At 39.3% G+C, this 55,254-nt stretch carries 48 protein-coding genes, 3 tRNA genes and 1 pseudogene (1 of these 52 only partly in view); 42 read left to right on the top strand and 10 right to left on the bottom strand.

Translation table 11 applies throughout. The features are described from left to right. Positions 1–216 precede the first annotated feature (216 nt). Positions 217–975, bottom strand: coding sequence for a ParB/RepB/Spo0J family partition protein (locus MP387_RS09125; RefSeq protein WP_242746624.1), 759 nt, complete (start codon positions 973–975; stop codon positions 217–219). Positions 976–1,032: 57 nt separating this feature from the next. Continuing rightward, positions 1,033–2,226, bottom strand: a complete 1,194-nt coding sequence (gene htrA, locus MP387_RS09120) for a serine protease HtrA (protein ID WP_242746621.1) — start codon at positions 2,224–2,226, stop codon at positions 1,033–1,035. 185 nt (positions 2,227–2,411) lie between these two features. Between htrA and rlmH the strand changes: the two genes are divergently transcribed. From rlmH to MP387_RS09085, 7 genes are all read left to right on the top strand, one after another. Further along, positions 2,412–2,891: a 23S rRNA (pseudouridine(1915)-N(3))-methyltransferase RlmH gene (gene rlmH, locus MP387_RS09115; RefSeq protein WP_242746617.1), complete on the top strand. Its 480-nt coding sequence runs from the start codon at positions 2,412–2,414 to the stop codon at positions 2,889–2,891. A gap of 43 nt (positions 2,892–2,934) precedes the next feature. Further along, a tRNA-Arg gene (locus tag MP387_RS09110) sits at positions 2,935–3,008 on the top strand. 164 nt (positions 3,009–3,172) lie between these two features. Further along, positions 3,173–3,298 carry a competence-stimulating peptide ComC gene (gene comC, locus MP387_RS09105; RefSeq protein WP_008282505.1) on the top strand — a complete coding sequence of 42 codons (126 nt, stop codon included), beginning with the start codon at positions 3,173–3,175 and terminating at the stop codon, positions 3,296–3,298. A gap of 20 nt (positions 3,299–3,318) precedes the next feature. Beyond that, positions 3,319–4,638, top strand: coding sequence for a competence system sensor histidine kinase ComD (gene comD, locus MP387_RS09100; protein ID WP_242746613.1), 1,320 nt, complete (start codon positions 3,319–3,321; stop codon positions 4,636–4,638). Beyond that, positions 4,635–5,387: a competence system response regulator transcription factor ComE gene (gene comE / locus MP387_RS09095; protein ID WP_000866079.1), complete on the top strand. Its 753-nt coding sequence runs from the start codon at positions 4,635–4,637 to the stop codon at positions 5,385–5,387. The genes comD and comE overlap by 4 nt, the downstream gene beginning before the upstream one ends. A 51-nt stretch (positions 5,388–5,438) precedes the next feature. After that, a tRNA-Glu gene (locus MP387_RS09090) sits at positions 5,439–5,510 on the top strand. 5 nt (positions 5,511–5,515) lie between these two features. Further along, a tRNA-Asn gene (locus MP387_RS09085) sits at positions 5,516–5,589 on the top strand. A gap of 35 nt (positions 5,590–5,624) precedes the next feature. Here MP387_RS09085 and MP387_RS09080 read toward each other — a convergent pair. Continuing rightward, positions 5,625–6,167, bottom strand: coding sequence for a TetR/AcrR family transcriptional regulator (locus tag MP387_RS09080; protein ID WP_000665080.1), 543 nt, complete (start codon positions 6,165–6,167; stop codon positions 5,625–5,627). A 128-nt stretch (positions 6,168–6,295) separates the two neighbouring features. Between MP387_RS09080 and MP387_RS09075 the strand changes: the two genes are divergently transcribed. Next, complete coding sequence (locus MP387_RS09075) at positions 6,296–8,950, top strand: YhgE/Pip domain-containing protein (RefSeq protein ID WP_242746611.1); 2,655 nt, start codon at positions 6,296–6,298, stop codon at positions 8,948–8,950. A 21-nt stretch (positions 8,951–8,971) separates the two neighbouring features. Here MP387_RS09075 and MP387_RS09070 read toward each other — a convergent pair whose 3' ends face one another. Both MP387_RS09070 and MP387_RS09065 read right to left on the bottom strand, forming a co-directional pair. Next, complete coding sequence (locus MP387_RS09070) at positions 8,972–11,524, bottom strand: YfhO family protein (RefSeq protein ID WP_242746607.1); 2,553 nt, start codon at positions 11,522–11,524, stop codon at positions 8,972–8,974. 61 nt (positions 11,525–11,585) lie between these two features. Next, a complete protein-coding gene (locus tag MP387_RS09065) occupies positions 11,586–13,208 on the bottom strand; it encodes an ATP-binding cassette domain-containing protein (protein ID WP_000958788.1) in 1,623 nt (540 codons plus the stop codon). A 195-nt stretch (positions 13,209–13,403) separates the two neighbouring features. Here MP387_RS09065 and trpS point away from each other — a divergent pair, with 195 nt between their 5' ends. Together trpS and guaB are read left to right on the top strand one after the other, a co-directional pair. After that, entirely contained in the window at positions 13,404–14,429 is a 1,026-nt protein-coding gene (gene trpS / locus MP387_RS09060; protein ID WP_000165464.1) for a tryptophan--tRNA ligase, read from the top strand. Between the two features lie 162 nt (positions 14,430–14,591). Then, complete coding sequence (gene guaB / locus MP387_RS09055; protein WP_242746604.1) at positions 14,592–16,070, top strand: IMP dehydrogenase; 1,479 nt, start codon at positions 14,592–14,594, stop codon at positions 16,068–16,070. 51 nt (positions 16,071–16,121) lie between these two features. Here the strand turns inward: guaB and recF are convergent, their stop codons facing one another. Both recF and yaaA read right to left on the bottom strand, forming a co-directional pair. Next, a complete protein-coding gene (gene recF, locus MP387_RS09050; RefSeq protein ID WP_242746602.1) occupies positions 16,122–17,219 on the bottom strand; it encodes a DNA replication/repair protein RecF in 1,098 nt (365 codons plus the stop codon). 2 nt (positions 17,220–17,221) lie between these two features. Further along, positions 17,222–17,590: a S4 domain-containing protein YaaA gene (gene yaaA / locus MP387_RS09045; protein WP_242746599.1), complete on the bottom strand. Its 369-nt coding sequence runs from the start codon at positions 17,588–17,590 to the stop codon at positions 17,222–17,224. Positions 17,591–17,750: 160 nt separating this feature from the next. Between yaaA and yfmF the strand changes: the two genes are divergently transcribed. The 12 genes from yfmF to tsf all read left to right on the top strand — a co-directional run bounded on the left by yfmF (position 17,751) and on the right by tsf (position 28,927). Then, complete coding sequence (gene yfmF / locus MP387_RS09040) at positions 17,751–19,001, top strand: EF-P 5-aminopentanol modification-associated protein YfmF (protein WP_242746596.1); 1,251 nt, start codon at positions 17,751–17,753, stop codon at positions 18,999–19,001. After that, positions 18,998–20,281 (top strand): EF-P 5-aminopentanol modification-associated protein YfmH, encoded by a 1,284-nt coding sequence (gene yfmH / locus MP387_RS09035; protein WP_242746593.1) that lies wholly within the window; start codon positions 18,998–19,000, stop codon positions 20,279–20,281. The genes yfmF and yfmH overlap by 4 nt, the downstream gene beginning before the upstream one ends. Before the next feature lie 35 nt (positions 20,282–20,316). Next, positions 20,317–21,138: a cytoskeleton protein RodZ gene (rodZ, locus tag MP387_RS09030; RefSeq protein WP_242746590.1), complete on the top strand. Its 822-nt coding sequence runs from the start codon at positions 20,317–20,319 to the stop codon at positions 21,136–21,138. A 10-nt stretch (positions 21,139–21,148) separates the two neighbouring features. Next, positions 21,149–21,694: a CDP-diacylglycerol--glycerol-3-phosphate 3-phosphatidyltransferase gene (gene pgsA / locus MP387_RS09025; RefSeq protein ID WP_242746588.1), complete on the top strand. Its 546-nt coding sequence runs from the start codon at positions 21,149–21,151 to the stop codon at positions 21,692–21,694. After that, positions 21,691–22,518: an energy-coupling factor ABC transporter ATP-binding protein gene (locus tag MP387_RS09020; protein ID WP_242746585.1), complete on the top strand. Its 828-nt coding sequence runs from the start codon at positions 21,691–21,693 to the stop codon at positions 22,516–22,518. Before pgsA ends, MP387_RS09020 begins: the two co-directional genes overlap by 4 nt. Then, a complete protein-coding gene (locus tag MP387_RS09015; RefSeq protein WP_000513212.1) occupies positions 22,503–23,342 on the top strand; it encodes an energy-coupling factor transporter ATPase in 840 nt (279 codons plus the stop codon). The genes MP387_RS09020 and MP387_RS09015 overlap by 16 nt, the downstream gene beginning before the upstream one ends. Beyond that, on the top strand, positions 23,335–24,129 hold the full coding sequence (locus MP387_RS09010) for an energy-coupling factor transporter transmembrane component T family protein (protein WP_084877144.1): 795 nt from the start codon (positions 23,335–23,337) through the stop codon (positions 24,127–24,129). The genes MP387_RS09015 and MP387_RS09010 overlap by 8 nt, the downstream gene beginning before the upstream one ends. Positions 24,130–24,189: 60 nt before the next feature. Beyond that, the gene (gene mreC, locus MP387_RS09005; protein ID WP_242746580.1) at positions 24,190–25,005 is read left to right on the top strand and encodes a rod shape-determining protein MreC; all 816 of its coding nucleotides are present in this window, start codon (positions 24,190–24,192) and stop codon (positions 25,003–25,005) included. Between the two features lie 2 nt (positions 25,006–25,007). Beyond that, positions 25,008–25,502: a rod shape-determining protein MreD gene (gene mreD / locus MP387_RS09000; RefSeq protein WP_242746577.1), complete on the top strand. Its 495-nt coding sequence runs from the start codon at positions 25,008–25,010 to the stop codon at positions 25,500–25,502. Between the two features lie 93 nt (positions 25,503–25,595). After that, positions 25,596–26,804 carry a peptidoglycan hydrolase PcsB gene (pcsB, locus tag MP387_RS08995; RefSeq protein WP_070569576.1) on the top strand — a complete coding sequence of 403 codons (1,209 nt, stop codon included), beginning with the start codon at positions 25,596–25,598 and terminating at the stop codon, positions 26,802–26,804. A gap of 224 nt (positions 26,805–27,028) precedes the next feature. Further along, positions 27,029–27,808 carry a 30S ribosomal protein S2 gene (gene rpsB / locus MP387_RS08990; protein WP_000268476.1) on the top strand — a complete coding sequence of 260 codons (780 nt, stop codon included), beginning with the start codon at positions 27,029–27,031 and terminating at the stop codon, positions 27,806–27,808. Between the two features lie 78 nt (positions 27,809–27,886). Beyond that, a complete protein-coding gene (gene tsf / locus MP387_RS08985; protein WP_242746574.1) occupies positions 27,887–28,927 on the top strand; it encodes a translation elongation factor Ts in 1,041 nt (346 codons plus the stop codon). A 103-nt stretch (positions 28,928–29,030) separates the two neighbouring features. On the opposite strand, the gene cysK is transcribed toward tsf, so the two are convergent. The 3 genes from cysK to MP387_RS08970 all read right to left on the bottom strand — a co-directional run bounded on the left by cysK (position 29,031) and on the right by MP387_RS08970 (position 31,148). Next, complete coding sequence (gene cysK / locus MP387_RS08980) at positions 29,031–29,957, bottom strand: cysteine synthase A (protein WP_242746571.1); 927 nt, start codon at positions 29,955–29,957, stop codon at positions 29,031–29,033. 96 nt (positions 29,958–30,053) lie between these two features. After that, entirely contained in the window at positions 30,054–30,497 is a 444-nt protein-coding gene (locus MP387_RS08975; RefSeq protein WP_242746567.1) for a PH domain-containing protein, read from the bottom strand. A gap of 15 nt (positions 30,498–30,512) precedes the next feature. Next, complete coding sequence (locus tag MP387_RS08970; protein WP_242746564.1) at positions 30,513–31,148, bottom strand: YigZ family protein; 636 nt, start codon at positions 31,146–31,148, stop codon at positions 30,513–30,515. Between the two features lie 56 nt (positions 31,149–31,204). Between MP387_RS08970 and MP387_RS08965 the strand changes: the two genes are divergently transcribed. The 20 genes and pseudogenes from MP387_RS08965 to MP387_RS08865 form a co-directional block, all read left to right on the top strand. Next, a complete protein-coding gene (locus tag MP387_RS08965) occupies positions 31,205–32,503 on the top strand; it encodes an ATP-dependent helicase ComFA (RefSeq protein ID WP_242746562.1) in 1,299 nt (432 codons plus the stop codon). After that, positions 32,500–33,162, top strand: coding sequence for a ComF family protein (locus MP387_RS08960; protein WP_242746552.1), 663 nt, complete (start codon positions 32,500–32,502; stop codon positions 33,160–33,162). Before MP387_RS08965 ends, MP387_RS08960 begins: the two co-directional genes overlap by 4 nt. A gap of 79 nt (positions 33,163–33,241) precedes the next feature. Further along, positions 33,242–33,790, top strand: a complete 549-nt coding sequence (gene hpf, locus MP387_RS08955; protein WP_000599111.1) for a ribosome hibernation-promoting factor, HPF/YfiA family — start codon at positions 33,242–33,244, stop codon at positions 33,788–33,790. Between the two features lie 81 nt (positions 33,791–33,871). Continuing rightward, a complete protein-coding gene (locus MP387_RS08950) occupies positions 33,872–35,050 on the top strand; it encodes an acetyl-CoA C-acetyltransferase (protein WP_242748068.1) in 1,179 nt (392 codons plus the stop codon). A 156-nt stretch (positions 35,051–35,206) separates the two neighbouring features. Beyond that, the gene (locus MP387_RS08945; RefSeq protein WP_242746548.1) at positions 35,207–37,180 is read left to right on the top strand and encodes a DHH family phosphoesterase; all 1,974 of its coding nucleotides are present in this window, start codon (positions 35,207–35,209) and stop codon (positions 37,178–37,180) included. Beyond that, complete coding sequence (gene rplI / locus MP387_RS08940; protein WP_242746544.1) at positions 37,177–37,629, top strand: 50S ribosomal protein L9; 453 nt, start codon at positions 37,177–37,179, stop codon at positions 37,627–37,629. Before MP387_RS08945 ends, rplI begins: the two co-directional genes overlap by 4 nt. A 43-nt stretch (positions 37,630–37,672) precedes the next feature. After that, on the top strand, positions 37,673–39,025 hold the full coding sequence (gene dnaB / locus MP387_RS08935; RefSeq protein WP_000852476.1) for a replicative DNA helicase: 1,353 nt from the start codon (positions 37,673–37,675) through the stop codon (positions 39,023–39,025). A gap of 1 nt (position 39,026) precedes the next feature. Then, positions 39,027–39,293 carry a Veg family protein gene (locus MP387_RS08930; RefSeq protein ID WP_001278165.1) on the top strand — a complete coding sequence of 89 codons (267 nt, stop codon included), beginning with the start codon at positions 39,027–39,029 and terminating at the stop codon, positions 39,291–39,293. Positions 39,294–39,392: 99 nt separating this feature from the next. Continuing rightward, a complete protein-coding gene (locus MP387_RS08925) occupies positions 39,393–40,514 on the top strand; it encodes an SH3 domain-containing protein (protein ID WP_242746541.1) in 1,122 nt (373 codons plus the stop codon). Positions 40,515–40,632: 118 nt separating this feature from the next. After that, positions 40,633–43,703: pseudogene (locus tag MP387_RS08915) on the top strand (SIALI-17 repeat-containing surface protein). A 129-nt stretch (positions 43,704–43,832) separates the two neighbouring features. Further along, positions 43,833–46,466, top strand: coding sequence for a DNA polymerase I (polA, locus tag MP387_RS08910; protein WP_242746526.1), 2,634 nt, complete (start codon positions 43,833–43,835; stop codon positions 46,464–46,466). Positions 46,467–46,742: 276 nt separating this feature from the next. Further along, a complete protein-coding gene (locus MP387_RS08905; RefSeq protein WP_061853322.1) occupies positions 46,743–47,033 on the top strand; it encodes a thiamine-binding protein in 291 nt (96 codons plus the stop codon). Further along, positions 46,996–47,754 (top strand): ABC transporter permease, encoded by a 759-nt coding sequence (locus tag MP387_RS08900; protein WP_061853321.1) that lies wholly within the window; start codon positions 46,996–46,998, stop codon positions 47,752–47,754. Before MP387_RS08905 ends, MP387_RS08900 begins: the two co-directional genes overlap by 38 nt. Positions 47,755–47,790: 36 nt before the next feature. Further along, complete coding sequence (locus MP387_RS08895) at positions 47,791–48,798, top strand: ABC transporter substrate-binding protein (RefSeq protein ID WP_084948224.1); 1,008 nt, start codon at positions 47,791–47,793, stop codon at positions 48,796–48,798. After that, complete coding sequence (locus MP387_RS08890; RefSeq protein WP_242746523.1) at positions 48,798–49,526, top strand: ABC transporter ATP-binding protein; 729 nt, start codon at positions 48,798–48,800, stop codon at positions 49,524–49,526. The genes MP387_RS08895 and MP387_RS08890 overlap by 1 nt, the downstream gene beginning before the upstream one ends. 118 nt (positions 49,527–49,644) lie before the next feature. Continuing rightward, positions 49,645–50,103 (top strand): CtsR family transcriptional regulator, encoded by a 459-nt coding sequence (locus MP387_RS08885; protein ID WP_242746521.1) that lies wholly within the window; start codon positions 49,645–49,647, stop codon positions 50,101–50,103. Position 50,104: 1 nt separating this feature from the next. Continuing rightward, on the top strand, positions 50,105–52,537 hold the full coding sequence (locus tag MP387_RS08880; RefSeq protein ID WP_242746519.1) for an ATP-dependent Clp protease ATP-binding subunit: 2,433 nt from the start codon (positions 50,105–50,107) through the stop codon (positions 52,535–52,537). Positions 52,538–52,682: 145 nt separating this feature from the next. After that, positions 52,683–53,741 (top strand): AAA family ATPase, encoded by a 1,059-nt coding sequence (locus MP387_RS08875; protein WP_242746517.1) that lies wholly within the window; start codon positions 52,683–52,685, stop codon positions 53,739–53,741. A 9-nt stretch (positions 53,742–53,750) separates the two neighbouring features. Further along, complete coding sequence (gene pnuC / locus MP387_RS08870) at positions 53,751–54,530, top strand: nicotinamide riboside transporter PnuC (RefSeq protein ID WP_242746515.1); 780 nt, start codon at positions 53,751–53,753, stop codon at positions 54,528–54,530. 1 nt (position 54,531) lies between these two features. Continuing rightward, on the top strand, positions 54,532–55,254 hold the 5' portion of the coding sequence (locus MP387_RS08865) for an NUDIX domain-containing protein (protein WP_242746512.1). It continues 51 nt past the right edge of the window; only the first 723 of its 774 coding nucleotides appear in the window; it begins with the start codon at positions 54,532–54,534; its stop codon lies off the right edge, out of view.

Genomic DNA, 55,254 nt, shown 5'->3' with positions numbered 1-55,254 from the left:
CTAGTTTTCCTCCTTTACTATGATTTTAGTAGTTTAGTGCTAGACTTATTTTACCATAGATAGTAGGATTTTTCCACAGATTGGGAAAAAGAATCCACAATGTTAGTAGTATTTATCCACAGGTTGGGGATAAATAGGAAAATCCTTGATTTAATAGGGTTATTGATAAAAAAATTGGTGGATAAATTTGTGGGTTGAGAAAATAAAAGAACAGCCTTATTTTAGGCTGTTAATAATTCTATCGTATTCTTCTTGACTTGAAAAGGAGATAATAATCTTTCCAGTATCTTTTTTTGAAAGTTTAATTTCTACACTTAAACCGAGTAGTTTTTTTAATTTATCTTCTTCGTCTTTGATGAAAGAATCACTTTTTTTCTGCTTCTTGTGTTTTTTCTCTGTAAGAATTGCTTCTAACTTTCTCACAGAAATATCTTCATTTTTGATTAGTTGGAAGAAATAGTCTTGCTGCTCTTTGTCTAAACCAACTAGAGAACGTGCATGCGCTTGAGAAATTTTTCCATTTTCTACTTCAGTTAAGATATATTCTGGTAGGGAAAGCAAACGAATAAAATTAGTGATATAAGGACGAGATTTCCCCATTTTATCCGCTATCTCAGTGTGAGTAAATCCTTTTTCTACTAAAGATTCATAGGCGCGTGCTTCTTCAACAGGATTTAAATTTTCTCTCTGCAAATTCTCAATGATTGACTGGATCATCATTTCCTGATCTGAGAGGTGCTTTACAACGGCTGGAATAGAAGTCAGACCAGCCAAGAGAGAAGCCCGATATCGTCTCTCTCCTGCAAGGATTTCATAACCAATTACAGGAGATTGACGAACGATGATTGGTTGGATGAGCCCATTTTCTTTGATTGACTGAGCTAATTCCTTTAGTTTATCTGCATCAAATTCTTTCCGAGGTTGGTAAGGATTCTTTTGTATTTCAGAGATAGAAATCATTTTAAATTTTTCCATGATTCTACACTAACATATCTTTTACTTTCTGTAAAGTTTTCTTTACACTGATGTCAATTAAGACTCTAAATCACCAGAATTCTTATCTAGTTTAATTGAGGTTGTTTCCTCCTTACCGTTACGGTAGTAGGTTACTTTGATAGTATCTCCGATAGCATGATTGTAAAGAGCGTGTTGTAGGTCTGTTGATGAAGCAATCTCTTTATCGTCAACTTTGGTAATGACATCGTATTTTTGAAGATGTCCATTTGCTGGCATATTGTTTTGAACAGATCGAACAACTACACCTGAAGTGAGGCCACTTGGAATGTTAAGTTTTCTAAGATCACTAGCTCCAACATTTGATAGATTGACCATTTGAATTCCAAGAGCTGGACGAGTCACTTTACCATCACTTTCAAGCTGTTTAATGATATTTTGTGCATCGTTTGAAGGAATTGCAAAACCAAGACCTTCTACAGATGTTCCACCATTACTTGCAATTTTACTTGATGTTATACCAATTACTTGTCCTTGGATGTTTACAAGTGGACCACCAGAGTTACCAGGGTTAATAGCTGTATCTGTTTGAATGGCTTTTGTTGAAATAGCTTGACCATCTTCAGATTTTAGAGAAACATTTCGATTAAGACTTGAAATAATCCCCTGTGTAACTGTATTAGCATATTCTGAACCTAAAGGACTACCGATAGCAATCGCTGTTTCTCCAACACTAAGTTGACTTGAATCCCCAAATTCTGCTACTGTTGTAACTTTTTCTGAAGAAATTTTAACGACAGCAATATCAGAGAAGGTATCAGATCCGACAATTTCACCAGGAACCTTAGTACCATCTGCTAAGCGGATATCAACTTTTGAAGCTCCATTGATAACGTGAGTATTAGTTACAAGATAGGCATCTTTATCATCCTTTTTATAGATAACACCTGATCCCTCACTTGCGATTTGTTGATTGTCTGAATCAGAATTAGTTTCATCAGCATTAAATACACTACTTTGTCTACTATTAGAAGAATAAGTAATGATTGAGACAACAGCATCCTTAACTTTATTTACTGCTTGAGTGGTTGAATTTTCATTCTTATAGGATGTTTGAGTGACAGTGCCAGAATTGTTATTTGTAGCTTGATTTCCTTGTTTTTGATAAAGTTGTAATGTTACGAAACTTCCTAAGGCACCACTTAAAAATCCGATTAGAATGATTACAAGAACTTTAACTCCTTTTTTGTAAAATTTTTGTAAGTGTTTCATAAACGCCTCCGTTTGTTATTTATTTACACAGATTATAAACCTATTAACTTAATCCAAACTTAAAAGCTTAAAGTTTTACACAAGTTGTGGATAACTCACTTTATTCTGTGAATTCACTAGTAATTTTTGATGATTTTTTTGTGTATAAGATGTGAAATGAAGTGTGGATATGATAGAATAGAAGAATGAAAATAAAAATTGTAACAGTAGGAAAATTAAAAGAAAAATACCTTAAAGATGGAATTGCTGAATATACAAAACGAATTTCACGTTTTGCCAAATTAGAAATGATTGAGCTCACTGATGAGAAGACACCTGACAAAGCCAGTGAATTAGAAAATCAAAAAATCTTGGAAACAGAAGGTGAAAGAATTCTTTCTAAGATTGGGGAAAGAGACTTTGTCGTTGTACTAGCCATTGAAGGAAAAACACTCTCCTCAGAGGAATTGAGTAAGCAACTAGAGCAAGCTTCTATAAAAGGATACTCAACGCTTACTTTTATCATTGGAGGAAGTTTGGGTCTAGCTCCTGTTGTAAAAAATAGGGCCAATCTTTCTGTCAGTTTTGGACGTCTGACATTACCACATCAGTTAATGAAATTGGTTTTAGTTGAACAAATTTACCGTGCTTTTACAATTCAGCAGGGTTCTCCTTACCACAAATAGAAGATTGACTTAGCTCTTGTTTTTTGATAGAATGGTCATGTTAGGTCTCATAGCTCAGCTGGATAGAGCATTCGCCTTCTAAGCGAACGGTCGCAGGTTCGAATCCTGCTGGGATCAATTTTAGATGCGAAGCTGGGGTAAATCCCAGCTTTTTTCTTAAAAAAGTGCGTTTCAGGTGCAAAAATGTACAGTTGGGAAGAATTTTTTCTTACATGGTCTTCATTTTGTATAATAGGTGTGTAAGTTAACTTACAAGAAAAAATAATACAGGAGATTTCATTATGAAAAATACAGTAAAGTTGGAACAATTTAAAGAAGTAACAGAGGCAGAATTGCAGGAGATTCGAGGTGGAGATAAAAGACTACCTTACTTTTTTAAACATCTTTTTTCAAATAGGACAAAGTAGTAATATTATAGGGTGATAGGATGAGTTTATTAGGATTTGGAATAGTTATTCTTCATATTTTTATTTTAACAATAAGCTATGAATTAATTTGTAAAGTAACTAAAAAAGAAAGATATTTATTTATAGCTTGTATATTTGTATATCAGTCTGTAGCTGAATTTTTCTTTGACTTTATTTCATTAGCTGGGTTAGGGATTGAAAAGTTTATATTTCCTTTTATTCTATATACTTCTATAGTAGTTTTAAAGAAATATGATAAGCATAAAGGAATGTTTATCAGTTTACTATTGTCTTTATTATATCATAGTACACACACTTTTTTATCAGTAACCCTATCCTCTATAACAGGTGATGCTTTTGTGATAGAACATGAAGTGATGTTTTATTTAGGAGTACTATTACTAACATATTTTATTATTAAAAAAATTATTACTTATTTCCATTTAGAACTTACTTATTTTGATAAAGATTATCTGTATCCTTTTTTAAAAAAAGTAATAGTTGCTTTCTTTGGTTTACATATCTTATTGTTTATTTCAGATATAGTAAGTACAACTCATCATTTAAATAGCTTCGGAAGTATTTTATCAACCATTGTTTTTATTTGCTTGTTATTGATTTTATTTGCAATGAATTCTCACAAGGTTCAAATTGAAAAAGAGATTGCTCTAAAACAAAAGAAATTTGAACAAAAGCATTTACAGACTTATACTGATGAAATTGTGGAGTTGTATAATGAAATTCGAGGTTTTCGTCATGACTATGCAGGGATGCTTGTCAGCATGCAAATGGCGATTGACAGTGGAAATTTACAAGAAATTAACAGGGTTTACAATGAAGTCTTAGTAAAAGCAAATCAGAAATTGAGATCAGAAAAATATACTTACTTTGATTTAAATAATATAGAAGATTCTGCTTTACGAAGTTTAATTGCTCAATCGATTGTCTATGCACGAAAAAATGATGTAGAGTTTACATTGGAAGTAAAGGATATCATTACTAGACTGTCAATAGATTTACTTGATCTTGTTCGTATCATGAGCATTTTATTAAACAATGCTGTTGAAGGTGCTGCAGATAGTTATTTGAAACAAATGGAAGTTGCAGTCATTAAAATGGATTTTGAAACAGTTATAGTTATCCAGAATTCATGCAAAATCACTATGACGCCTTCAGAGGACCTATTTGCCTTAGGTTTCTCTACTAAGGGAAGAAATAGAGGTCTAGGACTTAATAATGTCAAAGAGATTTTAGATAAGTATGACAACATTATTTTAGAAACAGAGATGGAAGACAACACATTTAGACAAATTATTAGATTTAAGAGGGAATTCGAATGAAAGTATTAATTTTAGAAGATGTTATTGAACATCAAGTGAGACTAGAGAGAATATTAAATGAAATCTCGGAAGAATCGAATATTCCTATTTCATATAAGACAACAGGAAAAGTTCGTGAGTTTAAGGAATATATCGAAAATGATGAAGTAAACCAGCTTTATTTCCTAGATATTGATATTCATGGAATCGAGAAAAAAGGCTTTGAAGTGGCTCAGTTTATCCGTCATCACAATCCTTATGCTATTATTGTCTTTATTACTAGTCGCTCTGAATTTGCTACCTTAACGTACAAATACCAAGTATCAGCCCTAGATTTTGTTGATAAAGATATCAATGATGAATTGTTCAAAAAACGCATCGAGCAGAGTATTTTTTACACTAAGAGCATGCTGCTTGAAAACGAAGATGTTGTAGACTATTTTGATTACAACTATAAAGGAAATGATTTGAAAATTCCTTACCATGACATTTTGTATATCGAAACCACAGGAGTTTCTCATAAACTTCGGATTATTGGTAAGAATTTTGCTAAAGAATTCTATGGAACTATGACAGATATTCAGGAAAAGGACAAACATACCCAGCGATTTTATTGCTCCCATAAATCTTTCCTTGTCAATGTGGGAAATGTGAGAGAAATTGATCGAAAGAATTTAGAAGTTGTCTTTTATGAAGATCATCGTTGCCCGATTACCCGTTTGAAAGTTCGCAAACTAAAAGATATTCTAGAGAAAAAATCTAAAAAGTGATTGACAATTAGTAAGAAATTGATATAATGGTTATATCTGCTACAGATAGATGGTCCGTTGGTCAAGGGGTTAAGACACCGCCTTTTCACGGCGGTAACACGGGTTCGAATCCCGTACGGACTATTTTATCCGCCATAGCTCAGTTGGTAGTAGCGCATGACTGTTAATCATGATGTCGTAGGTTCGAGTCCTACTGGCGGAGTCAGATAAAAAAAGAACACCATTGGTGTTCTTTTTTTAGTTGACATCACCTAACATTTTCATAAGGAAGTCTGTCATTTCTTGCGGACTTTCTTTTTTTCCGTGAGCAATCCAAGTCTGGCAAACACCAAATAGGGCATTTGTTAGATAAATACTGCTGTATTCTAATTCTATTGGAGTGAGTTGTAATTTCATAAAGCGTTTCTGAAGATCGGTGCTAAGCATAATGTGAAGCTTATTTCTCAAGAAATTTTGGATTTCTTTTGTCCCATTTTCAGATAAGAGTGCAGCTAATAGTGGCTCAGACTCTAAATATTCAAATACTTCTAAAATAGCATCTCTTTTGTGATGAGCATGTTTTTGGAAAATATACTCAAAGGTATGGAATAGCTTACTTTGATATAGTTCAATCATATCATACTTATCCTTGTAGTGAGTGTAAAAGCTAGAACGACTAATTCCGGCTTTTTCTGCTAACTTGACAGTAGAAATTTGATCAAAGGGTTGGTCCATCAATAATTGAACCATAGCATTTTCGATAATTCGTTTTGTTTTTAAACGTTTGTTACTTTCTTTCATAATTCCTCCTTATACACAAAAATAGACTTTGTGTCTAAAAAATTATTTTTTACCTTGTAATTTAGATTTTTTGATGTATAATCTATTATATCAAAATTTTAGACAATATGTGTAAAAAAGGAGGAAACATGTTTAAAGAATGGAAAGCAATATTTAAAAAACCGACCTTTATCATTGTTATGATAGGGATTTCTCTCATTCCAGCTCTATACAACATTATATTTTTATCATCCATGTGGGATCCATATGGTCAAGTATCGGAGTTACCTGTGGCAGTTGTCAATAAAGATAAGGAAGCTTCTTATAATGGACAGACAATGACAATAGGTGAAGACATGGTGTCTAATTTAAAAGAAAATAAGGCTTTAGATTTTCACTTTGTTAATGAAGAGGAAGGGGAAAAAGGGCTAGAAGATGGTGACTACTATATGGTAGTGACTTTACCAAGTGATCTATCTGAAAAAGCTACTTCTATCCTAACGAATCATCCTGAACAGATGCAGATTGATTATCAGACGTCAAGTGGGCATAGCTTTATTGCAAGTAAGATGAGTGATTCTGCAATGACACAATTAAAACAAACCGTCTCTACTAATGTTACTGAAACGTACACTAAGGCTTTATTTCAAAAAATGAATGATTTGAAGTCTGGAATAAATAAGGCAGCTGAAGGAAGTGAACAATTAGCTAATGGAGCCGATCAGTTGGTGACGGGAAGTCAAACATTGACAACAAATCTTAATACTCTAGCTAACTCAAGTGTAACTTTTTCAAATGGAGCGGATCAATTTACAAAAGGCTTATCTAGCTATGTGTCTGCTATAGAGCAATTACATATTGGTTTAGGAACTTTTAATAGTGGTTTACAAAGTTATACAAATGCTGTCTCACAAGTTGACACTGGACTTGGTCAATTAGCTTCAAAAACTCCTGAGTTGGTGACAGGTGTAAATCAGCTAAATACAGGTATAAAGTCTTATACAGGTGGCGTTTCACAACTTGATACAGGTCTCAATCAATTTTCAGTTGGTGTAAATGCTTATACAAATAGTGTGAAAGAACTTTCTAACGGAACAAGTCAATTATCCAATCAATCAGATACACTAAGAGATGGAATGGAGCAATTAAATACTGGTATTAAAGAAATTTCAAGCCAATTAGAGTCCTCATCTCAACAAAGTGAAGAAATAGCGCAATTGGCAACAAGCTTAGGAGAACTAAATAAAACACTACAAGCTCTTACAATATCAGATATCACTCAACTGAAAAGTACATTGTCAGAAGCTTTGCCAAATCTAACAACTCTTGCTCAGGATATTGTGACCAAAAGTCAGACAGAACAAGAGAAAACTATTGTTAACCTTCAATCAACAACTACTTATCAATCTCTTACAGAGGAACAAAAGAAAGAATTGACAGAAGCTATTTCTAAAAATTCTAATTCTACTATTGAGTCAGCAAAAACAATTTTAACGACAGTAGGGGGATTAAAAGAAAGTATAGAGAATTCAGAACAACAAGTCTCTAATCTATCTGATGTGCAGACGAAAGCAAATCAACTCTTACCTGCAGCATCTAGCTCCTTGACAACCTTGTCAAATGGATTTACAACATTACAAACTTCTGTAAATAATCAGTTAGTTCCTGGAAGTCAGTCAATTGAAAAAGGAGTTGTAAACTATACTAAAGGACTGGATACTATTTATATTGGTGCTAATCAACTAAGTGAAAAGAATACAAGTTTAACAACTAGTCTAGATCAATTAGTTTCTGGATCAAGTAAGTTGACAGAAAATACATCAACCTTGACAGCTGGAGTTGATGCGTTAGCTGGAAAAGCTCCAGAATTAGTATCAGGTATAGAAAGTTTATCATCTGGTTCTGCTCAATTGAATAATAAGAGCCCAGAGCTGATAGCAGGTCTTACTACATTACAATTTGGCTCTAGTCAATTAACAGATAAATCAACACAGTTACTTTCTGCAGCATCTCAACTAGGAAGTGGCGCTATGAAGATTGCAGATGGTGCTGGAAAACTAGCAGATGGTGGAACAACCTTAACCTCTAGTCTTGAAAATTTACAGACAGGAGTTGATTCATTAGGACAAGGATTAGGTAATGCAAATACTCAACTTAAATCAGCTTCAACAGAATCTAAAAATGCAGAAACATTATCTGAACCTCTAGTTCTCTCAAAAACAGACAATGACCAAGTCCCTGTAAATGGGATTGCTATGGCTCCTTATATGATATCAGTTGCTCTTTTTGTTGCTGCTATATCTACCAATATGATTTTTGCTAAGTTGCCTTCTGGACGTCATCCAGAGAGTCGTTGGGCTTGGTTGAAGTCTCGCTCTGAAATAAATGGGATTATAGCTATCTTAGCAGGTGTTTTAGTTTATGGAGGTGTCCATCTTATTGGATTGACTGCGAACCATGAGATGAGGACCTTGATTCTAATTATAATCACAAGTTTAGCTTTCATGTCTATGGTGACAGCTTTAACAACTTGGAATAGCCGTATAGGAGCCTTCTTCTCTCTTATTTTACTATTATTACAGTTAGCATCAAGTGCGGGGACCTATCCCCTTGCATTGACAAATGATTTCTTTAAAGGTATCAGTCCATGGTTACCAATGAGTTACTCTGTATCAGGCTTGCGACAAACAATCTCTATGACAGGAAATATTCATCACCAAGTGATTTTCCTTATTATAACACTAGCTTTCTTTACTGCTTTAGGTATGCTAGCTTATCAACCTAAGAAAATGGAAGAAGATTAAAAAGATTGACCAAGGAATTGGTCAATCTTTTTCTGTCTTAGATAAATTTCGTCTGTGATTATAGATCCCAAAAAGAAGAAGGGCAGTTAATGAGCAGGCTGCTCCAATAACAAAACCATTGGGGATAAAGGAAAGTGTAATGGTGCCTTTTCCCTTTGGAATATCAACTTTCATAAAACCAGTCTGAGCTTGCTTGATTTCAAGTTTTTTCCCATCTTGGTATGCAGACCAACCTTTGTCATAAGGAATAGTGAAGAAAATAGAGGTATCTTGTTTTACTTCATATGTAGCAAAGACTTTATTTTTAGAGGTGGATACTTCTACAGGTTGTTCTTTAATCTTTTGAATTGCCTCAGTAAGAGCCTGAGTATCTAAACGATAGAAGGTTGGAGATTCAAAGGACACCTGAGAATTTCCAGGGAAACTAACACTGATATTAAAATTTTTTTGTTCTTCAGTATAACCCAAATTAAAGAAATTAAATGCATTGTCAATTGTAAAAGTCTTTTTTTCTCCATTGACAATGATGTCAACTTTCTTTTGTTTATCATTCGTAAAATGAAGATTTGAAAAAGAGAGATAGACTTGGCTATTTTGAGGAACCTCAATTTGATAATCAATCTTTGCATCTTCATTCGCAGAACCTGTGATGCTGGTTAAACCATATGAAGTATCTGTTTTATCAGATGCTATTTGGGAGAAGTAATCTAAGTTGAGATTAGCAAGCTGGTTTATAAATAAAGCCTGATTATCTAGAGTGTGATTGTTAAAGTTTACATCTGTGTAAATAGATTGAGTGGCAAAGGCAATGGGTAAAGAGAGTTGATTTTTATATAAGGTTAAATGATCCTTTTGATAAATCTCTTGAAAGCCATACTTATCAAGTGAAGTTTCAGAAATATTGTACTGGATTCCAAATAAACTATCTGCTAAAATACTATTATTTGCATAACGGAGATTGAGGTTAGTTCCAGAGGATTTGAATCCCAGTTTATCCAAACTAGTGCTAGCTGAACGATTTCGTACAGACGAAAATTGAGAGATTCCATTGTAGTTAAATTTCATACTGTCATTTCCAGTCTGAATTTGCAGTTTTTCAGTACGTGTAAATGAATTGTCAATTTGGTTTAGAATGGATTCCATAGCGGTGATATCTCTATTATAGGCGCTACGAGAAGCAAAGGCCCATTCTTTAGCTATTCCTTCCATTTGAGATGATGCATTTAAGCTTATCTCAGCCGTTATAAATAAAGACAAAAGAATTGCAAATAGATTTACAGAGATAAATTTTCTAATGACTGCAAGAAGTAAAAGAGCATAAACTAGTAGAAATTCAAGAGTGAGCAGGATATTCAAATCAGTTAAAAAAGAATAGTGTGATTTAAAATAGACAGTGGTCAAAAATCCTGTTAGTACAAGAAAAAGTGAGACAAATAGATTCCATAGCTTTAGTTCTTTCAGACGATTTAATACTTCTGCTGCAGTATAAATTAACAGAGTGGAAAAAATCCAAGCATAGCGATGCAAAAACATATTTGGGGTATGCATCCCCTGCCAAAATAAATCAAGTGCTTCTATGTAAAAGCTTGTTATTAAAAAAGTAAAGAAAATTGCATAGGTAAGTTTCACGTGAAACCTTATAGATTTTATTGTGAAAAATAGAATGGTTAAAATAAAGGGAAGCAATCCAACAAAAATCATTGGTATAGATCCATACTTAGTTGTATCAAAAGATCCAATGAATTGTTTTGCGAAAATATCCAGATACCAGCTACTGTCTGTTTTTAATTTTGTGATGGCAGTTAACTTCTCCCCATGAGTTTGTAAATCAAACAGTGTAGGAAGAGTCATAATCAAACTAGCCATTCCTGCTAAAAAGGAGGTAACAACAAAATCAAGAAAAGATGATTTTCGAGTTTTAAAGTCCCAAGAAATTTGGCAGAGATACCAGAAAATAAGAAACAATGCTGTCATATACCCAAAATAATAATTTTGAATAAATAAGATTGACAAACTTGTAAAGTATAGTAGGCGCTTCTTTTGTGTTATAAGTAGGTGTAAACCAGTTATAATTAAAGGAATCAAGATAAAAACATCTAGCCAGGTTTTAATCTCTAACTGACTGACAGTGAAGCTCATTAAAGCATAGGAAGTAGATAAGGCAAGTTTTAAAAATTTTGGGATATCTTTAAATAATCTATTTAGACTAAAGAAGGTTGACAGACCAATCAATCCAAATTTTAAGAGAGTGGTTAGATATACAGCATCTGGCATATTCGACAGATTAAAAAAGTAGACTAAGGGTGAAAGAAAACTACCCAAGTAATAACTAGATAGAGCATAGAAATTCAGTCCGAGGCCACTTGTAAAGGTGTAAAACAAACTATCATTTCCATGTAAAATATTTCGTAAAGCTACATCAAAAATAACGTATTGATGGAAACCGTCTCCTAATAGTGGAGATGTATTGCTATTCCAGTAGATACCTTGAGTTAGATATACTCCAGTCATAATTAGTAAAGGAATGATGAAAGAAACAAAATAGGTCCAATATGTTTTAAAAAATGATTTCATGTTACCTCGTAGAATGATAGAAAACTCAGTTGGTTACCCCAACTGAGTTTTGAAGTCTTATTTAATCTTTCCAAAGTTCTTTAACTTTTGCTTGTACTTCTGCATTTTCTAGGAATTCATCATAGGTTTCATCGATACGATCAATGACGCCATTCTTAGACAAAACAATAATATGGTTTGCTAAAGTTTGAATGAACTCGTGATCATGACTTGCAAAGATGATTGATTCTTTAAAGTTTTTCAATCCATCGTTCAAGCTTGAGATAGATTCCAAGTCCAAGTGATTTGTTGGATCATCAAGTACAAGGACATTTGATTTCAAGAGCATGAGTTTTGAAAGCATGACACGTACTTTTTCTCCCCCTGACAAGACGTTTACAGGCTTGTTAACCTCATCTCCAGAAAAGAGCATACGACCGAGGAAACCACGTAGGAAGGTATTGTCATCTTCTTCTTTACTTGCAAATTGACGCAACCAGTCAAGGATTGACTCTCCTCCTGCAAAATCAGCCGAGTTGTCTTTTGGCAAGTAAGAACGGCTAGTAGTAACTCCCCACTTGACGGTTCCTTCATAGTCAATGTCATCCATGATTGCACGAATTAATGCAGTCGTTTGGATGTCATTTTGTCCAATAAGAGCAGTCTTATCACCTGGACGCAAGATGAAACTAATATTGTCTAGGATAGTTTCGCCATCAATCTTTACAGTTAAATTTTCTACTGTCAAGAGATCATTACCAATCTCACGTTCTGCTTTAAAGTTGATAAATGGGTATTTACGACTAGAAGGAACAATTTCTTCTAATTCAATCTTGTCAAGCATTTTTTTACGAGACGTTGCTTGTCTTGACTTAGAAGCGTTGGCAGAGAAGCGAGCAACGAATTCTTGCAATTGCTTAATTTTTTCTTCTGCCTTGGCATTACGGTCTGCTAGCAATTTAGCAGCAAGCTCAGAAGATTCCTTCCAGAAGTCGTAGTTTCCGACATAGAGTTTGATTTTTCCAAAGTCAAGGTCGGCCATATGAGTACATACTTTGTTTAAGAAGTGGCGGTCATGAGATACAACGATAACGGTGTTATCAAAGTCAATCAAGAAGTCTTCTAGCCAAGTAATAGATTGGATGTCCAACCCGTTGGTCGGCTCGTCCAAGAGAAGAACGTCTGGTTTGCCAAAAAGTGCTTTAGCAAGGAGAACCTTCACTTTTTCACCATTGGCCAATTCGCTCATGTTTTGATAGTGCAATTCTTCTGGAATGTTTAGGTTTTGAAGTAATTGAGATGCTTCACTTTCTGCTTCCCAACCTCCAAGTTCAGCAAATTCACCTTCAAGTTCAGCTGCACGAACACCATCTTCATCGGAAAAATCTTCCTTCATGTAAATGGCATCTTTTTCTTTCATGATGTTGTAAAGTTTTTCATTTCCCATAATGACGACATCAATAACTCGCTCGTCTTCATAGTCAAAATGATTTTGACGGAGAACAGAGAGACGTTCATCTGGACCAAGAGAGATGTGACCAGTTGTTGGCTCGATATCACCAGCTAAGATTTTTAAGAATGTAGACTTCCCAGCACCATTAGCACCAATTAATCCGTATGTATTTCCTTCTGTAAATTTGATATTGACATCATCAAAAAGTTTGCGATCACTAAAACGTAGTGAAACATCAGATACTGTAAGCAATGTTTTTCTCCTATAATATGTAATATATTTATTCTACTAGAAAAGAGAGAAATATTCAAATTTTTGTTTGTCAATTTTGTGTCAATTAAGTTTACAGGTTTATTTACAATGAGTTAGTTGTTTGATTTAAATAATTTTCTGTTATTTTAACAAAAAAATGCTATAATTGAAGAGACCATTTCGAAGGAGAAAAAAATGACGAAACCCATTATTTTAACAGGAGATCGCCCAACAGGAAAACTGCATATTGGACATTATGTTGGGAGTCTTAAAAATAGAGTATTACTGCAGGAAGAAGACAAGTATGAGATGTTTGTTTTTTTGGCGGACCAACAAGCATTGACAGATCACGCCAAAGACCCTCAAACGATTGTAGAATCTATTGGGAATGTTGCCTTAGATTACCTAGCAGTTGGATTAGATCCAAGTAAATCAACTATCTTTATTCAAAGTCAGATTCCAGAGTTAGCTGAACTGTCTATGTACTATATGAATTTGGTGTCACTAGCACGTTTAGAGCGCAATCCTACAGTGAAAACAGAGATCGCTCAGAAAGGGTTTGGAGAAAGTATTCCGACAGGATTTTTAGTTTATCCGATTGCGCAAGCAGCAGATATTACTGCCTTCAAGGCTAATTATGTTCCTGTTGGGACAGATCAGAAACCAATGATTGAGCAAACTCGTGAGATTGTTCGTTCCTTTAATCATGCTTATAATTGTGAGGTCTTGGTGGAGCCAGAAGGTATTTATCCAGAAAATGAGAGGGCAGGGCGTTTGCCAGGTTTAGATGGAAATGCTAAAATGTCTAAATCCCTTAATAATGGTATTTATCTAGCTGATGATGTGGATACGTTGCGTAAAAAAGTCATGAGCATGTATACTGATCCAGACCATATTCGGGTTGAGGATCCAGGTAAGATTGAAGGAAATATGGTTTTCCATTATCTAGATGTATTTGGTCGTCCAGAAGATGCTCAAGACATTGCAGATATGAAAGAACATTATCAACGTGGTGGTCTTGGTGATGTAAAGACGAAACGTTATCTACTTGAAATATTAGAACGCGAACTTGGTCCTATTCGTGAGCGCCGTATCGAATTTGCTAAGGATATGGGAGAAGTGTACAATATGCTTCAAAAAGGTAGTGAGAAAGCGCGTGAAGTTGCAGGTCAAACCCTATCTGAGGTTAAAGGAGCAATGGGACTAAATTATTTTAAATAATAGATAAAATATGAATCATAAAGCTATCTCTTCCATAGGATCACAGGGATAGTTTTTTTATGATTTCTACCATAAATATAATTGACAAATTTTCATAGAATGGTATGATAGATACAATACAAAAAGAGTCAAGCTCAAAAAGAAAGAAAAGAGGAAACTTTAATGTCTAATTGGGATAATAAATTTTTAAAAAAAGGTTTTACCTTTGATGATGTATTGCTCATTCCAGCAGAAAGTCATGTGTTGCCTAATGACGCAGATTTAACAACAAAATTGGCAGATAATCTGACTTTAAATATCCCAATTATAACAGCCGCCATGGATACAGTCACAGAAAGTCAAATGGCTATTGCCATTGCTCGTGCAGGTGGTCTTGGAGTAATCCATAAAAATATGTCTATTGCGCAACAGGCAGATGAAGTTCGTAAGGTAAAACGTTCTGAAAATGGTGTTATTATTGATCCATTCTTCTTGACTCCAGAACACACAATTGCTGAAGCAGATGAACTGATGGGACGTTACCGTATCAGTGGTGTTCCAGTTGTGGAGACACTTGAAAATCGTAAATTGGTTGGTATTCTAACAAACCGAGATCTTCGCTTTATTTCAGATTACAATCAGCCAATCTCAAACCACATGACCAGTGAAAATCTTGTTACTGCTCCTGTTGGTACAGACCTTGCAACAGCTGAAAGCATTCTTCAAGAACACCGTATTGAAAAACTTCCTTTGGTTGATGAAGAAGGTCGTCTTTCTGGCTTGATTACTATTAAAGATATTGAAAAAGTGATTGAGTTTCCAAATGCTGCTAAAGATGAGTTTGGTCGTCTTCTAGTTGCCGGTGCGGTAGGTGTTACTTCAGATACATTTGAACGTGCCGAAGCCCTTTTTGAAGCAGGAGCGGATGCAATTGTTATTGATACTGCACATGGTCATTCTGCAGGTGTTCTACGTAAAATTGCTGAAATTCGTGCTCACTTCCCAGACCGCACTTTGATTGCGGGTAATATTGCTACTGCTGAAGGTGCGCGTGCTCTTTATGATGCAGGTGTAGATGTTGTCAAAGTCGGTATCGGACCAGGTTCTATTTGTACCACTCGTGTGATTGCAGGGGTTGGTGTTCCACAAGTGACAGCGATCTATGATGCAGCAGCAGTTGCGCGTGAATATGGTAAAACAATCATTGCTGATGGTGGAATCAAGTACTCTGGAGATATTGTAAAAGCCCTTGCTGCAGGTGGGAATGCAGTTATGCTTGGATCAATGTTTGCTGGAACAGACGAAGCACCAGGTGAAACGGAAATCTTCCAAGGACGTAAGTTTAAGACTTACCGTGGTATGGGATCAATCGCTGCAATGAAGAAAGGTTCAAGTGACCGTTACTTCCAAGGTTCTGTCAATGAAGCAAACAAACTCGTTCCAGAAGGAATTGAAGGCCGTGTTGCCTATAAAGGAGCAGCAGCTGATATTGTCTTCCAAATGATTGGTGGTATTCGCTCTGGTATGGGTTACTGTGGTGCAGTTAACCTTAAAGAATTACATGATAATGCTCAATTTATTGAAATGTCTGGGGCTGGTCTAAAAGAAAGCCATCCTCATGATGTACAAATCACTAATGAGGCGCCAAACTACTCCATGTAAGTACTAAAAAGAACTCCTGAATTTCAGGAGTTCTTTTTATTTACAAAGTTGTCAATTTTGATTTACAGAAATTTTACCGCTTTGGATATTGAAGATACTAAGATTTTCTGGCAAATTTTGCAAGTGGTCTAAACTTGTTGTTGTGATAAAGGTTTGGATAGATTGAGAAATGGTTTCTAGTAATTTTAGTTGCCGTGTATTGTCAAGTTCGCTCATAACATCATCAAGCAATAGTATAGGAGACTCGTTGGTAATACTTTCCATTAGCTCAATTTCTGCCAGTTTGATAGAAAGAACAAGGCTACGATGTTGACCTTGGCTTCCAAAACTAGCGTCCATACCATTGATGTAAAAGGTAATATCATCTCGATGAGGGCCAACTCCAGTATTCTTTTTAAATAAGTCTCTGGATCTGCTTTTATCCAAAGCCATTTTAAAAGAACTTGTTAGCTGTTCTTCATCAGTGAAGTTGACAGATGATTGATAATATATTGACAACTCTTCTAATTTATTTGAAATTTCTAAGTGTTTTTTTTGGCCAAATTTCTCTAAGTCTTTAATGAATTTTATCCGATGCTTTATAACGCGACAACCATACTCTATTAACTGATCATCTAAGACTGACAAAAATGTTTCATCAATCTTCTGGCTGGATTTTAGATAAGTATTTCTTTGCTTGAGTATATGGTTGTAGTTTGACAAGTCTGACAAGTAGATTGGTTTAATTTGTCCCAGTTCAATGTCTATAAACTTTCGACGGACAGAAGGCGCTCCTTTAATTAGCTGGAGATCTTCAGGTGCGAAGAGGACAACATTCATATGTCCAATATAGTCTGATAGGCGCGCTTGTTTTAAGTGATTGACCTTAGTCACACGCCCTTTTGGTGTTAAATCAATTTCTAGAGGGATAGAGCTTGTTTTTTTCTGTAGCAAGCCAGAAAGATGGAGTTGCTCGTTATCAAAATGAATGAGATTTTTATCTGTACGAGTCCGATGACTACGTGTCAAGGCTAAGAAATAGATTGCTTCTAGAATATTGGTTTTTCCTTGTGCATTTTGACCTAGAAAGACATTTAATTTTGGATTGAAATCAATTTTTGCCTCTTTGTAGTTTCGAAAGGTTTTAATTGTTAAATGTTGGAGCCACATGGTTATCTTCCTGGAAAACGTGGAACTTGTTTGGTTTTAGGCGATGAAGAAGTTTTTTGTTTTTCTTTCTTGACACCTTTATTCATCTCTTTGACAAGTTTAGCAATTCGCTCTTTCTCAATCTTATCTGCTTGATACTCTTCTTGCTCTTTTAAACTTGGTTGTGTCAAGGTGATGTCAATCTTTAAATCAGGAATGTCAATCGTATCTCCAATACGGATTTTTTTCCCACGTCTACTTTCTAACTCACCATTAAAGTAAACTTGATGATCTATTAAAAAGGATTTGATAGCACCACCGCTTTGTATAATTCCAAGTTCTTTTAGGAGGGCTTGGAGCGTAATAAATTTTTCAAATATTTTGTATTCCATAATTCACCTCAATCTTTGGTATTATACCATATTTTCCTTGAAATAGCTGAAGGAAAGTTAGCTGAAATGAAAACGGTTTTACTCTTTAAAGCTATAAAGAGAACAAGAAAAATTTTAATTTTCGTGGTATAATAGAACTCTATATGTAAGGAGGTAAGGTATGGAATTAGTGCCTGGAATTTCAGCACATTTTGTTCAATCCAAAAAGTTTAAAACAAATAAAATTACCATTCGTTTTACTGCTCCCTTATCTCTTGAGACGATAGCAGGACGTATGTTGAGCGCGAGTATGTTGGAGACGGCAAATCAAGTTTACCCAACATCTCAAGTATTTCGCAGATACTTGGCAAGTTTATATGGAACAGATATTTCCACAAGTGCTTATCGTAGGGGACAGGCACATATTCTTGACTTAACGTTTACTTATGTGAGGGATGATTTTTTAAGTAAAAAGAATGTCTTGACTTCTCGAATTTTGGAATTGGTGAAACAGACTTTATTTGCTCCCTTAGCTCAAGATGGTGCTTTTGAGCCAGCCCTATTTGAAATTGAAAGAAAACAGTTATTGGCTAGTTTAGCTACTGATATGGATGATTCATTTTATTTTGCTCATAAGGAGTTGGATAGCTTGTTCTTTCATGATGAGCGTCTTCAATTGAGATACAGTGATTTACGAAATAGTATTTCAAATGAGTCTCCGGAAAGTAGCTACACGTGCTTTCAAAATGCTCTGAAAAATGATCGTATTGATTTCTTTTTCTTAGGTGATTTTAATGAAGTAGAAATTACAGAATCGCTGAAGTCATTACCCTTTACAGCTAGAGAGAACGGCATCACTATCCAGTACCATCAATCTTATTCGAATGTCCTACGAGAGGGAATGATTCAGAGGAATGTTGGGCAATCTATTTTAGAATTAGGCTATCATTCTCCTGTAAAATATGGTGATGATGAGCATTTGCCCATGCTTGTTATGAATGGTTTGTTGGGTGAATTTGCACATTCGAAACTTTTTACAAACGTTCGTGAAAATGCTGGAATAGCCTATACAGTCTCGAGTCAATTGGATTTGTTTAGTGGTCTGTTAAGGATGTATGCGGGTATTGATGGAGAAAATCGAAATCAGGCTAGAAAAATGATGAATCATCAATTGCTAGATCTGAAAAAGGGTAACTTTACAGATTTTGAACTTGAACAGACTAAGGAGATGATTCGACGATCTTTCTTGATGGCTCAAGATAATCAACAGACCCTAGTTGAAAGAGTCTATTTGAATACTCTATTGGGAAAATCAAGCTTTGATATGGATCGATTGGTGGCAAAATTAGAGAGTGTTGATAAAGAAGCTATATGTAAAGCTGTCAACAGTTTAAAGTTACAAGCGATTTACTTTATGGAAGGAGTAGAATGACAAAGGTTACTTTTGAAGAAAAATACTATCCTGCTGTAAAGGAAACAGTCTACAAAACAAAATTGTCAAATGGGTTGACAGTTTCTTTACTCCCTAAGCAAGATTTCAATGAGGTTTATGGGATTGTAACGATTCAATTTGGTTCTGTAGATGCAACTTATACAAGCTTGGACAAAGGTTTACGTCATCATCCAGCAGGAATTGCACATTTTCTTGAACATAAATTATTTGAAAGAGAAAATTCTGAGGATATAATGGCTGCGTTTACTCGATTAGGTGCGGACAGTAATGCCTTTACAAGCTTTACTAAGACCAGCTATCTTTTTTCAACAATTGACCATCTATTAGAAAATTTAGATTTGCTAGATGAGTTAGTCGGAGATGTTCATTTTACAGAAGATTCTGTTTTGAGGGAACAGGATATTATCCAGCAAGAACGAGAAATGTACCAAGATGATCCAGACTCACGTTTGTTTTTTGCAACATTAGCCAACCTTTATCCTGATACTCCTTTAGCAACAGATATAGTTGGAAGTGAAAAATCAATTTCTGATATTCAAGTTTCAAATTTAAAAGAGAACTTTACAGACTTTTACAAACCTGTCAACATGTCACTGTTTTTAGTTGGGAATATTGATGTGGAAGTTGTTGAGGAATACTTTTCGAAAAAGGAAAAGGAAGTTTCAAACCAGTTTACGGTTTCAAAAGAGCAACTCCTTTTGCAGCCTGTGAAGCAAACAGATAGTCTTCGGATGGAAGTTTCTTCACCCAAACTTGCTGTTGCGATTAGAGGCAATGGGCAAATAACAGAAGCTGAGTCTTATCGTTACAATATTTTATTGAAATTACTATTTACGATGATGTTTGGTTGGACTTCTGATCGTTTTCAAAAGTTATATGAGACTGGGAAGTTAGATGCGTCATTGTCACTTGAGGTTGAAGTCAACAGTCGCTTTCATTTTGTGATATTGACAATGGACACCAAAGAGCCTGTTTCTCTGTCGCATCAATTTCGTAAAGCGATTCGTCAGTTTAGTAATGATGCGGATATTACCGAGGAACATTTAGATCTTGTTAAGAGTGAGATGTTTGGGGAGTTTTTCAGTAGCATGAACTCTTTGGAATTTATTGCAACTCAATACGATCCGATGGATCGCGGAGAAACAATTTTTGATTTTCCGAAAATTTTACAGGAAATTACTTTGGAGGATGTTCTAGAAGCTGGACATCGTTTGATTGATAATGGTGATCTAGTTGATTTTACAATCTTTCCAGCTTAAAAGATGACTAATACTAGAAAGAAGGAATGGTACGTATGAGAAAAAAAACAATTGGCGAGGTTCTACGTTTAGCCAGAATTAACCAGGGATTGAGTTTAGAAGAATTGCAGGAAAAAACTGAAATTCAGTTGCATTTTCTAGAAGCTATGGAGGCAGATGATTTTGATCAACTTCCTAGTACCTTCTATGCTCGTTCTTTTTTAAGAAAATATGCCTGGGCAGTAGAGTTAGATGAAAGAATTGTTTTGGATGCATATGATTCAGGTAGTATGATCACTTATGAAGAGGTAGATGTCGATGAAGAAGACTTGTCTGGTCGCAGACGATCAAATAAGAAAAAAACCTCTTATCTCCCCTTGTTTTATTTCGTCCTATTTGCTTTGTCCATTTTAATTTTTGTCACTTACTATGTTTGGAACTACATCCAAACTCAGCCAAGTCCTTCTTCAGCTAATTATATTGTTGTGAGCTCAACTAGTTCAACAACCTCATCTAGCTCATCTTCTAGTAGTCAGGCGTCTAGCTCGTCTTCTACTACGGAATCAACTATTACAGTGTCAGGTGAAGGAAACCGCATTGAAGCTCGGTATAAAACGAGTAAGGAAACCGCTACTGTTCAATTGGCAGTTTCAGATGAAGCTAGTTGGGTTAGTGTTTCAGGAAGTGAGCTGGAGGGTGGTGTGACACTATCCGCAGACAATAAGAATGCAAAAACAACAGTTTCAACTAAGAATCCTGTTACCATTACTTTAGGTGTAGTGAAAGGAGTTACTGTGACTGTGGACAATCAAACGATTGATACTTCGAAGCTGACAACTCAGACTGGAACTGTAACACTTACATTTACTACAGATTAAGGAAAAATCAATGAAAAAAGAACAAATTCCTAATGTATTAACAATTGGTAGAATTCTCTTTATACCTCTCTTTATTCTTATTTTGACTTTGGGCCATTCACTAGGCAGTCATTTGCTAGCAGCTATAATTTTTGCAGTTGCTAGTGTAACGGATTATCTTGATGGCTACCTTGCTCGTAAATGGAATGTAGTCAGCAATTTTGGAAAATTTGCTGATCCGATGGCTGATAAGCTGTTGGTTATGTCAGCTTTTATCATGTTGATTGAGTTAGGTATGGCTCCAGCTTGGGTTGTTGCTATTATCATCTGTCGTGAACTTGCGGTGACAGGCTTGCGCTTGTTGCTTGTTGAGACGGGAGGGACAGTTCTAGCAGCAGCGATGCCAGGGAAAATCAAAACCTTTAGTCAGATGTTTGCCATTATCTTTTTGCTCTTACATTGGAATTTAATTGGTCAACTGTTGCTTTATATAGCTTTATTTTTCACCATCTACTCTGGTTATGATTATTTCAAGGGTAGCGCTCATGTATTCAAAGGAACATTTGGTTCGAAATGAAATCGATTATTGAAGTAAAAGATCTGTCTTTTCGTTATAAGGAAGACCAGGATCATTATGACGTTAATAATGTCTCGTTTCACGTGAAACGGGGAGAATGGCTTTCGATTGTAGGTCATAATGGGAGTGGAAAATCGACAACTATCCGTTTGATTGATGGATTGCTTGAAGCAGAGTCTGGAGAAATCTGGATAGATGGCCAATTGCTGTCCTCTGAGAACGTTTGGGACTTACGCCGTCAAATTGGTATGGTTTTTCAAAATCCAGATAACCAATTTGTGGGGGCAACTGTTGAAGATGATGTCGCCTTTGGTTTAGAAAATCAGGGACTTCCTCGTGAAGAAATGAAGAAGAGAGTGACTGAATCTTTGGAGTTGGTGGGGATGCTGGACTTTAAGAAGAGAGAACCAGCTCGTTTATCTGGTGGCCAAAAACAACGTGTGGCCATTGCAGGAGTTGTTGCCCTGAGGCCAGCTATTTTAATTCTAGATGAGGCTACAAGTATGTTGGACCCCGAGGGACGAAGAGAACTGATTCAGACAGTTCAAGAGATTCGAAAAGACTATCAGATGACAGTCGTCTCCATTACACATGACTTGGAAGAAGTTGCGATGAGTGACCGTGTCTTGGTCATGAAAAAAGGCCAAGTGGAGTCAACCAGCAGCCCAAGAGAACTTTTTTCTCGGGATGACCTTGACCAGATAGGGTTGGATGAACCTTTTACTAATCAATTGAGAGAATCTTTGAGAGAGACTGGTTATCAGTTGCCGGATGGCTATTTGACAGAAGGAGAGCTAGAGGACAAGTTATGGGAATTACTCTAGAAAATGTGAGCTTTACCTATCAAGAGGGAACTCCCCTATCTTCATCAGCCTTGACTGATGTTTCTTTGACGATTGAGGATGGTTCCTATACAGCTTTAGTAGGGCACACAGGCAGTGGGAAATCAACGATTTTACAGCTTTTAAATGGCCTATTGGTACCAAGTAAGGGTTCTGTTCGAGTTTTCGATACCGTCATTACCCCTACATCAACCAATAAAGAAATTCGTCAGATTCGAAAGCAAGTTGGTCTAGTGTTTCAATTTGCTGAAAATCAGATTTTCGAAGAGACTGTTTTGAAAGATGTTGCATTTGGACCGCAAAATTTTGGAGTTTCTGAGGAAGAGGCTAAGAAAATTGCGCGTGAAAAGTTAGCATTGGTAGGCATTGATGAGTCTCTCTTTGAGCGCAGTCCCTTTGAACTTTCGGGGGGGCAGATGAGACGTGTAGCTATAGCAGGTATGCTAGCCATGGAGCCAACTGTCTTAGTTTTGGACGAGCCTACAGCAGGGCTAGATCCTCTGGGCAGAAAAGAACTGATGACCTTGTTTAAAAAACTCCACCTTTCTGGAATGACAATCGTTCTAGTAACGCATTTGATGGATGATGTAGCTACGTATGCTGATCAGGTTTATGTTATGGAAAAGGGGCGTTTAGTCAAAAGTGGCAAACCGAGTGATGTTTTCCAAGATGTAGCCTCTATGGAAAAGGTGCAGTTAGGTGTGCCTAAAATAACAGCCTTTTGTAAACGTTTGGCAGATAGAGGTGTAGCTTTTAAAAAATTGCCAATCAAGATAGAGGAGTTTAAGGAGTCGCTAAATGGATAGTATGATTTTAGGGCGTTATATACCGGGGGATTCCATCATTCATCGCTTGGATCCCCGTAGTAAATTGCTTGCCATGATCCTGTTGATTTTGATTGTATTTTGGGCCAATAATCCCCTCACTAATCTCATTCTGTTTGTAGCGACAGGTATATTTATCGCTTTGTCAGGCGTTTCCCTCTCATTTTTCGTTCAGGGATTAAAATCCATGTTCTTCCTGATCGCTTTTACGACTCTTTTTCAGCTCTTTTTCATTTCAAGTGGAAATGTCCTATTTGAGTTTTCTTTTATAAGAATAACGGATTATGCTTTGCAACAAGCAGGAATCATTTTCTGTCGTTTTGTGTTGATTATTTTCTTTTCAACCTTGCTGACATTAACGACCATGCCTTTGAGTTTGGCAGCTGCAGTTGAAGCTCTTTTAGCACCGCTGAAACGCGTGAAAGTTCCCGTTCATGAAATTGGTCTCATGTTATCAATGAGTTTGCGTTTTGTTCCAACCTTGATGGATGACACAACGAGAATTATGAATGCTCAAAAAGCTCGTGGAGTTGACTTTGGCGAAGGTAGCATCGTGCAAAAGGTAAAGGCTATGATTCCAATTTTAATTCCTCTTTTTGCGACGAGCTTAAAGCGTGCAGATTCATTGGCAATAGCCATGGAAGCTCGTGGTTATCAAGGAGGAAAGGGTAGAAGTCAGTATAGACAGTTGAGATGGAGTCAAAAGGATACACTGGCAATTCTTGTGATTTTGGTACTGGGATGTTTCTTATTTTTCTTAAAATCTTAGCAGGTTTGTAGGATTGATAAGAAGCTCACAGTAGCAGGTTTTTAGTATAAAGGTAGGAATATGAACCGTTTTAAAAAATCAAAATATCTAATTATCGTTTTTGTCACAGTTCTGGCAGTTTCTGTTCTATTAGTGACAACCTATTCAAGCGCTATTGTGACGAAACTAGGAGATGGGATTTCATTAGTAGATAGAATTGTTCAAAAACCCTTTCAGTGGTTTGATACTTTCAAATCGGATTTGGGACATTTGACGCAGACTTACAATGAAAATGAGAGTCTAAAGAAACAGCTCTATCAACTAGAGGTGGAGTCTAATCAATCAGAAAGTTTAAAAAATGAAAATGAACAACTACGTCAGTTGCTGGATATGAAGTCAAAATTGCAGGCTACAAAAACCATTGCAGCAGATGTGATTATGCGAGCTCCAGTATCTTGGAAACAAGAGTTGACAATTGATGCGGGAAGTTCAAAAGGAGCTTCTGAAAATATGTTGGCCATTGCAAACGGGGGTTTGATTGGTAGTGTTTCAAAGGTGGAGGATCATTCAACAACGGTCAATCTATTGACAAACACCGAAAATTCAGACAAAATTTCTGTTAAAATTCTGCATGGTTCTACTGAAATTTACGGGATTATCATTGGTTATGATAAGGAGTCTGAACTGCTTAAAATTAGTCAATTAAACAGCAACAGCGACATTAGCGCGGGAGACAAGGTGACTACAGGGGGGCTCGGAAACTTTAATGTTAAGGATATCCCTGTTGGAGAGGTTGTTGCTACAACACACAGCAGTGATTATCTAACAAAGGAAGTAACAGTCAAGTTAAGTGCTGACACCAAAAATCTTCATGTGGTAGAGTTAGTGGGGAATTAGCAATGAGACTGTTAAAACAAATTGGTATTTTCTTTTTACTCCCTTTTGTCGTACTAATTGATGCACATATTGGACAATTAGCGGGATCCTTCTCCCCTCACTTTCATTTAGCAAGTCATTTTCTGTTTTTATTTCTCTTGTTTGAGACAATTGAGGTTTCAGAATACCTCTATCTAGCTTATTGCTGTATAGTGGGTTTGGTGTACGATATCTATTTTTTCCACTTGATAGGAATTGCGACACTTCTATTTATCTTAATAGGTGCTTCGCTCCATAAATTTAATAGTGTAATTTTGCTAAACCGTTGGACAAGAATGTTAACAATAGTTGTGATGAGTTTCCTATTTGATATGGGGAGCTACCTCCTTGCTCTTGCTATGGGATTGACAGTAGAATCGATGCCAGTTTTCATCGTCTATAGTCTTGTCCCATCAATGATTTTAAACTTTTTATGGATGCTTATTTTCCAATATATTTTTGAAAAATGTTATCTATAAGAAAGAAATAAAAATGTAACAAAGGCGTAATATTTATTATGTCTTTTTTTGGTATACTAGTAATGTCTTAAATAGAAGGAGTATCTACACAATATGAAGAAAAAAATCTTAGCGTCACTTTTATTAAGTACAGTATTGGTGTCTCAAGCGGCAGTATTGACAACTGTCCACGCTGAAACAACTGATGAAAAGATTGCTGCTCAAGATAGTAAGATTAGTAATTTGACATCTCAACAAAAAGAAGCTCAAAAACAAGTAGATGAAATCCAAACGCAAGTTACAGCTATCCAAACTCAACAAACAAACTTAGAAGCTGAGAACGAAACTCTACAAGCTGAATCTAAAAAACTTGAAGGAGAAATTACAGAGCTCTCTAAGAACATTGTTGCTCGTAATGAATCTTTGGAGAAACAAGCACGTAGCGCACAAACTAACGGTGCTGCAACTAGCTACATCAATACAATTGTAAACTCAAAATCAATTACAGAAGCTATTTCACGTGTTGCAGCAATGAGCGAGATTGTATCAGCTAACAACAAAATGTTGGAGCAACAGAAAGCTGATAAGAAATCTATCGCTGAAAAACAGGTTGCAAATAATGAAGCAATCAACACTGTCATTGCGAACCAACAAACGCTTGCTGACGATGCACAAGCATTGACAACAAAACAAGCAGAGTTGAAAGTTGCTGAGTTAAACCTTGCTGCAGAGAAAGCTACTGCAGAAAGTGATAAAGCTACTTTATTGGAACAAAAAGCAGCAGCAGAGGCAGAAGCAAAAGCAGCAGCTGAAGCAGAAGCAGCTTATAAAGCACGTCAAACAAGCCAACAACAATCAGTTGTTGCTTCTGGAAATACAACACTTTCAGATCAAGTGCAAGCAACTTCAAGCTCTTCATCAGATGATGATTCAAGCTACACTCCAGCACCTGCTCCAACTCCAGCTAGACAGCGTCCAACATACAGTACAAATGCTTCAAGTTATCCAACTGGTGAATGTACTTGGGGAGCTAAAACATTAGCACCTTGGGCTGGAGATTACTGGGGTAACGGAGCGCAGTGGGCTACAAGTGCAGCAGCTGCAGGATTCCGTACAGGATCAACTCCACAAGTTGGTGCGATTGCATGTTGGAATGACGGTGGATATGGACACGTAGCGGTTGTTACAGCAGTTTCATCATCAACTAGCATTCAAGTATCAGAATCAAACTATGGTGGAAATCGTACAATCGGTAACAAACGTGGATGGTTCAACCCAACTACAACTTCTGAAGGTTATGTAACATACATCTATCCAAACTAATGAATGAAACGAAGAGGCTCGATTTGAGTCTCTTTTATTATTTTTTATCGAAAGCAAGGCCGAAATCTATTAAAACCACTTGAAAATATGGCTAAAATGTGATAAAATGAAACCTGTCGTGTAAACGATAATACTCATTCTTGATGAATTGTGAAACTGTTGCCCTCGGGTCGTTTTGCAAGCTGAAGTCGAGGAGAGGAAAAAAACAAAAAGGAGAAATACTCATGGCAGTAATTTCAATGAAACAACTTCTTGAGGCTGGTGTACACTTTGGTCACCAAACTCGTCGCTGGAACCCTAAGATGGCTAAGTACATCTTTACTGAGCGTAACGGAATCCACGTTATCGACTTGCAACAAACTGTAAAATACGCTGACCAAGCTTACGACTTTATGCGTGATGCAGCAGCTAACGATGCAGTTGTATTGTTTGTTGGTACTAAGAAACAAGCTGCTGACGCTGTTAAAGAAGAAGCAGAGCGTTCAGGTCAATACTACATCAACCATCGTTGGTTGGGTGGAACTCTTACTAACTGGGGAACTATCCAAAAACGTATTGCTCGTTTGAAAGAAATCAAACGCATGGAAGAAGAAGGAATCTTTGATGTTCTTCCTAAGAAAGAAGTTGCACTTCTTAACAAACAACGTGCACGTCTTGAAAAATTCTTGGGTGGTATCGAAGATATGCCTCGTATCCCAGATGTAATGTACGTAGTTGATCCACATAAAGAACAAATCGCTGTTAAAGAAGCTAAAAAATTGGGAATCCCAGTTGTAGCGATGGTTGACACAAACACTGATCCAGACGATATCGATGTAATCATCCCAGCTAACGATGACGCTATCCGCGCGGTTAAATTGATCACAGCTAAATTGGCTGACGCTATCATCGAAGGACGTCAAGGTGAAGATGCAGCAGCAGTTGAAGCAGAATTTGAAGCTTCAGAAGCTCAAGCTGACTCAATCGAAGAAATCGTTGAAGTTGTAGAAGGCGACAACGCTTAATTCAAATAAGTAATCATTACCTAGGAGGGCGGGGCTTAGCCCGGCTCTCCTATTTTTAAAAAATATAGGAGAATCAAAATGGCAGAAATTACAGCTAAACTTGTAAAAGAGTTGCGTGAAAAATCTGGTGCTGGTGTTATGGACGCTAAGAAAGCATTGGTTGAAGTTGAAGGTGATATCGAAAAAGCAATCGAATTGCTTCGTGAAAAAGGTATGGCTAAGGCAGCTAAGAAAGCTGACCGTGTTGCAGCTGAAGGTTTGACTGGTGTATTTGTTAACGGTAACGTTGCAGCAGTAGTTGAAGTAAATGCTGAAACTGACTTCGTTGCGAAAAACGCTCAATTCGTTGAGTTGGTAAATGCAACAGCTAAAGTAATTGCTGAAGGTAAACCAGCGAACAACGAAGAAGCACTTGCTTTGACAATGCCTTCAGGTGAAACTCTTGAAGCAGCCTATGTATCTGCAACAGCTACAATCGGTGAAAAAATCTCATTCCGTCGTTTTGCTTTGCTTGAAAAAACAGATGCACAACACTTTGGAGCATACCAACACAATGGTGGCCGTATCGGTGTTATCTCTGTTATTGAAGGTGGAGACGAAGCTCTTGCTAAACAAATCTCAATGCACATTGCTGCGATGAAACCAACAGTTCTTTCTTACAAAGAATTGGATGAGCAATTCGTTAAAGATGAGTTGGCACAATTGAACCACGTAATCGACCAAGATAACGAAAGCCGTGCAATGGTTGGTAAACCAGCTCTTCCACACTTGAAGTATGGATCAAAAGCACAATTGACTGATGAAGTGATTGCTCAAGCTGAAGCTGATATCAAAGCTGAGTTGGCTGCAGAAGGCAAACCAGAAAAAATCTGGGACAAAATCATCCCAGGTAAAATGGACCGCTTCATGCTTGACAACACTAAAGTTGACCAAGCATACACACTTCTTGCACAAGTATATATCATGGATGACAGCAAGACAGTTGAAGCTTACCTTGAATCAGTAAATGCTTCAGTAGTTGAGTTCGCTCGCTTTGAAGTTGGTGAAGGTATCGAGAAAGCTGCAAACGACTTTGAAGCAGAAGTTGCAGCTACAATGGCAGCAGCCTTGAATAACTAATAGAAAAGGAAGCAAATTGCTTCCTTTTTCTTTTTGTCTAGAGAGTAGGCTCTATATGAGTAAACAAAAAGCCCTTTAATAAGGGCTAAGTGCATTTAGGAGGCTACACTTCAAATTCATAGAGTGCTGTAGACAAATAACGTTCGCCGTTATCTGGTGCTAAAGCAAGGACTTTCTTACCTGTACCTAATTTCTTGGCAACCTCAATTGCCCCGTAAATCGCTGCAGCTGAAGAAATTCCAACAAGGAAGCCTTCTTTTCCACCAATTTCACGGCCAAGCGCTAGAGCATCATCTGACGTTACGCGGACGATACCATCATAGGCCTTTGTATCAAGTGTTTCAGGAATAAATCCAGCTGAGATGCCTTGAATTTTGTGAGGTCCTGGTTTTTCACCAGACAAGATAGCTGACTCGTCTGCCTCAACTGCATAAACTTGAATGTTTGGATTTGCTGCTTTAAGAGCGTGAGAAACACCTGAGATCGTTCCACCAGTACCAACACCACCCACAAAAGCATCTAGTCTATCAGAACCGAAATCAGCCAGTATTTCAGCTCCTGTTGTTCTTTCGTGTACTTCTGGATTAGCTGGATTATTAAATTGGAGTGGAAGGAAGCCGTCACGTTCAGCGGCGATTTCCTGAGCTTTGGCAATGGCCCCTTTCATTCCTTCGCTACCAGGAGTGAGGACGAGTTCAGCACCATAGGCTTGGATAATCTTACGGCGTTCCACGCTCATCGTTTCAGGCATGACGATAACAACTTTATATCCTTTAGCAGCACCAACCCATGAAAGACCGATGCCAGTGTTTCCACTCGTTGCTTCAACAATGGTAGCACCCGGTTTTAGAATACCATCTTGTTCTGCTTTTTCAATCATGCTAAGGGCAATGCGGTCTTTTACTGACGATCCAGGGTTAAAAGCTTCTAGTTTAACATAGACGTCTGCAGCACCCTCTGGAACAATGTTGTTAAGTTTAACAATCGGTGTTTGTCCAATAAGTTCAGTGATATTGTTATAAATAGCCATAGATATACCTCTTTGTATAAGATGATACTAGTATAACGCGCTTAAGGCTATTTGTAAAATATAGAAATCCTATCAAAGTGATAGGATTTTTTTATATCAAAAGTCTAAGCCATTAATTTTTAATCGATTGTGATAAGCCAATTCTAATAAATAGGTGTAAAGCTGAAGGATGTCCGTTTTTTTAGGGAATTCAAATTTATGGAAACTCAGGTGCTCATTATGTGCTTTTAGAAAGATATTTTCTAAATAAGTGATCGTAATCTCACTATCATCTATACCTGCTCCAGCAGTTTCCATTTCAACGTTTACAATGTTCATCAAAAAGAGTGACTTAACAGACACCTTGCGACCAGTGGCACCTTGCTTATCTGTAAAGATGATACGGATATTTGTAAAGATAATTGAATCGCGAATAAGTTTATATCCACTTTGAATTTCTTCATTCTCTAGTAGATATTGACCATATTCTTTGATAAGAGTCTCTTTGTTTTCCTCGCTGAAGTTACCAGCGAGTCCTTGAATAAATTTTCCAAACGCCATGTATTTCTCCTTTGTTTACACTAAGTTTACAGGAACTTCAACTTCTCGTAAACCTTGATCTGTTAAAGTAACCTTTCCATTAAAAAACTCTACAAGAGCAGACTTGATATTTTCTTTCTCTTCCTTATCAACATAAATCATTGTATCAACTTGATCTGTAAAGTTTGTATCCAGCTCCATGAGATGATGTTCTTTAAGAAAGTTACTGTACTCTTGGTATTGAGCATAAGACATTTGAATGGCTATGCCAGCCTGCTCTTTGATTTCAATAATGCCAATTTCTTTGACAGCCAAGGCCACACTACCTGCATAAGCACGAATCAAACCACCAGCACCTAGTTTGATGCCACCAAAATAGCGTGTCACTACCACACAGAGATTGGTTAGATTATGATTTTCTAAGACACCCAGCATAGGGATTCCAGCAGTACCACTAGGCTCCCCATCATCACTCGTACGCTTGATTTCACTGCGTTCCCCTAGAATAAAAGCAGAGCAGTTATGGGTGGCTTTATAGTGTTCTTTTTTGATGGTAGTGATGAAGTCACGAGCCTCTTCTTCGCTATAAACACGCTTGGCATGACAGATAAAGCGGGATTTTTTTATTTCTTCTAGGACCTGCCCATCCTCTTTAATCGTTCTAAATTCCATGATTTAATTGTACTAAAAAAAACTCTAAAGCGCTAGATTTTTACGAATATTAAATTATGAAAGTAAATCCAAATTATCTCGGTCGCTTGTTTACTGAGAAAGAATTAACTGAAGAAGAACGACAGGTAGCAGTGAGACTGCCAGCAATGAGAAAAGAGAAGGGGAAACAGTTTTGTCAACGTTGTAATAGTTCGATTCTAGAAGAATGGTATTTGCCTATTGGTGCCTACTATTGTAGGGAGTGTTTGCTGATGAAGCGAGTCAGGAGTGATCAAGCTTTGTACTATTTTCCGCAGGAAGATTTTCCTAAGCAAGATGTTCTCAAATGGTGTGGTCAGTTAACCCCTTTTCAGGAAAAGTTATCAGAGGGGTTGATTCGAGCAGTCGAAAAGAAAGAACCGACTTTAGTTCATGCTGTGACAGGAGCTGGAAAGACAGAGATGATCTATCAAGTTGTAGCTAAAGTGATTGATGATGGTGGTGCAGTTTGTTTGGCCAGTCCTCGAATTGATGTGTGTTTGGAACTGTATAAGCGACTGCAGAATGACTTTGCTTGCGATATAGCACTACTTCATGGCGAATCAGAGCCCTATTTTCGAACTCCCCTAGTAGTTGCAACAACTCATCAGTTATTAAAATTTTATCATGCTTTTGATTTGTTGATAGTGGATGAGGTAGATGCCTTTCCTTATGTTGACAACACTATGCTTTACTATGCTGTAAAGAATAGTGTAAAGGAGGATGGATTGAGGATATTCCTTACGGCAACTTCTACAGATGAGTTAGATAGGAAGGTTCGCACAGGGGAATTAAAAAGATTAAGCTTGCCGAGACGGTTTCATGGAAATCCTTTGATTATTCCTAAACCAGTCTGGTTATCGGATTTTAATCGCTGTTTAGAGAAAAATCAATTGTCAACCAAGTTAAAGACTTATATTGAGAAACAGAGAAGAACAGGTTATCCCTTACTGATTTTTGCATCAGAGATTAAGAAAGGCGAAAAACTAAAAGAAATACTACAGGTGCATTTCCCAGATGAGAATATCGGTTTTGTATCTTCTATCACAGAAGACCGATTAGAGCAAGTGCAAGCTTTTCGAGATGGAGAACTAACAATACTGATCAGTACGACAATATTGGAACGCGGAGTCACCTTCCCTTGTGTGGATGTTTTCGTAGTAGAAGCTAATCATCGACTCTTTACCAAGTCTAGCTTGATTCAGATTGGTGGTCGAGTTGGACGTAGTATGGACAGACCAACTGGTGAGTTGCTCTTCTTTCATGATGGATTAAATGCTTCCATCAAGAAGGCAATCAATGAAATCAAGCAGATGAACAAGGAGGCGGGATTATGAACTGTTTACTATGTGGCCAGACTACAAAGAGTGAGCTGACTTTTAGCAGTCTCTTCCTTTTGAAGGATGACTGCAGTTATCTTTGTTCAGATTGTGCTTCTAGTTTTGAGAAGATTGGTGAGAATTATTGCCCAAACTGTATGAAAACAGGCATGTCAACTAAGTGTCAAGATTGCAAACTTTGGTGTAAAGAAGGAATTCAGGTTGATCATAAGGCAATCTTTACCTATAATCAAGCTATGAAAGACTTTTTCAGTCGATATAAGTTTGATGGCGATTTTTTGCTTAGAAAAGTTTTTGCTTCTGTTCTTACTGAGGAGCTGAAAAAGTATAGAGGATATCAATTTGTGTCGATTCCCCTAAGCCCTGAAAGATTGCTTGAGAGGGGGTTTAACCAAGTCGAGGGTTTGGTTGAGGCGGCAGGCTTTTCTTTTAAAGATATATTAGGAAAAAGAGAAGAGAGCGCTAGTTCTTCTAAAAGCCGTTTGGAAAGGTTAGCTACTGAAATTCCATTTTTTATTAAAGATGGAATCTCACTTCCTAAGAAGATTTTGCTGATTGATGATATCTATACAACAGGGGCAACTGTGAATCGTGTGAAACGACTTTTGGAAGAAGCAGGTGCTTTGGAAGTTAAAACTTTTTCCCTTGTAAGATGAGGAAAAAATTTGCAAAATGAAAATGAAAGCGTTATAATATAATTAGAAAAACAAAAATGTTTAGAAAGAAGGTACTTATATGATTAAATATAGTATCCGTGGTGAAAACCTAGAAGTAACAGAAGCAATTCGTGATTATGTAGTTTCTAAACTCGAAAAGATCGAAAAGTATTTTCAACCTGAGCAGGAGTTGGATGCACGTGTGAACTTGAAAGTTTACCGTGAAAAAACAGCAAAGGTTGAAGTAACAATTCCACTTGGATCTATCACTCTTCGTGCTGAAGATATTTCTCAAGATATGTATGGTTCTATCGATCTTGTAACAGATAAAATTGAACGTCAGATTCGTAAAAATAAAACTAAAATCGAACGTAAGAATAAAAATAAAGTTGCGACAAGTCAACTCTTTACAGATGCTCTGGTTGAAGATGCAAATGTTGTGCAACCAAAAGTTGTTCGTTCAAAACAAATTGATTTGAAGCCAATGGATTTAGAAGAAGCTCTTCTCCAAATGGATTTATTGGGACATGATTTCTTTATCTATGTAGATGTAGAAGATCAAACAACTAATGTTTTGTATCGCCGTGAAGATGGTGAAGTTGGTTTGTTAGAAGTGAAAGAATCATAAAATAGAATTTTCAAAGTGGTTTACACCAGTGTAAACCACTTTTGTATTGCAATATTATAAAAGGTATGAATGGGGACAGTTATGAAAGACGTGGTGATTGTTTCAGCAGTGCGAACTCCAATAGGCTCCTTTGGAGGAAGTTTAAAGAATGTTTCAGCTGTTGATTTGGGAGCTTTGGTTATTAAAAGTGTTTTGGAAAAAGCCAATGTCAAACCAGAGCAGGTAGACGAAGTGATTATGGGGAATGTCCTAGGTGCTGGTTTAGGTCAAAACGTAGCTCGTCAAATGAGCATTCATGCAGGGCTCCCAGAATTTACACCAGCCTTTGCCATCAATAAGGTTTGTGGTTCCGGTTTGAAGGCAGTGCAGTTGGCTGCTCAAGCGATTCGATGCGGCGATGCAGATATTATCGTAGCTGGTGGTGCAGAAAACATGAGTCAGGCGCCATACGTTTTGCCAAGTTTCCGTTGGGGTGGTCGTATGGGAGATTCGAAAGTGGTAGATACCATGATTAAGGATGGTTTGTCTGATGCCTTTAACGAATACCATATGGGAATTACAGCCGAGAATGTGGCTGAAGAATATGGTATCAGTCGAGAAGAGCAAGATGCTCTTGCTTTAGAGTCACAAAAACGGGCAGTTGCAGCTATAGAATCTGGACGCTTTAAAGAAGAGATTGTGCCAGTGGTTATTCCTCAACGCAAAGGCAATCCCATCGTTTTCGATACAGATGAATATCCTAGAAAAGATGCTAGCTTAGAGAGTTTGTCTAAGCTAGGTTCTGTTTTCAAAAAAGACGGGGCTGTCACAGCGGGAAATGCTTCAGGAATCAATGACGGGGCAGCAGCTGTCTTAATCATGAGTTCTGAAAAAGCTGAAGAATTAGGACTTTCAGTGATTGCCCGCATTCGTTCGTATGCAAGTGCAGGTTTGGACCCTAAGATGATGGGATGTGGACCGATTTATGCGACTCGCAAGGCTCTTGAAAATGGCAATTTGACAGTTGAAGATCTCGACTTGATTGAGTCAAATGAAGCCTTTGCTGCCCAGGCTTGTGCAGTTGGTAAAACACTTGGCTTTAACACAGATATTGTCAACGTCAATGGTGGCGCCATTGCTCTTGGTCACCCAATTGGGGCTTCCGGTTGCCGTATCCTAGTAACGCTGTTACATGAGATGATGAAACGTGATGCTAAAACTGGCTTAGCAACTCTCTGTATCGGAGGAGGGATGGGGACTGCCCTTATCGTGGAACGTTAGGTGTTAGTGATCTGAACACGTGGGTAGGAGGGTGATGATTCCCTCCTCTTTTTGTGTCTGAGGTTAGAGAAATCAATCATGAAAGAAAGGCTTGCATCTTTTAAAAGGTCGCTTTTTAAGGGTTTTTGTGATATAATAATGCGCAAGAGGTTTAGAATGAAAAAAAATAATTTAATCCCGTTTTCTGCAGTCTGGCTAGGACTTGCAACTTTCGGAATCTTAACTTTGCTGATTATTTTTTCACATAATCTTGCTGTAACAATCACTGTTTTGTTTTTATTTGTACTGCTTTATTTGCTTTTATTCGTTTGGCAAAAAAAACAGTATGAAAAGAGCGAAATTGAACAAATCCAATATGTAAATCACCAAGCTGAAAATAGCTTGAGTACTTTGCTTGATCAAATGCCGGTGGGAGTCCTGAAATTAGACTTATCAAGCGGAGAAGTGGAATGGTTTAATCCTTATGCTGAGCTGATTTTAACTACTGAAGAAGGGGAAATTGATGTTGAGTTAATTCAAACCATCATCAAGGCTTCTGTTGGGAATCCAGGTTCGTATGCTACCTTGGGCGAAACACGATATGCTGTCCATATGGACAAGGCTTCAGGCGTTTTGTATTTCTTTGATGTTTCTGGGGAGTACGAAGCAACTGTCGAATTGGTAACTAGCCGTCCAGTCATTGGAGTCATCTCGGTAGATAACTATGATGATTTGGAGGATGCGACATCTGACTCCGATATCAGTCATATAAATAGTTTTGTAGCCAATTTTGTTTCAGAATTTGCTAGTAAGTATGCTATGTTCTCTCGCCGTGTGGGGATGGATCGTTTTTATGTATTCACAGATTACACGGTACTAGAGGAATTGATGAATGATAAATTCTCTGTTATTGATACTTTCCGAGAAGAATCAAAACAGAGGCAACTAGCTCTAACCCTAAGTATGGGATTTTCTTATGGTGATGGAAACCATGAGGAAATAGGAAAAATTGCCTTGCTCAACTTGAACTTAGCAGAAGTTCGCGGTGGTGACCAGGTGGTGGTTAAGGAAAATAACGAAACCAAGAATCCTGTCTACTTTGGTGGAGGAACTGCTGCATCTATCAAACGTACTCGTACACGTACCAGAGCCATGATGACAGCCATTTCTGATAAGATTCGAAGTGTTGACCAAGTTTTTGTAGTCGGTCATAAAAATCTAGATATGGATGCCTTGGGCTCTGCTGTCGGTATGCAGTTGTTTGCAAGTAATATTATTGAGAACAGTTATGCTGTCTACAATGCAGACCAGATGCCAGCAGATATCGAACGTGCTATTCAGTTCTTGAAGAAGGAAGATGTCACGAAACTCTTACCTCTTACAGATGCGATGAAGCTAGTTACAAACCGTTCATTATTGATTCTGGTGGATCATTCCAAGACGGCTTTGACCTTGTCAAAAGATTTTTATGATTTGTTCACTCAAACTATTGTTATTGACCATCATAGACGTGATCAGGATTTCCCAGAGAATGCAGTCATCACCTATATCGAAAGTGGAGCAAGTAGTGCCAGTGAGTTGGTCACAGAATTGATTCAGTTCCAAAATTCTAAGAAAAATCGTTTGAGTCGTATGCAGGCCAGTGTTTTGATGGCTGGTATGATGCTGGATACCAAGAATTTCACATCTCGCGTGACGAGCCGAACCTTTGATGTGGCGAGCTATCTAAGAACACGGGGAAGCGATAGTATTGCTATCCAGGAGATTGCTGCGACAGATTTTGAAGAATACCGTGAGGTAAATGAACTCATTTTACAAGGTCGTAAGTTAGGTTCAGATATCTTGATTGCCCAAGCTAAGGACTCAAGGACTTATGACACAGTTGTTATCAGTAAGGCTGCTGATGCTATGTTGGCTATGTCAGGTATTGAGGCTAGTTTCGTTCTGGCAAAAAATACACAAGGATTTATCTCTATCTCGGCTCGAAGTCGTAGTAAAATCAATGTGCAACGCATTATGGAAGAGTTGGGTGGCGGTGGTCACTTTAATCTAGCTGCCGCGCAAATCGAGAATATGAGTCTAACAGAAGCAGGAGAAAAATTGACTCAACTTGTCTTAGATGAACTAAAGGAAAAGGAGAAAGAAGAATGAAAGTAATCTTTTTAGCAGATGTTAAAGGAAAAGGGAAGAAAGGCGAAATTAAGGAAGTACCAACTGGCTACGCTCAAAACTTCCTGATTAAAAAGAATTTGGCCAAGGAAGCGACTGCTCAAGCAGTGGGTGAGTTGCGTGGAAAACAAAAATCTGAAGAAAAGGCTCATGCAGAGATGATTGCTGAAGCAAAAGCCATCAAGGCTAAGCTTGAAGCAGAAGAAACGGTTGTAGAGTTTGTTGAAAAGGTTGGGCCAGATGGCCGTACATTTGGCTCTATCACTAACAAGAAGATTGCAGAAGAATTGCAAAAGCAATTTGGTATCAAGATTGACAAACGCAATATTCAAGTGCAAGCACCAATTCGAGCAGTAGGTTTGATTGATGTACCAGTGAAGATCTACCAAGATGTTTCAAGTGTCATCAATCTTCGTGTAAAAGAAGGTTAAGTTTACAACTTCTTGACAAGATTGTAAAAGGAAGGAAAGTCGGATGGCAGAAGTAGAGGAACTGCGAGTTCAACCTCAGGATATTTTGGCAGAACAATCTGTTCTGGGGGCTATTTTTATAGATGAGAGTAAGCTCGTTTTTGTCCGAGAATACATTGATTCTCGTGACTTTTTTAAGTATGCTCATCGGTTGATTTTCCAAGCGATGGTGGACTTGTCGGATCGTGGAGAAGCGATTGATGCGACAACAGTTCGGACGATTTTGGATAGCCAAGGGGATCTCCAAAATATTGGTGGCTTGTCCTATCTTGTTGAAATCGTCAACTCTGTACCAACTTCAGCTAATGCGGAGTATTATGCTAAAATTGTAGCTGAAAAGGCTATGCTACGTCGCTTGATTTCCAAATTGACAGAGTCTGTCAACCAAGCTTATGAGGCTTCTAAGCCTGCAGATGAAATCATCGCTCAGGCTGAAAAGGGACTCATTGATGTTAGCGAAAACGCCAATCGTAGTGGATTCAAGAACATCCGAGATATTTTAAATATCAACTTTGGGAACCTAGAAGTTCGGTCACAACAAACAACGGATATCACTGGTATTGCAACGGGCTACCGTGATTTGGACCATATGACGACAGGTCTCCATGAGGAGGAACTAATTATACTAGCGGCGCGACCAGCGGTTGGTAAGACGGCCTTTGCTTTGAACATTGCTCAGAACATCGGGACTAAGTTGGACAAGACGGTTGCTATCTTTTCGCTAGAAATGGGTGCGGAAAGTCTAGTAGACCGTATGTTGGCGGCCGAAGGCTTGGTGGAATCCCATTCTATCCGTACAGGTCAATTGACTGATGAGGAGTGGCAAAAGTATACCATTGCTCAAGGGAACCTAGCCAACGCGAGTATCTATATCGATGATACGCCAGGGATTCGAATTACGGAAATTCGTTCGCGCTCACGCAAACTAGCTCAAGAAACAGGCAATCTAGGCTTGATTTTGATCGACTACCTACAGCTTATCACAGGGACTGGTCGTGAGAACCGCCAACAAGAAGTCTCTGAAATTTCTCGTCAGTTGAAAATTCTAGCCAAGGAATTAAAAGTTCCAGTCATTGCTCTCAGTCAGTTATCCCGTGGAGTGGAACAGCGTCAAGATAAGAGACCAGTCTTGTCTGATATTCGTGAATCGGGTTCTATCGAGCAGGATGCGGATATCGTAGCTTTTCTATACCGTGACGACTACTACGATCGTGCGGGTGAAGAAGAGGAAGGAATTCCAAATAACAAGGTAGAGGTTATCATCGAGAAAAACCGTAGTGGAGCTCGTGGAACGGTGGAATTGATTTTCCAAAAAGAATACAATAAATTTTCAAGTATCTCAAAGAGGGAGGCATAATATGTCAGATGCATTTACAGATGTAGCCAAGATGAAAAAAATCAAAGAAGAGATCAAGGCGCATGAGGGACAAGTCGTTGAAATGACTTTGGAGAATGGCCGTAAGCGCCAAAAAAATAGATTGGGTAAGCTAATTGAGGTGTATCCATCTCTATTTATCGTTGAATTTGGGGATGTTGAAGGAGACAAACAAGCCAATGTCTACGTTGAATCCTTCACCTACTCAGATATCTTGACAGAAAAGAACTTGATTCGCTATCTAGACTAAGAATCCTAAAATGAAGTGAGCTTTGCTCACTTTTTTCTTTTTCTCCCGAATAGTATAAACGAGGGGAACCTCGGAAATTTATATTATTAAGGAGAATGAATGACGTTCTTAAAATCAGGAGTTAAGAAGAGTAGATGTACTCAGTTGAGTGTAGGGCTGGCTACTTTGTTTGTTACAAGTACCTTTTTGTTTGGTGGGGAATCAGTTCAGGCCGATAGTGTAGCGCGTGGAGATGACTATCCGCTTCACTACAAAAATGGTAGTGTTGAAATCGATCAGTGGCGGATGTATTCTCGCCAGTGTACCTCTTTTGCGGCCTTTCGTTTGAGTAGTGTAAATGGCTTTGAGATTCCTCCTGCCTACGGAAATGCAAATGAATGGGGACATCGTGCAAGGCGAGAAGGCTACCGTGTGGATACTAAGCCAGAAGTTGGAGCTATTGCTTGGTCGACAGAAGGTTATTATGGGCACGTGGCCTGGGTATCAAATGTATCAGGGGATACGATTGAAATCGAAGAGTATAACTATGGGGTTCGAGAAAAGTATAACCGTCGAAAGGTCAAGGCTAGTTCGATGACAGGTTTTATTCATTTCAAGGATTTATCTACTAGCCATAGTGCGGGTGAGAATGCTCGTAGCTCAGAGCTTCCGTCTAGTGGGACAATAGTATTCACGGAGAAATCGCCGATTATGGACCAACCGTCAAGTACAGGACAGGTTATTGACTACTATTATGCTGGTGAAAGTGTGAGTTATGATCAAGTTCTTGAAAAGGATGGTTATAAGTGGCTCGGCTATCTATCCTACAGTGGTGCTAGAAGATATGTGCAGTATGCAGAGTTAAGCAATACAGTGAAAGGCTGGAAAAAAGAAGGAGGGAGTTGGTATTACCGAGAGAATGGTAAGCTAGCGACAGGATGGAAAAAAGTTAATGGCAATTGGTATCATCTAAAAGAAAATGGGGCCATGTCAACTGGCTGGATTAAGGATGACTCTCACTGGTATTATCTAAAGGCTTCAGGTGAGATGCAGACGGGATGGCTTAAAGACAAGGGAACTTGGTATTACTTAGAGGAATCTGGTCTGATGAAAGCCAGTCAATGGTTCCAAGTCTCGGGTAAACATTACTATGTCGATGCTTCGGGAGCCTTAGCTGTTAATAGAGTAGTTGATGGCTACAAACTCGATAGTAACGGGGTGAGAATGTCGAGTCTTTCTTAAACAAGAGATAAGCTTTCTTCTTATTAAAAAATTTTTAAAAAGCTATAACAAATTAGTTGACGCTCATTAAGTAGTATAATATAATAATATTAAAAAACTATAAGAGGGGCATTGTCTAATGGACAAGAAAAAAGTAATTTTAAGAAGTTTAGCAAGTGCAGCTGTTTTGGGAGCTGGTGTTTTCGTTTCACAGCCTTCAGTAGTCAAGGCAGATGGAGGGAAAGCAGAAGAGCAGGCAGTTGCTCCTGCACAACCACAAGCCGCAGCAGAAGGGGATAGCGGAGCTCAAACTGAAAAGGGATCAGAAAACGCTGGTCCAGCTAATCCTGGTGCGACAAATCCAGCTAAGATGACCAAAGAAGAGTTGATGAAGGCTTTGGGTGAACTTGAGGAACAGGCTATTAGTGATATTAAGGATAAGGAAGCGATTGAGGACAAAGAGGATGCAGCTGAAGCTGTGAAGGAATATATCGGTAAGATGTATATTTCAGATACTCTTGAGTCTGGAGAGCTCAGCTTAGATAATATCATCGCTGAATTGCCAGAAGGTGCAGAAGATAAGGCTGTGGTAACAGGTCCTGAAGCTCAAACTAATAAAAAATTATCTACTGAGGAGAAGGCTCTACTAGATCAGGCTGAAAAAGATGCTAAAGAACAAGTTTCTCAAGCGACTGATGCCCTGGTTCAAGCCCTAAAATCTCTTGAAAATGCTGTAATTGAAGATATTAAAAAAGACGCTTCAATCACCAATAAAGAAGCGGCTATCAAAGAAGCCAAAGAAGAGATTGGTAAAGAAGATCTTTTGAAGGCTATCGCAGATGAGGATTTGGAGATTGGTGATGTTATTGTAGACTGGCCAGCAGATACGAGCGAGCACAAACAGTAGCTGAACCTGTATCAGAATTCACAGATGAAGACCAAGCTAAGTTAGATGAAGCTGATAAAGAGGCTAAGGTTGATGCAGCCAAAGTTCGCTCAGATTTAATCGCTACCCTAGAAAAAATCGAAAAAACAACCATCGACGACATCAACAAGGATGCCACTATCACTGATAAGGAAGCAGCGATTAAGGCTACTAAAGAAGTGATTGGCAAGGACGGCATCTTGAAAGCTATCGAAGAAGGTGACATCGAAGCGTCCGACTTGTTGGCAGATTTCTTAGCAGAAGACAGTGATCAGGTGACACCAGCCGAAGCGATGAGCCAAGAAGATTTCTCAAGCCAAGACCAAGCTAAACTTGCTGTGGCAGATAAGGAAGCAGCTGAGGAAGCCAAGAAAGAGGAAGAAGCTAAGCAAGCTGCAGAAGCAAAGGCTCACAGCGAATTGTTGACTGCCCTTAAAGGTATCGAACAATCAACCATCGAAGACATCAACAAAGACGCCACTATCACTGATAAGGAAGCAGCGATTAAGGTGGCTAAAGAAGTGATTGGCAAAGATGCTATCCTGAAAGCTATCGAAGATGGAGATATCGAAGCGTCCGACTTGCTAGATGATTTCTTAGCAGAAGACAGTGATCAGGTGACACCGGCTGAAGCAAAAACTCAATCTCAACTTTCAAGTCAAGACCAAGCTAAACTGGCTGCAGCAGATAAGGAAGCTGCGGAAGAAGCAGCTAAAGTTCGTTCAGATTTAATCGCTACCCTAGAAAAAATCGAAAAATCAACCATCGACGACATCAACAAGGATGCCACTATTACAGATAAGGAAGCGGCGATTAAGGCAGCTAAAGAAGTGATTGGCAAGGACGGCATCTTGAAAGCTATCGAAGAAGGTGACATTGATGTCTCAGACTTACTGGCAGATTTCTTGGCAGAAGACAGTGATCAGGTGACACCGGCCGAAGCAAAAACTCAATCTCAACTTTCAAGCCAAGACCAAGCTAAACTCGCTACAGCCGACAAGGAAGCAGCAGAAGAGGCAGCCAAAGTTCGCTCAGATTTAATCGCTACCTTAGAAAAAATTGAAAAATCAACCATCGATGATATCAACAAGGATGCCACTATCACTGATAAGGAAGCAGCGATCAAAGCAGCTAAAGAAGTGATTGGCAAGGATGCTATCCTGCAAGCCATCGAAGAAGGCGACATTGAAGCGTCCGACTTGTTAGATGATTTATTGGCAGAAGACAGCGATCAGGTGACACCAGCAGAAGAGATGAACCAAGAAGATTTCTCAAGCCAAGACCAAGCTAAACTCGCTGCAGCGGACAAGGAAGCAGCGGAAGAAAATAGTAATGCGAAAAAACTTGAGCTAAGTAAATTAGAAGAGCAAGTTGCTAAGATTAAAGTGCAATTATCAAGCTTACAAGTTTCTGGTGACAAGAATAGTCAAGTCAAAGACTTGCAACAAGCATTGGCAGACAATGAGGATGCCATTAAGACTCTAAGTAGTGTCATGTCAGCTGTTCTTGAAATTGAAGACTTTAAAGGTGGGGTGAACGCAGTAGAAGCTACAACTGCAGAGTTGCCAGAATACAACAAAGGTGCAAATGCGGTAGAAGCTGCTGTAAATGAACTCCCAGCCTATGCAGAAAGTGGCGCTCCAGTCGTAGCGAACGTTCCAGCTTACGGAGAGAGCGGTGCACCAATAGTAAACAATGCTCTGCCTTATGCAGAAAGTGGCGCTCCAGTCGTAGCGAACGTTCCAGCTTACGGAGAGAGCGGTGCACCAATAGTAAACAATGCTCTGCCTTATGCAGAAAGTGGCGCTCCAGTCGTAGCGAACGTTCCAGCTTACGGAGAAAGTGGTACACCAATAGTAAACAACACTCTGCCTTATGCAGAAAGTGGCGCCCCAGCCGTAGCAAATGTTCCAGCTTACGGAGAAAGTGGTACACCAATAGTAAACAATGCTCTGCCTTATGCAGAAAGCGGCGCCCCAGCTCTAGCAAATGTTCCAGTTTATGCAGAAAGTGGTGCTCCGGCAGTTGCTAATATTCCAGCCTATGCTGAAAAGATTGAACCTGCAGTAAATGAAGTTCCAGAATACACTGGCAGTGTAGCTCCTTTGGCTACAAATCCGACTCTTGGAACTGAACAAGATCGTACCTACAAAGCGCCTGCAGCAACGGATGAGCAACTCCTTCCAAATACAGGAAGTAAAGATGCTTCAGCAGTCGCATCGCTAGGATTTGTTGGTCTCCTTCTTGGTTTGCTACCATTTGCAAAGAGAAAATTGAACAAATAAATCGCATGAAATCAATAAAAGAAAAGGATTTGGATGGTCCTTTTCTTTTTTATGGTGAAATAGGGACAAGTCCATGTTTTTCAGCTCTTTCCGATGGTATTTTTCTTTGCTTTCCTTTATAATGGGTGTATGGACAAGAAAAAATTATTATTAATTGATGGATCTTCTGTTGCCTTTCGAGCTTTTTTTGCACTCTATCAGCAGTTGGATCGTTTTAAAAATGCTAATGGCCTTCATACCAATGCAATCTATGGCTTTCAACTCATGTTGAATCATGTCTTAGAGCGGGTTGAGCCCAGTCATGTTTTGGTAGCCTTTGATGCAGGTAAGACGACTTTCCGAACAGAGATGTATGCAGACTACAAGGGTGGCCGTGCTAAAACTCCAGATGAGTTTCGTGAGCAATTTCCCTTCATTCGTGAGTTGTTAGACCATCTTGGGATTCGCCATTATGAGTTGGCCCAGTATGAAGCGGATGATATCATCGGGACTCTGGGCCGTTTGGCTGAGAAGGATTCCTTCGATGTGACTATCGTTAGCGGAGATAAGGATTTGATCCAGTTGACGGATGAGCATACGGTAGTTGAGATTTCCAAGAAAGGTGTGGCTGAGTTTGAGGCCTTTACGCCGGACTATCTCATGGAAAAGATGGGCCTCACGCCAGCTCAGTTTATAGACCTCAAGGCCCTCATGGGGGATAAGTCTGATAATATCCCTGGTGTTACAAAGATTGGTGAAAAGACGGGTATCAAGCTCTTGCTGGAACATGGTTCGCTTGAGGGTATTTATGAAAATATCGATGGGATGAAGGCTTCTAAGATGAAGGAAAATCTCATCAATGACAAGGAACAAGCCTTTTTATCTAAAACACTAGCAACCATTGAAACTCAGGCACCGATTGAGATTGGCCTTGATGATTTGGTCTATAATGGCCCAGATGTGGAAAGCTTAGGTAAATTCTACGATGAGATGGGCTTCAAACAGCTCAAACAAGCTTTAAATATTTCGTCAACAGATGCGCCTGAAAGTTTGGATTTCGCCATCGTTGACCACGTCAGTCAAGACATGCTGAGTGCCGACTCTATCTTTCACTTTGAACTCTTTGGGGAAAACTACCATACAGATGATTTGGTTGGTTTTGCCTGGTCCTGCGGAGATAAACTTTACGCCACAGATAAACTCGAGCTCTTGCAGGATCCGATCCTCAAGGAATTTCTAGAAAAAACAGCTCTGAAAGTGTATGACTTTAAGAAAGCGAAGGTTCTGTTAAATCGCTTGGGCTTGAACCTGCAGGCTCCTGCTTTTGACAGTCGCTTGGCAAAATACTTACTCTCAACAGTCGAGAACAATGAAATCTCAACCATTGCGAATCTCTACGGTCAAACATACTTGGTCGATGATGAGACTTTCTATGGTAAGGGTGTCAAGAGAGCCATTCCTGAACGCGAGAAATTCTTGGAGCACTTGGCTCGCAAGGTTGCTGTATTGGTTGAGACTGAGCCGGTTTTACTTGAAAAACTCAGTGAACATGGACAGTTAGATCTCCTCTATGACATGGAGCAACCTCTGGCTTTTGTCCTTGCCAAGATGGAAATTGCTGGGATCAAGGTCAAAAAAGAAACACTACTTGAGATGCAGGCTGAAAATGAGGTCGTCATTGAGCAACTCACTCAAGAGATTTATGAACTAGCTGGTGAAGAGTTTAATATCAACTCGCCTAAGCAGTTGGGCGTGCTTCTCTTTGAAAAGCTCGGTCTTCCTCTGGAATATACCAAGAAAACCAAGACAGGTTACTCGACAGCCGTGGATGTGCTAGAGCGACTAGCTCCTATTGCTCCGATTGTTAAAAAAATCCTCGACTACCGTCAGATTGCTAAGATCCAATCTACCTATGTGATTGGTTTGCAAGACTGGATTTTGGATGATGGCAAGATCCACACGCGCTATGTGCAGGATTTGACCCAGACAGGGCGTCTGTCTAGTGTAGATCCAAACTTGCAAAATATTCCTGTGCGTTTGGAGCAAGGTCGTCTCATTCGTAAAGCTTTTGTCCCTGAGTGGGAGGATAGCGTGCTGCTCAGCTCGGATTATTCACAGATTGAATTGCGCGTTTTGGCACACATCTCTAAAGACGAGCACTTAATTAAGGCCTTTCAAGAGGGAGCAGATATTCATACCTCGACAGCCATGCGGGTCTTTGGAATTGAACGCCCTGAGGATGTGACTCCAAACGACCGTCGTAATGCTAAGGCTGTAAACTTTGGCGTGGTTTACGGGATTTCAGACTTTGGTTTGTCTAATAATCTGGGCATCAGCCGTAAGGAAGCCAAAGCCTACATTGATACCTACTTTGAACGCTTCCCGGGCATTAAAAACTACATGGATGAAGTGGTGCGTGAAGCGCGTGATAAGGGTTATGTAGAGACTCTCTTCAAGCGTCGTCGTGAGTTACCAGATATCAATTCGCGCAACTTCAACATTCGTGGTTTTGCAGAGCGGACAGCTATCAACTCTCCTATTCAGGGTTCGGCAGCAGATATCCTCAAGATTGCTATGATCCAGCTAGACAAAGCTCTAGTTGAAGGTGGCTATCAGACCAAGATGCTGTTGCAAGTGCATGATGAAATCGTCCTTGAGGTTCCGAAATCGGAACTAGCAGCCGTTAAAGCTCTAGTGAAACAAACCATGGAAGAAGCCATCCAGCTCAGTGTTCCCCTTATTGCAGATGAAAATGAAGGGGCAACCTGGTACGAGGCTAAATAAGAAAGCTATGATAGAGTTTGAAGCATTTGACTTCAAACTCTTTTTCATGATTTTCTGTAAGCAGTTTCCTTGACTTTTCCTTGTATTTGCGTTACTATATGTCCATATAAGATATGGGAGTCTGTGTACAGTCTGAGAGGAAGTGTTAAACTTCGACCGCACCTGATCTGGGTAATGCCAGCGTAGGGAACGATACTTAGCCGAATTCTGCACCTTTTCCATACATGGAAGGGGTTTTCTTTTTGTCAAAGGGAAACCTGAGAAAAGGAGGTTTTTATGAAAGCAAGCATTGCCTTGCAAGTCTTGCCCCTATCACAGGGGATTGATCGAATTGCTATTATCGATCACGTGATTGCTTATCTGCAAGCTCAGTCCGTGACCATGGTAGTGACACCATTTGAAACGGTCTTGGAAGGGGAGTTTGATGAGCTCATGCGTATTCTCAAAGAAGCGCTAGAAGTGGCAGGGCAGGAGGCAGATAATGTCTTTGCCAATGTCAAAATAAATGTAGGAGAAATTTTAAGTATTGATGAGAAACTTGAAAAGTATACTGAGACGTCACATTAGTCTATTTGGTTTTCTAGGAGTCTTGTCAATCTGGCAGTTAGCGGGAATATTCAAACTTTTACCCAAGTTTATCCTGCCAACCCCTTTTGAAATTCTCCAGGCCTTTGTTCGTGACAGAGAATTTCTCTGGCACCATAGCTGGGCGACCTTGAGAGTGGCTTTACTCGGACTAGTCTTAGGAGTCTTGATTGCCTGTATCATGGCTGTGCTTATGGACAGTCTGACTTGGCTCAATGATCTTATCTACCCTATGATGGTGGTTGTTCAGACCATTCCGACCATTGCTATAGCTCCTATCTTGGTCTTGTGGCTAGGCTATGGAATTTTGCCCAAGATTGTCTTGATAATCCTGACAACAACCTTCCCTATCATCGTCAGCATTTTGGATGGTTTTAGGCATTGTGACAAGGATATGCTGACCTTGTTTAGTCTGATGCGAGCCAATCCTTGGCAAATCCTGTGGCATTTTAAAATCCCGGTCAGCCTGCCTTACTTTTATGCAGGTCTGAGGGTCAGTGTCTCCTACGCCTTTATCACAACAGTGGTATCTGAGTGGTTGGGAGGTTTTGAAGGACTAGGTGTTTATATGATTCAGTCTAAAAAACTGTTTCAGTATGATACCATGTTTGCCATTATTATTCTGGTGTCGATTATCAGCCTTTTGGGTATGAAGCTGGTCGATATCAGCGAAAAACATGTGATTAAATGGAAACGTTCATAGAATAAGAATGTTTCAAAAAAGAAAAGAGGAAATAAAATGAAGAAAACATGGAAAGTGTTTTTAACGCTTGTAACAGCTTTTGTGGCTGTCGTGCTGGTGGCTTGTGGCCAAGGAACTGCTTCTAAGGACAACAAAGAAGCAGAAGTCAAGAAGATTGACTTTATCCTAGACTGGACGCCAAATACTAACCACACAGGGCTTTATGTTGCTAAGGAAAAAGGTTATTTCAAAGAAGCTGGAGTGGATGTTGACTTGAAATTGCCACCAGAAGAAAGTTCTTCTGACTTGGTTATCAACGGAAAGGCACCATTTGCAGTGTATTTCCAAGACTACATGGCTAAGAAATTGGAAAAAGGCGCAGGAATCACTGCCGTTGCAGCTATTGTAGAACACAATACATCAGGAATCATCTCTCGTAAATCTGACAATGTAGCTAGTCCAAAGGACTTGGTTGGTAAGAAATACGGAACTTGGAATGATCCAACTGAACTTGCTATGTTGAAAACCTTGGTAGAATCACAAGGCGGAGACTTTGAGAAGGTCGAAAAAGTACCAAACAACGATTCAAACTCAATCACACCGATTGCCAATGGAGTTTTTGACACTGCTTGGATTTACTACGGTTGGGATGGAATCCTTGCTAAATCTCAAGGCGTAGACGCTAACTTCATGTATTTGAAAGACTATGTCAAGGAGTTTGACTACTACTCACCAGTTATCATCGCAAATAATGACTATTTGAAAGACAATAAAGAAGAAGCCCGTAAAGTCATCCAAGCTATCAAAAAAGGCTACCAATATGCTATGGAGCATCCAGAGGAAGCAGCAGATATCCTCATTAAGAACGCACCTGAACTTCAGGAAAAACGTGACTTTGTTATCGAATCTCAAAAATACTTGTCAAAAGAATACGCAAGCGACAAGGAAAAATGGGGACAATTTGACGCTGACCGCTGGAATGCCTTCTACAAATGGGACAAAGAAAATGGTATCCTTAAAGAAGACTTGACAGACAAAGGCTTCACTAACGAATTTGTAAAATAATGACAGAAATTAGACTAGAACACGTAAGCTATGCCTATGGCGATGAAAAGATTTTAGAGCACATCAACCTGCAGGTGACTTCGGGTGAAGTGGTTTCTATCCTAGGTCCAAGTGGTGTTGGAAAGACCACTCTCTTTAACCTAATCGCTGGGATTTTAGAAGTCCAGTCTGGGCGAATTGTCCTTGATGGCGAGGAAAATCCCAAGGGGCGCGTGAGTTATATGTTGCAAAAGGATCTCCTCTTGGAGCATAAGACAGTCCTTGGCAATATTATCCTGCCCCTCTTGATTCAAAAGGTTGATAAGACAGAAGCTATTGCCCGAGCGGACGAAATCCTTGCGACCTTCCAGCTGACAGCCGTACGGGATAAGTATCCTCATGAGCTCAGTGGTGGGATGCGTCAGCGTGTGGCCTTGCTTCGGACCTACCTTTTCGGGCACAAGCTCTTTCTCTTGGATGAGGCCTTTAGTGCTTTGGATGAAATGACTAAGATGGAGCTCCATGCTTGGTATCTGGAGATTCACAAACAGTTGCAACTGACAACCTTGATCATCACACATAGTATTGAGGAAGCCCTCAATCTCAGTGACCGCATCTATATCCTAAAAAATCGGCCTGGACAGATCGTTTCTGAAGTCAAACTAGATTGGTCTGAAGATGAGGACAAGGAAGTCCAAAAGATTGCCTACAAACGGCAAATATTAGCAGAATTAGGCTTAGATAAGTAGAAAAATAGGGAGTTGGTGAAGATTATCCTTTACCAGCGCCCTTTTTCTTTAAAAAAATCAAAAATTTCGGTATAATAGTCAAAGATAGTCAAGGTTCAAAGAAGGAGTTTGATTCACTATGAGATTTAAAAATACATCAGATCATATCGAAGCCTATATCAAGGCGATTTTAGACCAATCTGGTATCGTGGAATTGCAGCGGAGTCAGTTGGCGGATACCTTTCAGGTTGTGCCTAGTCAGATCAACTATGTCATCAAGACACGTTTTACTGAAAGCAGAGGTTACTTGGTTGAGAGCAAGCGTGGTGGCGGAGGCTACATTCGCATAGGGCGTATTGAGTTTTCCAGTCATCATGAGATGCTCCGCGATTTGCTTTACTCGATTGGTGAGCGAGTTAGTCAGGAGGTCTATGAGGATATTCTCCAGCTTTTGGTGGAGCAGGACCTGATGACAAAGCAGGAGATGACCTTGCTGGCATCAGTGGCAACGGATCGTGTCCTAGGGGAAGAATCTTCAGTTGTCCGTGCCAATATGCTCCGACAGCTATTACAAGAGGTAGATAGAAAAGAGAAGTAAGATGAACTATTCAAAAGCATTGAATGAATGTATCGAAAGTGCCTACATGGTTGCGAGCCATTTTGGAGCTCGTTATCTAGAGTCTTGGCATTTATTGATTGCCATGTCCAATCACAGTTATAGTGTGGCAGGTGCAACTCTAAATGATTATCCATACGAGATGGACCTTCTAGAAGAGGTTGCGTTGGAACTGACTGAAACGGACTATAGCCAAGACGAAACCTTTACAGAATTACCCTTTTCCCATCGTTTGGAAGTTCTCTTTGCAGAAGCAGAGTATGTGGCCTCAGTGGTCCACGCAAAGGTGCTAGGGACAGAGCATGTCCTCTATGCGATTTTGCATGACGGTAATGCCTTGGCGACACGCATCTTGGAGAGAGCAGGCTTTTCTTATGAGGACCAGAAAGATCAGGTCAGAATTGCTGCTCTTCGTCGCAATCTAGAAGAGCGTGCAGGATGGACAAGAGAAGATCTCAAGGCTTTGCGTCAACGTCATCGCACAGTAACTGACAAGCAAAATTCCATGGCCAATATGATGGGCATGCCTCAAGCTCAAAGTGGTGGTCTAGAGGATTACACGCATGACCTGACGGAGCAAGCGCGCTCTGGCAAGTTAGAACCAGTTATCGGTCGTGACAAGGAAATCTCGCGTATGATTCAGATTTTGAGTCGGAAGACCAAGAACAATCCTGTCTTGGTTGGAGATGCGGGTGTTGGGAAAACAGCTTTAGCACTTGGGCTTGCCCAGCGTATTGCTAGTGGGGACGTACCAGCTGAAATGGCAAAGATGCGCGTTTTAGAGCTCGATTTGATGAATGTCGTTGCGGGGACGCGTTTCCGTGGAGATTTTGAAGAGCGTATGAACAATATCATCAAGGACATCGAGGAAGATGGCAAAGTAATCCTCTTTATCGATGAACTCCATACCATCATGGGTTCTGGTAGTGGTATTGACTCGACTCTAGATGCGGCTAATATCTTGAAACCAGCCTTGGCTCGTGGAACTTTGAGAACGCTTGGTGCAACCACTCAGGAAGAATACCAAAAACACATCGAAAAAGATGCTGCCCTTTCTCGTCGGTTTGCCAAAGTGACGATTGAAGAGCCAAGTTTAGCTGACAGTATGATCATTTTGCAAGGTTTGAAGGCTACCTATGAGAAACACCATCGTGTGCAAATTACAGATGAAGCCGTTGAAACAGCTGTTAAGATGGCGCATCGTTACTTGACCAGTCGTCACTTACCAGACTCTGCCATCGATCTATTGGATGAAGCAGCAGCAACAGTGCAAAACAAATCCAAGCAGGTGAAAGCAGACGAATCCGACTTGAGTCCAGCTGACAAGGCTTTGATGGATGGCAAGTGGAAACAAGCTGCCCAGTTAATCGCAAAAGAGCAGGAAGTCCCTGTCTATAAAGACTTAGTAACAGAATCTGAAATTTTGACTACCTTGAGTCGTTTGTCAGGAATTCCAGTTCAAAAACTGACGCAGACTGATGCCAAGAAATACCTGAACTTGGAAGCGGAACTACACAAACGTGTCATCGGCCAAGATCAAGCTGTTTCAAGTATTAGCCGTGCCATTCGTCGCAATCAGTCAGGTATTCGTAGTCACAAGCGTCCGATTGGTTCCTTTATGTTCCTAGGGCCGACAGGAGTCGGTAAGACCGAATTGGCCAAGGCTCTGGCAGAAGTTCTCTTTGATGACGAATCAGCTCTTATCCGCTTTGATATGAGTGAGTATATGGAGAAATTCGCAGCTAGCCGTCTCAATGGAGCTCCTCCGGGCTATGTAGGCTACGAAGAAGGTGGGGAGTTGACCGAGAAGGTTCGCAACAAACCATATTCCGTTCTTCTATTTGACGAGGTAGAAAAGGCCCATCCAGATATCTTCAATGTCCTCTTGCAAGTCTTGGACGACGGTGTCTTGACAGATAGCAAGGGTCGTAAGGTGGACTTTTCAAATACCATTATCATCATGACGTCAAACCTCGGTGCGACGGCTCTTCGTGATGACAAGACGGTCGGCTTTGGGGCCAAGGATATTCGTTTTGACCAGGAAAATATGGAAAAACGAATCTTTGAAGAGTTGAAAAAAGCTTATCGACCAGAGTTTATCAACCGTATTGATGAAAAGGTGGTCTTCCATAGCTTAGATAGCAAACACATGCAAGAAATTGTCAAGATCATGGTTAAACCATTGATTGCTAGCCTAGCAGAGAAAGGCATCGACTTGAAACTGCAAGCTTCAGCGTTGAAGTTGCTAGCTAGCCAAGGTTATAATCCAGAAATGGGAGCTCGCCCACTTCGCAGAACACTGCAAACAGAGGTGGAAGACAAGCTAGCTGAGCTCCTCCTCAAGGGAGAACTGGTAGCAGGCAAGATTCTCAAGATTGGTGTCAAAGCTGGTCAATTAAAATTTGATATTGCTTAAAAATGGAGAGTCAGGAGTATTCCTGATTCTTTTTTTCTACTTTTTTATAAAAAATGATAAAAAACTATTGACAAAACAAAAATATAGCATATAATAAAAACATAGAAAATAAAAATATCAAAAACTATAAAAAGGTAAAACATTTATGAAAAAGAAAACAGCAGTGGTATTTGGGACCTTTGCCCCTCTCCATCAGGGGCATATCGATCTGATCCAGCGAGCAAAGCGTCAGTGTGATCAGGTCTGGGTAGTCGTGTCAGGCTACGAGGGAGACAGAGGGGAGCAGGTAGGTTTGAGTCTTCAAAAACGATTTCGCTATATCCGAGAGGCTTTTCGTGATGACGAATTGACCTCTGTCTGCAAGCTGGATGAGACCAACCTTCCCCGTTACCCTATGGGCTGGCAGGAGTGGTTGGACCAGATGTTAGCGGAGATTTCCTATGATGAAAACCAGCAAGAACTGATTTTCTTTGTGGGAGAAGCAGACTACCAGCAAGAACTAGCTAAACGTGGATTTGGCACCGTCTTGCAAGAAAGAAAGTTTGGTATCTCAGCGACTATGATTCGAGAAAATCCAAGCAAATATTGGAAATACATCGCTCAGCCCTTCCGTCGTCAGTTTACCAAGAAAGTCTTGATCATGGGAAGTGCCAGTAATGGGAAGACCACTCTAGCCAAGGATTTGGCAAGGTATTACGATGCGCCCGTTAGTCTGGAATACGCGCGTGAGTACCAGATCAAAAACAATGTCCGCGACGATGAATTGACTCCAAAGGATTACTACTATCTCCTGTTGGGACAGTATGACCAGACCTCCAAGTTAATCGACAGCAATGCCAATCGAGGCCTAGTGATAGCCGATACCAACTCCTTGGTAACCAAGGGCTACTATGACTATTACATGGAGACTGAGAACCAAGAGGATTTATCAGGAGAAACCTTTGACAATCTCTTTGTTTCGATCTTGGCCAAGGAAAAATGGGACTTGATTCTCTTTGTGCAGCCTGTTGGCTCCTATGTCAATGACGGGTTTAGAGATATGACCATGGCGGAAGACCACATTCGCTACAGTTTTTCCCAGCATTTGGACCAAATGAGGGAGCGATACTTAACCACCATTCCACTAGTTTATCTAGCGGAGGATTATCTAGGCAATTATGAAGCAGCAAAAGTGGCTATTGATGCCATTTACCAAGCAGATTAGGAGAAAAATATGAAAAAACTAACTGAAAAAATCACACAATTTATCGAAAACTTTAACAATGTCCATGCTGAAGCCCGCAAGATCAGTTTTGCAGGGATCATGCGCCTGCTCTGGAAAGATCTCTTTGTCGGCCGTAGCCTTGTCCAGTGGTTATACCTCATCGCCCTGTCAAGTGTTCCCTTGATCTTAGAGTTCACGCAAAATACAGAAAGCCATGACTGGCTGAGCTTGTTTGCATCCTGGACTGGGATTGTCTGTGTTATCTTGGTAGCAGAAGGGCGTGCAAGCAATTATCTCTTTGGGGCTATTAACTCGGCAATCTACTTGATCTTGGCCATGAATGCGACTTTTTATGGAGAAGTCTTGACGACTGTTTACTTCTTTGTCATGCAGCCGATTGGTCTCTATGCTTGGTTGTCCAATCGTATCAATGAACAGGAAAAGCCAGAAGAATCCCACTTTGAAGCTAAGAAATTATCTGTTCTTGACTGGCTCAAGTACTTGGTCTTGACTGCCATTATCTGGATTGGTATGGGCTTGGCTTATCAAAGTATCAATAGCGCTCGTCCTTTCCGTGATAGTGTTACTGATGCGACCAATGGTGTTGGTCAGCTCTTGATGACACGTCTCTACCGTGAGCAATGGATTTTCTGGATTGCAACCAATCTCTTTAGTATTTATCTCTGGTGGGGTGAAAATATCCACATCCAAGGGATGTACTGGGTTTACACACTCAATAGTCTAGTGGGATGGTATCAATGGACCAAGGCAGTTCGAAAGGAGGCATAAGATGGCAGAAACAAAGATTCCAGCCGGGATGACGGAAAAAGAATATTATGAAATCCATGCCAGTCAGGAGGAGTTTTTAGACTGGTACTACAAGCAGGAACTTCCTCAATACGAAAAACCAAGTGTGACAGTGGATATGGTAGCCTACTGCTTTGTCGAAGGAAAGATCAAGCTCCTGCTAATCCGTCGCAAGGCTCACCCTTATCAAAACTGTTTGGCTTTGGTTGGAGGCTTTATGGACAAGGGAGAAGATGCTGCACATGCCTGTCAGCGCGAGGTGAGAGAAGAAGTCAATCTCGATCTACCTTTGGAGAAAATCGAGCAATTGATGACGGTATCGACCCCCGGTCGTGATCCACGGGGCTGGACAGTGACCATTGCCCACTTAGTGTACCTACCTAGTCGTGCCTTAGACCTCGTTCAGGCAGGTGACGACGCCAAGGATGTGGTTTTTGTAGATGTCGATTTTCAGACAGGCAAATGCTACCTGTATGGAGTCGAGCTGGAGGAGCAAGCCTTCGCCTTTGACCATTATGCCATTATCCAAGAATCTATCAAACGAATTCAAGGCCGTCTCGACTGGAATCCGACTTTCCTTTATCTGCTGGAGGAGGAGTTCACTGTCTACGAGGGGACTGAACTGGTCAATCTCATCAACCCAGGTCGGCCCATCGTCAGCAATAACTTTCTCGTAAAATACGGCGAATATGTAGAAGAAGTCGGA

Origin of the sequence: Streptococcus oralis, from assembly GCF_022749195.1 — a bacterium.
Lineage (GTDB): Bacteria > Bacillota > Bacilli > Lactobacillales > Streptococcaceae > Streptococcus > Streptococcus oralis_CI.
The sequence above is the reverse complement of the archived record's forward strand: the minus strand, read 5'-3'. Positions and strand labels throughout refer to the sequence as shown.

Coding starts and splice junctions, on each gene's coding strand:
- comD (WP_242746613.1), top strand. CDS start 3,319: ATGAGTTTATTAGGATTTGGAATAGTTATTCTTCATATTTTTATTTTA.
- comE (WP_000866079.1), top strand. CDS start 4,635: ATGAAAGTATTAATTTTAGAAGATGTTATTGAACATCAAGTGAGACTA.
- MP387_RS08905 (WP_061853322.1), top strand. CDS start 46,743: ATGAAAGCAAGCATTGCCTTGCAAGTCTTGCCCCTATCACAGGGGATT.
- cysK (WP_242746571.1), bottom strand. CDS start 29,957: ATGGCTATTTATAACAATATCACTGAACTTATTGGACAAACACCGATT.
- hpf (WP_000599111.1), top strand. CDS start 33,242: ATGATTAAATATAGTATCCGTGGTGAAAACCTAGAAGTAACAGAAGCA.
- yfmH (WP_242746593.1), top strand. CDS start 18,998: ATGACAAAGGTTACTTTTGAAGAAAAATACTATCCTGCTGTAAAGGAA.
- MP387_RS08930 (WP_001278165.1), top strand. CDS start 39,027: ATGTCAGATGCATTTACAGATGTAGCCAAGATGAAAAAAATCAAAGAA.
- MP387_RS08950 (WP_242748068.1), top strand. CDS start 33,872: ATGAAAGACGTGGTGATTGTTTCAGCAGTGCGAACTCCAATAGGCTCC.
- MP387_RS08970 (WP_242746564.1), bottom strand. CDS start 31,148: ATGGAATTTAGAACGATTAAAGAGGATGGGCAGGTCCTAGAAGAAATA.
- pnuC (WP_242746515.1), top strand. CDS start 53,751: ATGAAAAAACTAACTGAAAAAATCACACAATTTATCGAAAACTTTAAC.
- MP387_RS08875 (WP_242746517.1), top strand. CDS start 52,683: ATGAAAAAGAAAACAGCAGTGGTATTTGGGACCTTTGCCCCTCTCCAT.
- MP387_RS09020 (WP_242746585.1), top strand. CDS start 21,691: ATGAAATCGATTATTGAAGTAAAAGATCTGTCTTTTCGTTATAAGGAA.
- guaB (WP_242746604.1), top strand. CDS start 14,592: ATGTCTAATTGGGATAATAAATTTTTAAAAAAAGGTTTTACCTTTGAT.
- MP387_RS08900 (WP_061853321.1), top strand. CDS start 46,996: ATGAGAAACTTGAAAAGTATACTGAGACGTCACATTAGTCTATTTGGT.
- rodZ (WP_242746590.1), top strand. CDS start 20,317: ATGAGAAAAAAAACAATTGGCGAGGTTCTACGTTTAGCCAGAATTAAC.
- MP387_RS08880 (WP_242746519.1), top strand. CDS start 50,105: ATGAACTATTCAAAAGCATTGAATGAATGTATCGAAAGTGCCTACATG.
- MP387_RS08895 (WP_084948224.1), top strand. CDS start 47,791: ATGAAGAAAACATGGAAAGTGTTTTTAACGCTTGTAACAGCTTTTGTG.
- MP387_RS08885 (WP_242746521.1), top strand. CDS start 49,645: ATGAGATTTAAAAATACATCAGATCATATCGAAGCCTATATCAAGGCG.
- MP387_RS09125 (WP_242746624.1), bottom strand. CDS start 975: ATGGAAAAATTTAAAATGATTTCTATCTCTGAAATACAAAAGAATCCT.
- MP387_RS08965 (WP_242746562.1), top strand. CDS start 31,205: ATGAAAGTAAATCCAAATTATCTCGGTCGCTTGTTTACTGAGAAAGAA.
- yfmF (WP_242746596.1), top strand. CDS start 17,751: ATGGAATTAGTGCCTGGAATTTCAGCACATTTTGTTCAATCCAAAAAG.
- MP387_RS09075 (WP_242746611.1), top strand. CDS start 6,296: ATGTTTAAAGAATGGAAAGCAATATTTAAAAAACCGACCTTTATCATT.
- MP387_RS08975 (WP_242746567.1), bottom strand. CDS start 30,497: ATGGCGTTTGGAAAATTTATTCAAGGACTCGCTGGTAACTTCAGCGAG.
- MP387_RS09015 (WP_000513212.1), top strand. CDS start 22,503: ATGGGAATTACTCTAGAAAATGTGAGCTTTACCTATCAAGAGGGAACT.
- pcsB (WP_070569576.1), top strand. CDS start 25,596: ATGAAGAAAAAAATCTTAGCGTCACTTTTATTAAGTACAGTATTGGTG.
- trpS (WP_000165464.1), top strand. CDS start 13,404: ATGACGAAACCCATTATTTTAACAGGAGATCGCCCAACAGGAAAACTG.
- rplI (WP_242746544.1), top strand. CDS start 37,177: ATGAAAGTAATCTTTTTAGCAGATGTTAAAGGAAAAGGGAAGAAAGGC.
- polA (WP_242746526.1), top strand. CDS start 43,833: ATGGACAAGAAAAAATTATTATTAATTGATGGATCTTCTGTTGCCTTT.
- rlmH (WP_242746617.1), top strand. CDS start 2,412: ATGAAAATAAAAATTGTAACAGTAGGAAAATTAAAAGAAAAATACCTT.
- dnaB (WP_000852476.1), top strand. CDS start 37,673: ATGGCAGAAGTAGAGGAACTGCGAGTTCAACCTCAGGATATTTTGGCA.
- mreD (WP_242746577.1), top strand. CDS start 25,008: ATGAGACTGTTAAAACAAATTGGTATTTTCTTTTTACTCCCTTTTGTC.
- htrA (WP_242746621.1), bottom strand. CDS start 2,226: ATGAAACACTTACAAAAATTTTACAAAAAAGGAGTTAAAGTTCTTGTA.
- rpsB (WP_000268476.1), top strand. CDS start 27,029: ATGGCAGTAATTTCAATGAAACAACTTCTTGAGGCTGGTGTACACTTT.
- MP387_RS08945 (WP_242746548.1), top strand. CDS start 35,207: ATGAAAAAAAATAATTTAATCCCGTTTTCTGCAGTCTGGCTAGGACTT.
- MP387_RS08960 (WP_242746552.1), top strand. CDS start 32,500: ATGAACTGTTTACTATGTGGCCAGACTACAAAGAGTGAGCTGACTTTT.
- pgsA (WP_242746588.1), top strand. CDS start 21,149: ATGAAAAAAGAACAAATTCCTAATGTATTAACAATTGGTAGAATTCTC.
- MP387_RS09070 (WP_242746607.1), bottom strand. CDS start 11,524: ATGAAATCATTTTTTAAAACATATTGGACCTATTTTGTTTCTTTCATC.
- MP387_RS08925 (WP_242746541.1), top strand. CDS start 39,393: ATGACGTTCTTAAAATCAGGAGTTAAGAAGAGTAGATGTACTCAGTTG.
- MP387_RS09080 (WP_000665080.1), bottom strand. CDS start 6,167: ATGAAAGAAAGTAACAAACGTTTAAAAACAAAACGAATTATCGAAAAT.
- mreC (WP_242746580.1), top strand. CDS start 24,190: ATGAACCGTTTTAAAAAATCAAAATATCTAATTATCGTTTTTGTCACA.
- yaaA (WP_242746599.1), bottom strand. CDS start 17,590: ATGGAATACAAAATATTTGAAAAATTTATTACGCTCCAAGCCCTCCTA.
- comC (WP_008282505.1), top strand. CDS start 3,173: ATGAAAAATACAGTAAAGTTGGAACAATTTAAAGAAGTAACAGAGGCA.
- recF (WP_242746602.1), bottom strand. CDS start 17,219: ATGTGGCTCCAACATTTAACAATTAAAACCTTTCGAAACTACAAAGAG.
- MP387_RS09010 (WP_084877144.1), top strand. CDS start 23,335: ATGGATAGTATGATTTTAGGGCGTTATATACCGGGGGATTCCATCATT.
- tsf (WP_242746574.1), top strand. CDS start 27,887: ATGGCAGAAATTACAGCTAAACTTGTAAAAGAGTTGCGTGAAAAATCT.
- MP387_RS08890 (WP_242746523.1), top strand. CDS start 48,798: ATGACAGAAATTAGACTAGAACACGTAAGCTATGCCTATGGCGATGAA.